The 55,825-nt window shown below is 57.3% G+C and carries 57 protein-coding genes (2 of these 57 running past the window's edge); 19 read left to right on the top strand and 38 right to left on the bottom strand.

Translation table 11 applies throughout. From position 1 onward, the window contains the following. Positions 1-82: the 5' end (the start) of a hypothetical protein gene (locus RHM59_RS13895; RefSeq protein ID WP_322184233.1), read on the bottom strand. 104 nt of this gene lie to the left of the window's left edge; 82 of the gene's 186 nt are visible here — the first part of the coding sequence; it begins with the start codon at positions 80-82; the stop codon falls past the left edge of the window. Positions 83-189: 107 nt separating this feature from the next. Then, positions 190-777 carry a TIGR00730 family Rossman fold protein gene (locus RHM59_RS13890; RefSeq protein WP_322167399.1) on the bottom strand — a complete coding sequence of 196 codons (588 nt, stop codon included), beginning with the start codon at positions 775-777 and terminating at the stop codon, positions 190-192. Between the two features lie 362 nt (positions 778-1,139). On the opposite strand from RHM59_RS13890, the gene azu reads away from it, so the two are divergent. Then, positions 1,140-1,586 carry an azurin gene (azu, locus tag RHM59_RS13885; RefSeq protein WP_322224396.1) on the top strand — a complete coding sequence of 149 codons (447 nt, stop codon included), beginning with the start codon at positions 1,140-1,142 and terminating at the stop codon, positions 1,584-1,586. Positions 1,587-1,675: 89 nt separating this feature from the next. Here the strand turns inward: azu and RHM59_RS13880 are convergent, their stop codons facing one another. The 4 genes from RHM59_RS13880 to RHM59_RS13865 form a co-directional block, all read right to left on the bottom strand. Continuing rightward, entirely contained in the window at positions 1,676-2,695 is a 1,020-nt protein-coding gene (locus tag RHM59_RS13880) for a 2-oxoadipate dioxygenase/decarboxylase family protein (RefSeq protein ID WP_322224394.1), read from the bottom strand. Positions 2,696-2,903: 208 nt separating this feature from the next. Then, entirely contained in the window at positions 2,904-3,731 is an 828-nt protein-coding gene (gene nadE, locus RHM59_RS13875; protein WP_322167402.1) for an ammonia-dependent NAD(+) synthetase, read from the bottom strand. A gap of 3 nt (positions 3,732-3,734) precedes the next feature. Next, positions 3,735-4,994, bottom strand: a complete 1,260-nt coding sequence (pncB, locus tag RHM59_RS13870; RefSeq protein ID WP_322224392.1) for a nicotinate phosphoribosyltransferase — start codon at positions 4,992-4,994, stop codon at positions 3,735-3,737. 69 nt (positions 4,995-5,063) lie between these two features. Further along, positions 5,064-5,966: a LysR substrate-binding domain-containing protein gene (locus RHM59_RS13865; RefSeq protein WP_322167404.1), complete on the bottom strand. Its 903-nt coding sequence runs from the start codon at positions 5,964-5,966 to the stop codon at positions 5,064-5,066. A 192-nt stretch (positions 5,967-6,158) separates the two neighbouring features. Between RHM59_RS13865 and RHM59_RS13860 the strand changes: the two genes are divergently transcribed. The 8 genes from RHM59_RS13860 to RHM59_RS13825 all read left to right on the top strand — a co-directional run bounded on the left by RHM59_RS13860 (position 6,159) and on the right by RHM59_RS13825 (position 16,132). Further along, a complete protein-coding gene (locus RHM59_RS13860) occupies positions 6,159-7,649 on the top strand; it encodes an aldehyde dehydrogenase family protein (RefSeq protein ID WP_322224390.1) in 1,491 nt (496 codons plus the stop codon). A gap of 159 nt (positions 7,650-7,808) precedes the next feature. Next, positions 7,809-9,092: an FAD-binding oxidoreductase gene (locus RHM59_RS13855; protein ID WP_322224388.1), complete on the top strand. Its 1,284-nt coding sequence runs from the start codon at positions 7,809-7,811 to the stop codon at positions 9,090-9,092. 376 nt (positions 9,093-9,468) lie between these two features. Then, positions 9,469-10,623 carry an ABC transporter substrate-binding protein gene (locus tag RHM59_RS13850; RefSeq protein WP_322167407.1) on the top strand — a complete coding sequence of 385 codons (1,155 nt, stop codon included), beginning with the start codon at positions 9,469-9,471 and terminating at the stop codon, positions 10,621-10,623. 176 nt (positions 10,624-10,799) lie between these two features. After that, positions 10,800-11,714 carry an ABC transporter permease subunit gene (locus RHM59_RS13845; RefSeq protein WP_322167408.1) on the top strand — a complete coding sequence of 305 codons (915 nt, stop codon included), beginning with the start codon at positions 10,800-10,802 and terminating at the stop codon, positions 11,712-11,714. Between the two features lie 40 nt (positions 11,715-11,754). Further along, positions 11,755-13,032: a high-affinity branched-chain amino acid ABC transporter permease LivM gene (gene livM / locus RHM59_RS13840; protein ID WP_416194752.1), complete on the top strand. Its 1,278-nt coding sequence runs from the start codon at positions 11,755-11,757 to the stop codon at positions 13,030-13,032. Next, the gene (locus RHM59_RS13835) at positions 13,029-13,904 is read left to right on the top strand and encodes an ABC transporter ATP-binding protein (RefSeq protein ID WP_322224386.1); all 876 of its coding nucleotides are present in this window, start codon (positions 13,029-13,031) and stop codon (positions 13,902-13,904) included. The genes livM and RHM59_RS13835 overlap by 4 nt, the downstream gene beginning before the upstream one ends. After that, entirely contained in the window at positions 13,901-14,617 is a 717-nt protein-coding gene (locus tag RHM59_RS13830; protein ID WP_322167412.1) for an ABC transporter ATP-binding protein, read from the top strand. Before RHM59_RS13835 ends, RHM59_RS13830 begins: the two co-directional genes overlap by 4 nt. Before the next feature lie 750 nt (positions 14,618-15,367). Next, positions 15,368-16,132, top strand: coding sequence for an SDR family oxidoreductase (locus RHM59_RS13825; RefSeq protein WP_322167413.1), 765 nt, complete (start codon positions 15,368-15,370; stop codon positions 16,130-16,132). Between the two features lie 101 nt (positions 16,133-16,233). Here the strand turns inward: RHM59_RS13825 and RHM59_RS13820 are convergent, their stop codons facing one another. The 6 genes from RHM59_RS13820 to RHM59_RS13795 all read right to left on the bottom strand — a co-directional run bounded on the left by RHM59_RS13820 (position 16,234) and on the right by RHM59_RS13795 (position 20,580). Further along, positions 16,234-17,370 (bottom strand): AGE family epimerase/isomerase, encoded by a 1,137-nt coding sequence (locus tag RHM59_RS13820; protein WP_322224385.1) that lies wholly within the window; start codon positions 17,368-17,370, stop codon positions 16,234-16,236. Positions 17,371-17,556: 186 nt separating this feature from the next. Further along, on the bottom strand, positions 17,557-18,174 hold the full coding sequence (gene ureG, locus RHM59_RS13815; protein ID WP_322167416.1) for an urease accessory protein UreG: 618 nt from the start codon (positions 18,172-18,174) through the stop codon (positions 17,557-17,559). Positions 18,175-18,239: 65 nt separating this feature from the next. Next, positions 18,240-18,914 (bottom strand): urease accessory protein UreF, encoded by a 675-nt coding sequence (locus RHM59_RS13810; protein ID WP_322167417.1) that lies wholly within the window; start codon positions 18,912-18,914, stop codon positions 18,240-18,242. Continuing rightward, positions 18,911-19,411: an urease accessory protein UreE gene (ureE, locus tag RHM59_RS13805; protein WP_322224383.1), complete on the bottom strand. Its 501-nt coding sequence runs from the start codon at positions 19,409-19,411 to the stop codon at positions 18,911-18,913. The genes RHM59_RS13810 and ureE overlap by 4 nt, the downstream gene beginning before the upstream one ends. A gap of 150 nt (positions 19,412-19,561) precedes the next feature. After that, positions 19,562-20,194 (bottom strand): TetR family transcriptional regulator, encoded by a 633-nt coding sequence (locus RHM59_RS13800; protein WP_322167420.1) that lies wholly within the window; start codon positions 20,192-20,194, stop codon positions 19,562-19,564. 122 nt (positions 20,195-20,316) lie between these two features. Then, complete coding sequence (locus tag RHM59_RS13795; protein ID WP_322224382.1) at positions 20,317-20,580, bottom strand: hypothetical protein; 264 nt, start codon at positions 20,578-20,580, stop codon at positions 20,317-20,319. A 364-nt stretch (positions 20,581-20,944) separates the two neighbouring features. Between RHM59_RS13795 and RHM59_RS13790 the strand changes: the two genes are divergently transcribed. The 4 genes from RHM59_RS13790 to RHM59_RS25530 all read left to right on the top strand — a co-directional run bounded on the left by RHM59_RS13790 (position 20,945) and on the right by RHM59_RS25530 (position 24,403). Beyond that, positions 20,945-23,011, top strand: coding sequence for an AsmA family protein (locus RHM59_RS13790; RefSeq protein ID WP_322224380.1), 2,067 nt, complete (start codon positions 20,945-20,947; stop codon positions 23,009-23,011). A gap of 662 nt (positions 23,012-23,673) precedes the next feature. Continuing rightward, positions 23,674-23,862 (top strand): bacteriocin immunity protein, encoded by a 189-nt coding sequence (locus RHM59_RS13785; RefSeq protein WP_322184231.1) that lies wholly within the window; start codon positions 23,674-23,676, stop codon positions 23,860-23,862. Then, complete coding sequence (locus RHM59_RS13780; RefSeq protein ID WP_322224378.1) at positions 23,862-24,197, top strand: bacteriocin immunity protein; 336 nt, start codon at positions 23,862-23,864, stop codon at positions 24,195-24,197. Before RHM59_RS13785 ends, RHM59_RS13780 begins: the two co-directional genes overlap by 1 nt. Then, the gene (locus tag RHM59_RS25530) at positions 24,137-24,403 is read left to right on the top strand and encodes a bacteriocin immunity protein (RefSeq protein ID WP_369124943.1); all 267 of its coding nucleotides are present in this window, start codon (positions 24,137-24,139) and stop codon (positions 24,401-24,403) included. Before RHM59_RS13780 ends, RHM59_RS25530 begins: the two co-directional genes overlap by 61 nt. An 88-nt stretch (positions 24,404-24,491) precedes the next feature. Here RHM59_RS25530 and RHM59_RS13775 read toward each other — a convergent pair whose 3' ends face one another. Further along, positions 24,492-25,025 carry a ferritin-like domain-containing protein gene (locus RHM59_RS13775; RefSeq protein ID WP_322167426.1) on the bottom strand — a complete coding sequence of 178 codons (534 nt, stop codon included), beginning with the start codon at positions 25,023-25,025 and terminating at the stop codon, positions 24,492-24,494. A gap of 200 nt (positions 25,026-25,225) precedes the next feature. Continuing rightward, positions 25,226-25,561: an osmotically-inducible lipoprotein OsmE gene (gene osmE, locus RHM59_RS13770; RefSeq protein WP_322167428.1), complete on the bottom strand. Its 336-nt coding sequence runs from the start codon at positions 25,559-25,561 to the stop codon at positions 25,226-25,228. 151 nt (positions 25,562-25,712) lie between these two features. On the opposite strand from osmE, the gene RHM59_RS13765 reads away from it, so the two are divergent. Further along, positions 25,713-26,603 carry a triacylglycerol lipase gene (locus RHM59_RS13765; RefSeq protein ID WP_322224376.1) on the top strand — a complete coding sequence of 297 codons (891 nt, stop codon included), beginning with the start codon at positions 25,713-25,715 and terminating at the stop codon, positions 26,601-26,603. Here the strand turns inward: RHM59_RS13765 and RHM59_RS13760 are convergent. Further along, positions 26,598-27,485, bottom strand: a complete 888-nt coding sequence (locus tag RHM59_RS13760) for a DMT family transporter (protein ID WP_322167432.1) — start codon at positions 27,483-27,485, stop codon at positions 26,598-26,600. The two genes, RHM59_RS13765 and RHM59_RS13760, sit on opposite strands and share 6 nt — an antisense overlap. A gap of 94 nt (positions 27,486-27,579) precedes the next feature. Here RHM59_RS13760 and RHM59_RS13755 point away from each other — a divergent pair, with 94 nt between their 5' ends. The 3 genes from RHM59_RS13755 (at position 27,580) to RHM59_RS13745 (ending at position 29,868) form a co-directional block, all read left to right on the top strand. Next, a complete protein-coding gene (locus RHM59_RS13755) occupies positions 27,580-28,365 on the top strand; it encodes a helix-turn-helix transcriptional regulator (RefSeq protein WP_322167434.1) in 786 nt (261 codons plus the stop codon). A 94-nt stretch (positions 28,366-28,459) separates the two neighbouring features. After that, on the top strand, positions 28,460-28,759 hold the full coding sequence (locus RHM59_RS13750; RefSeq protein ID WP_322167436.1) for a PsiF family protein: 300 nt from the start codon (positions 28,460-28,462) through the stop codon (positions 28,757-28,759). A gap of 98 nt (positions 28,760-28,857) precedes the next feature. Then, positions 28,858-29,868, top strand: coding sequence for a hypothetical protein (locus RHM59_RS13745; protein ID WP_322167438.1), 1,011 nt, complete (start codon positions 28,858-28,860; stop codon positions 29,866-29,868). 159 nt (positions 29,869-30,027) lie between these two features. Here RHM59_RS13745 and RHM59_RS13740 read toward each other — a convergent pair whose 3' ends face one another. Next, positions 30,028-31,293 carry an Hsp70 family protein gene (locus RHM59_RS13740; protein ID WP_322167440.1) on the bottom strand — a complete coding sequence of 422 codons (1,266 nt, stop codon included), beginning with the start codon at positions 31,291-31,293 and terminating at the stop codon, positions 30,028-30,030. A 169-nt stretch (positions 31,294-31,462) separates the two neighbouring features. On the opposite strand from RHM59_RS13740, the gene cbpA reads away from it, so the two are divergent. Together cbpA and RHM59_RS13730 are read left to right on the top strand one after the other, a co-directional pair. Further along, positions 31,463-32,407 (top strand): curved DNA-binding protein, encoded by a 945-nt coding sequence (gene cbpA / locus RHM59_RS13735; protein ID WP_322224373.1) that lies wholly within the window; start codon positions 31,463-31,465, stop codon positions 32,405-32,407. A 2-nt stretch (positions 32,408-32,409) separates the two neighbouring features. Further along, a complete protein-coding gene (locus tag RHM59_RS13730; protein ID WP_322167444.1) occupies positions 32,410-32,715 on the top strand; it encodes a chaperone modulator CbpM in 306 nt (101 codons plus the stop codon). Positions 32,716-32,868: 153 nt separating this feature from the next. Here the strand turns inward: RHM59_RS13730 and RHM59_RS13725 are convergent, their stop codons facing one another. The 22 genes from RHM59_RS13725 to RHM59_RS13620 form a co-directional block, all read right to left on the bottom strand. After that, the gene (locus RHM59_RS13725; RefSeq protein ID WP_322167446.1) at positions 32,869-33,993 is read right to left on the bottom strand and encodes a HAMP domain-containing sensor histidine kinase; all 1,125 of its coding nucleotides are present in this window, start codon (positions 33,991-33,993) and stop codon (positions 32,869-32,871) included. A gap of 157 nt (positions 33,994-34,150) precedes the next feature. Further along, on the bottom strand, positions 34,151-35,851 hold the full coding sequence (gene ureC / locus RHM59_RS13720) for an urease subunit alpha (RefSeq protein ID WP_322167448.1): 1,701 nt from the start codon (positions 35,849-35,851) through the stop codon (positions 34,151-34,153). 141 nt (positions 35,852-35,992) lie between these two features. Continuing rightward, a complete protein-coding gene (locus RHM59_RS13715) occupies positions 35,993-36,301 on the bottom strand; it encodes an urease subunit beta (protein ID WP_322167450.1) in 309 nt (102 codons plus the stop codon). After that, positions 36,298-36,834 (bottom strand): GNAT family N-acetyltransferase, encoded by a 537-nt coding sequence (locus RHM59_RS13710; protein WP_322167452.1) that lies wholly within the window; start codon positions 36,832-36,834, stop codon positions 36,298-36,300. Before RHM59_RS13710 ends, RHM59_RS13715 begins: the two co-directional genes overlap by 4 nt. Before the next feature lie 17 nt (positions 36,835-36,851). Then, positions 36,852-37,391: an N-acetyltransferase family protein gene (locus RHM59_RS13705; RefSeq protein WP_322167454.1), complete on the bottom strand. Its 540-nt coding sequence runs from the start codon at positions 37,389-37,391 to the stop codon at positions 36,852-36,854. A 21-nt stretch (positions 37,392-37,412) separates the two neighbouring features. Then, on the bottom strand, positions 37,413-37,715 hold the full coding sequence (locus RHM59_RS13700) for an urease subunit gamma (RefSeq protein WP_322167456.1): 303 nt from the start codon (positions 37,713-37,715) through the stop codon (positions 37,413-37,415). Between the two features lie 156 nt (positions 37,716-37,871). Further along, positions 37,872-38,717, bottom strand: coding sequence for an urease accessory protein UreD (locus tag RHM59_RS13695; protein ID WP_322224371.1), 846 nt, complete (start codon positions 38,715-38,717; stop codon positions 37,872-37,874). 45 nt (positions 38,718-38,762) lie between these two features. After that, the gene (gene urtE / locus RHM59_RS13690) at positions 38,763-39,461 is read right to left on the bottom strand and encodes an urea ABC transporter ATP-binding subunit UrtE (RefSeq protein WP_322167460.1); all 699 of its coding nucleotides are present in this window, start codon (positions 39,459-39,461) and stop codon (positions 38,763-38,765) included. A gap of 118 nt (positions 39,462-39,579) precedes the next feature. After that, complete coding sequence (urtD, locus tag RHM59_RS13685) at positions 39,580-40,440, bottom strand: urea ABC transporter ATP-binding protein UrtD (protein WP_322224369.1); 861 nt, start codon at positions 40,438-40,440, stop codon at positions 39,580-39,582. After that, positions 40,437-41,516 carry an urea ABC transporter permease subunit UrtC gene (gene urtC, locus RHM59_RS13680; RefSeq protein WP_322224367.1) on the bottom strand — a complete coding sequence of 360 codons (1,080 nt, stop codon included), beginning with the start codon at positions 41,514-41,516 and terminating at the stop codon, positions 40,437-40,439. Before urtC ends, urtD begins: the two co-directional genes overlap by 4 nt. Then, positions 41,516-43,018, bottom strand: a complete 1,503-nt coding sequence (urtB, locus tag RHM59_RS13675; protein WP_322224365.1) for an urea ABC transporter permease subunit UrtB — start codon at positions 43,016-43,018, stop codon at positions 41,516-41,518. The genes urtC and urtB overlap by 1 nt, the downstream gene beginning before the upstream one ends. A gap of 131 nt (positions 43,019-43,149) precedes the next feature. Then, complete coding sequence (gene urtA, locus RHM59_RS13670) at positions 43,150-44,415, bottom strand: urea ABC transporter substrate-binding protein (protein ID WP_322167465.1); 1,266 nt, start codon at positions 44,413-44,415, stop codon at positions 43,150-43,152. A 212-nt stretch (positions 44,416-44,627) separates the two neighbouring features. Then, positions 44,628-48,155, bottom strand: a complete 3,528-nt coding sequence (locus RHM59_RS13665) for a hypothetical protein (protein WP_322224363.1) — start codon at positions 48,153-48,155, stop codon at positions 44,628-44,630. A gap of 155 nt (positions 48,156-48,310) precedes the next feature. Further along, the gene (locus tag RHM59_RS13660; protein ID WP_322286705.1) at positions 48,311-49,300 is read right to left on the bottom strand and encodes an iron ABC transporter permease; all 990 of its coding nucleotides are present in this window, start codon (positions 49,298-49,300) and stop codon (positions 48,311-48,313) included. Between the two features lie 26 nt (positions 49,301-49,326). Further along, positions 49,327-50,292: an ABC transporter substrate-binding protein gene (locus RHM59_RS13655; RefSeq protein WP_322224361.1), complete on the bottom strand. Its 966-nt coding sequence runs from the start codon at positions 50,290-50,292 to the stop codon at positions 49,327-49,329. After that, positions 50,289-51,065: an ABC transporter ATP-binding protein gene (locus RHM59_RS13650; RefSeq protein WP_322224359.1), complete on the bottom strand. Its 777-nt coding sequence runs from the start codon at positions 51,063-51,065 to the stop codon at positions 50,289-50,291. The genes RHM59_RS13655 and RHM59_RS13650 overlap by 4 nt, the downstream gene beginning before the upstream one ends. Positions 51,066-51,077: 12 nt before the next feature. Next, positions 51,078-52,451, bottom strand: a complete 1,374-nt coding sequence (locus RHM59_RS13645; protein WP_322224356.1) for a PepSY domain-containing protein — start codon at positions 52,449-52,451, stop codon at positions 51,078-51,080. 83 nt (positions 52,452-52,534) lie between these two features. Beyond that, complete coding sequence (locus RHM59_RS13640) at positions 52,535-52,894, bottom strand: DUF2946 domain-containing protein (protein WP_322286704.1); 360 nt, start codon at positions 52,892-52,894, stop codon at positions 52,535-52,537. Positions 52,895-52,989: 95 nt separating this feature from the next. Then, on the bottom strand, positions 52,990-53,460 hold the full coding sequence (locus RHM59_RS13635) for a copper chaperone PCu(A)C (protein ID WP_322167470.1): 471 nt from the start codon (positions 53,458-53,460) through the stop codon (positions 52,990-52,992). Positions 53,461-53,530: 70 nt separating this feature from the next. After that, entirely contained in the window at positions 53,531-53,920 is a 390-nt protein-coding gene (locus RHM59_RS13630) for a DUF2946 domain-containing protein (protein ID WP_322224354.1), read from the bottom strand. Positions 53,921-54,288: 368 nt separating this feature from the next. Beyond that, positions 54,289-55,029, bottom strand: coding sequence for a cobalt-precorrin-6A reductase (locus RHM59_RS13625; RefSeq protein WP_322224352.1), 741 nt, complete (start codon positions 55,027-55,029; stop codon positions 54,289-54,291). Then, on the bottom strand, positions 55,026-55,825 hold the 3' portion of the coding sequence (locus RHM59_RS13620) for a cobalt-precorrin-5B (C(1))-methyltransferase (RefSeq protein WP_322224350.1). The gene runs 289 nt beyond the window's last position; the window shows 800 of its 1,089 coding nt (coding positions 290-1,089); its start codon lies off the right edge, out of view; the stop codon is at positions 55,026-55,028. The genes RHM59_RS13625 and RHM59_RS13620 overlap by 4 nt, the downstream gene beginning before the upstream one ends.

Below are 55,825 nucleotides of genomic sequence, written 5' to 3'. Positions count from 1 at the left end.
TCTTTTGCAGCTTTTCCTCTTTCTTCTGCTCTTTTGCCAGATCTCTCTGACGTTTGGCGAAGGAATAGTTAGGTTTAGCCATGGGCGATCCTCTGTATAGGCGGGAAATGCCGCCATTCTGCCTGAGAACGGCACCGCGCACACGGCGTTGTGCGCTCAACGGTCCATGAACAGCCTTTGACTGTCCGATCAGGTAGGTTTTTGACCTGCCCACTTGGGAGCAACAAGGGGTTTCCAGGCGTCCAGCGTGTCGAGTAATTCGGCGGCGCAATCGCTGAGTTGCAGCATGTTGCGATGCTCTTCCCTCACGAACCCCTCGCTGACCACGTGGTCGAGAAAACCAGCCAGTTTGCTGTAGAAACCGTTGACGTCCATTAGTCCCAACGGTTTGCCGTGATAACCCAACTGACCCCAGGTCCATACTTCGAATAATTCTTCTAGCGTGCCTAGGCCGCCGGGAAGGGCGATAAACGCATCGCTCAGTTCAGCCATGCGGGCTTTGCGGGCATGCATACCGTCGACGACTTCCAGGCGGGTCAGGCCGTTGTGACCGATTTCCAGGCTGCGCAGGCTTTCAGGAATCACCCCGATCACTTCACCCCCGGCTGCCAGCGCAGCATCAGCAACGATCCCCATCAGACCGACAGCCCCGCCGCCATACACCAGGGTTAATTGACGTTCGGCCAACGTGCGCCCCAATGCCACGGCCGCTTCGCGGTAAGCCGGGTGGGTGCCAGCACTGGCGCCGCAAAATACACAAACGAACTTCAAAGACATCGCCTACTCCTTGGTCATCAATGCCACAGAGTAAAGACTTGGCCAAGACAGTCCAAGGGCTAGTCGCGCTGGAAGCGCTCGTAAGGTTGTTCATACGTACCACTGGCGCCACAGGCGTAAGCGGCAAGCAAGCTGCACAAGAAGCTGTTGAGGTGCATGATGTGTGGGCTCCTGAGTGATGGCGCTATGTTAGAGCGCCACCTCGCGCCTGGCCGGTTGATTCTCTCGATGATCTCGATAGCGGCAAGCCTGGCCTGCGTTGCGTTGACGCAGGTCATTGGAACTTGAGCTGGAATCAGGCAGTCTTTGTGCAGACGTTCCTCTTCTTCAACAACAACTTAAGTCCTGCCTTGGAGATTCTCATGTTTCGTAAACTTGTCGCTGTATCCCTGCTGACACTCGCCAGTGGCCACCTGTTGGCGGCGGAGTGCAAGGTTAATGTCGATTCAACGGACCAGATGAGCTACGACACCAAAGAAATCAACATCGACAAAAGCTGCAAAACCTTCACTGTGAACTTGACCCACTCCGGCAGCTTGCCGAAAAACGTCATGGGTCATAACTGGGTGTTAAGCAAAGAAGCTGATATGGCCGATATTGCTGCCGCCGGCATGAGCGCAGGCATCGACAATAACTATTTGAAGACTGGGGATGACCGCATCATCGCTCACACTAAGATCATCGCTGCAGGCGAAAAAGACTCGGTCACGTTCGACGTGTCGAAACTGGCTGCGGGTTCCAAGTATGTGTTCTTTTGCTCGTTCCCAGGTCACAACAGCATGATGAACGGTACGGTTGCGGTTATGTAATTAACCTCACTGTAGGAGCCAACTTGTTGGCGAGGCGATGTAGGTTTAAGCGCTTCGCCAACAAGACGGTATCTACCGTGGTGTGAATTTTATCGGGTCCCGGTCATCTTAAAGATGCCTTGGGCGTTGCTGCTGTCGAAATTCAGGTCGAGCTTGTCATCCACCGGATCGAGCTTGCGCTGAATGAATTCGACGAACGAGCCAGGCACTTGATGCTCGTGTAATTTCCCGCTCGCATCCGCCATCGCCCGATTCACTGTGCACGCTTTGTAGGCGGTCTGCATGACCCGGCCCGAAGCAGACACTTCGATAGCGGCCTTCATCGGCCGATCCCGCCGCACTTGTTCAGCAACCACCGCTTCTAGATTCTCAACCCGATCCGTCAGGTGATTGAAGCTATTGCCTTCGGTGGCAATCCAGGCCATTTCCGCGCTTTCGCTGAGCAATTGTTGATAGTCCGCATGCCTCACCACGCCATGCTGACGGCCGAAGGCTGCGTACAAACCCGGTAGCAAGCGGTACGCCTCACTCAACGAACAATGACGGGTTAATTGCAGGCGTTTGAGGATACTCAGTTGCTCGGTGTCCAGCGGATCACGGCTCGAACTGACGACGCGTTCGGCAGCGGCCTGAAAGGCTTCGCTGAAACGACCAGGGTGCAATTCGGAAACGAAAAACTGCGCAATGTCCTCCGGCAGGTCCTGTTGACGATAGCCCCAACCGGTCATGTTCAGTTTGGTCAGCGGGTAGGTGCGCACATCGGTAAAGCCCAAGGGTTCGAGTAACCGGGTGAAGGCCAGACGGCCACGGGGCAATTCGCCGTTGGCGAACCAATCTACCGTCCGAATCGCGCCATGATCAAACACCACTTTGCGCCGTTGCTCGGCTTGTTCTTCGACATACACCCGACCCGCAGGCACCGCCTCCACCAATTTGTGAAGCAGGCACAGGTTCAGCGCTTCGGCTAGCCAAACCCGGTGCAGCTTCGTGTCGCTCCACTTGAAGTCATGCAAGCCGGCTGGCACCTCTACATGAGCTTCAAGCCACTGTGCAGCGGGTTGGCCAACAACAGATGCGACTAGGGAAAACAGGCCTTCGAAGGAGGACATAAGCAACGGGCTCTGACTATGGAAAGTAGGCCCCTATGAAAGCGTTGATGGCCGAGCGGCACAAACGAAAAAAAACGGCAGGTTCATTCCGTTTTCTATCGTTGAACATTAGATAACGCGGCGCGACATTCGCAGGCAAGCCTGCCCCCCAGGATCTGCGGCAATCGCATGGGAGCAGGCTTGCCTGCGAATCGATTTATCGGTCGATTCAAGGCGCGAACGGCAATTCCCGCTTGTGCTGAGTCTTGCGGTAGGTATCACGAATGATCGTGAACGCCTCTTCACGCACCGGCTCACCGTGCAGGAATGCATCGATCTCGGCATAGGTGACGCCATGGGAGGCTTCGTCCGGTTTGCCCGGCACCAGGTCTTCAAGGTCGGCGGTCGGCACTTTTTCCACCAGCGACTGCGGTGCGCCGAAGCTGCGAGCGATGGCCCGGACCTGATTTTTGACCAATCCACTCAAGGGCGCGATATCGCATGCGCCGTCGCCGAACTTGGTGAAGAAACCCATGACTGCTTCCGCCGCATGGTCAGTGCCGATCACCAACCCTTGGCGCGCACCGGCAATCGCGTATTGCGCGACCATGCGCATCCGCGCCTTGGTATTCCCGGTCACAAAATCCACAGCGCTGGCATGCTGGCCTTCGAACGCTTTGATTTGGGCCGTCAGCGCTTGCACCGAAGGACCAATGTTTACCGTGTGCGATTCGTCCGGCTTGATGCACTCAAGACTGGCTTGAGCTTCATGCTCATCCAACTGGGTTTGATACGGCAGGCGCACGGCGATGAAGCAATAGCTTTTGTCCCCGGTGCTTTGGCGCAGTTGCTCCACCGCACGTTGGGCGAGCAAACCTGCCGTCAGTGAATCAACGCCGCCACTGATGCCCAGTACCAAGGTTTTCAGCTTGGCGTTGTGCAAGCACTGCTGGATAAAAGCGACCCGCCGCGCGACTTCGGCTTCAAGCGCATTCTGGTCGGCGAAAGGGGGTTGGACCTTGAGCTCTTCAGCGATCTGGAGCTGTACGGCGTGCATGGTTCACTCCTCAACAAGTGGTGTAGGAACGGAAGTATTTAAAGCCGGCAGCTCGGCGACAGGGCTGACCGGCACTTTGAACACGTGCCGCAAATACGCGACGAAGTTCGGGTCTTTGCACTGCGTCTTGCCAGGTTCATCGGAAATCTTGGCCACAGCTTGGCCGGCGCAAGCGGTCATTTTAAGCACAATACTCATGGGCTCAATGCCCGGAATGTCGGCAGTCAAATTGGTGCCGATGCCAAAACTGACGTTGATACGGCCTCGCAGCGCGCGAAATATCTCCAGCGCCTTAGGCAAATTCAAACCGTCGGAGAACACCAGCGTCTTGCTCATTGGCTCAATGCCGAGATTCTGATAATGCGCTATGCATTTTTCAGCCCACACCACCGGGTCCCCGGAATCATGCCGCAGGCCATCGAACAGTTTGGCGAAGTACAGATCGAAATCGTTCAGAAAAGCGTCGGTGGTGATGCAGTCGGTCAGGGCGATGCCCAGCAGCCCCCGGTATTCGCGGACCCAACAATCCAGCGCGACAATTTGGCTGTCGATCAGTCGCGGCCCTAATTGTTGATGGGCCATGATCCATTCATGGGCCATGGTCCCCAAGGGTTTCAGGTCCAGTTTTCGTGCCAGCTCAACGTTGCTGGTGCCGACGAACTGACCGGGAAAGTCCTGTTTAAGCACCGAAACCACTTCCTCCTGCACGCGGTACGAGAAGCGTCGGCGGGTACCGAAGTCCGCCACCTTCAAACCGGCGAGTTCATCGCTGGAGGCATTGGCCAATAGCCAGTCGAACTTGCGGTACAGATGATCGCGGGCTTGCACCAGCATCGTGCAGGGGTGACGAATACGGTTTCGCACTTCGCTGACAATCGCCAGCAGCGGCACTTCGAACATGATCACGTGCAGCCATGGGCCATGCAGGCGAATACGCAACTCGCCGTCTTCGATGTGGGTCTGCACATAGCGCATGTTGAAGCGGAACAGACCCAGAAAACGCAAAAAGTCAGGCTTCATGAAGCTGATGCGTTCAAGAAAACCCAATTGTTCCGGGCCCATGGACAGCTCGCACAGCAGGGCGATCTGATGGCGGATCTCAGTCAGATAAGGCCGCAGATCCTCGCCATTGCGACAGCGAAACTCCCATTCCACATCCACGTTTGGGTAGTTGTGCAGCACCGCTTGCATCATGGTCAGCTTGTAGAAGTCGGTGTCGAGCAGGTTCTGCACGATACGATCGGAGAAGGCGCTCTCACTCATTTTTGTTAGGTCTCCAGTGCTGCCGGTGGGGTTGGGGTCGCAACCGAGGCTGGGTCCGCATTGTCGCCCCTAAGTTACCGGGTTATCCAACTGTTCAGTCATCCAGCGTACAAAATCCCGGATCTTGGGCACTTCAGCTGTGTGCTCCGGGTAGGCCATGTAATAGGCGTCGTGGCTCGGCAGTGCGTGGGGCCACGGGATCACCAGTTTGCCTTCTGCCAGCTCTTCTTCAACCAAAAAGCGCGGCAGCAACGCGACGCCGCAACCAACCTGTGCTGCGCGAATGCACATGTAAAAAGTTTCAAAGCGCGGGCCGTGGTAGCTGTATTCGGTTTGATAACCCTGGCTGTCGAACCATTCATGCCAGGCTTGTGGGCGTGAGCCACTTTGCAGCAGGACCAATTCGCTCAATTGCGTTGGATCAGTGAACGGGATGGCTGGCAAGCTACCGGGTGCGCACACTGCTATCAATTCTTCGTTGAACAGTTTCATCGATTCAGCGCCGGGACGCGCGCCTTGGCCAAAATAGAACGCCAAGTCGCAGCGGCCTTGAATCAAGTCATCGGGGCCCTGTTCGCTGACCAGATCCAGGTGAATATGTGGATGGCGCAACCGCCAGCCTTTGAGCCGAGGTACCAGCCAGCGAGCACCGAAGGTCGGTGGGGTAGACACCCGCAAGACTTCGGTTTCGCCGCCATACGAGCGCAAGTAGTGTGTGGACATTTCCACCTGCATCAGTATCTTGCGCACTTCGCCCAGGTACAGTGCGCCGGCCGGGGTCAGTTGCAAGCGGCGACGCACGCGTCGAAACAGCAGGTGCTGCACCAGGTCTTCAAGTTGTGCGACTTGCTTGCTGACGGCGCTTTGGGTCAGATGGAGTTCTTCAGCGGCACGGGTAAAACTCAGGTGCCGGGTCACCGCTTCGAAGCATTGCAACGCGGTGATGGACGGCAGATGACGTTTGTTGAGCATGGTCTGGCCTATGGTTTTTCTACGCTGCCAGGGCACGCGCGAAGGGCAGCATGAATAAACGGAATGATATCTCGCGTAATGGTCGTTTGTTCCTACGTCTCAGGCCAGCTATTAGTAGAGGCTGACGCTTTAGCCGCTTTTGTTTGTGCTCCCCTATTTCGGCTTTTTCATTTATAGAAACCAGGAGAAACCATGATTACCGACTTGCTCAACCGTCTCGGTGTCGATGCCTCGCTGTACCAGAATGGCAACCAAGCCGTGCACACACCGGTCGACGGCAGCCAAGTGGCTCGCGTGCATTGGGAAGGGCGAGCGGAAGTGGAACAGCACGTGACCCGTGCCGAAAACGCTTTCGAAGCCTGGCGTAAAGTGCCGGCTCCACGCCGTGGCGAGCTGATTCGTTTGTTCGGTGAAGCGCTGCGTAAGCACAAAGCCGAGCTGGGCGAGTTGGTGTCGTGGGAAGCGGGCAAGATCACTCAGGAAGGTTTGGGTGAAGTACAGGAAATGATCGACATCTGCGACTTCGCGGTCGGTCTGTCGCGCCAGCTGTACGGTTTGACCATTGCTTCGGAGCGTCCTGGCCACCACATGCGCGAAACCTGGCACCCGCTGGGCGTCGTTGGCGTGATCAGCGCGTTCAACTTCCCCGTCGCCGTTTGGGCCTGGAACACTACGCTGGCGCTGGTTTGCGGCAATGCGGTGATCTGGAAACCTTCGGAAAAAACCCCGCTGACCGCCTTGGCGTGTCAGGCGTTGTTCGAAAGCGTGTTGAAACACTTCCCGGACGCACCGGCTTACTTGAGCCAAGTCGTTATCGGTGGCCGTGAGGCGGGCGAAGCGTTGGTGGATGATCCGCGTGTCGCGTTGATCAGCGCCACCGGCAGCACGCGCATGGGCCGTGAAGTGGCTCCGAAAATCGCCGCACGTTTTGCCCGCAGCATTCTTGAACTGGGCGGCAACAACGCGATGATCCTCGGCCCAAGCGCCGACCTCGACCTGGCTGTCCGCGCGATTCTGTTCAGCGCCGTCGGCACGGCCGGTCAACGCTGCACCAGTTTGCGCCGCTTGATTGCTCACGAATCGGTCAAAGCTGAAATCGTCAGCCGCTTGAAAACCGCTTACGCCAAAGTGCGTATCGGTCACCCGCTGGAAGGTAATCTGGTCGGTCCGCTGATCGATAAAGGTGCCTACGAAAACATGCAGGACGCGCTAGAGCAGGCGTTGAGCGAAGGCGGTCGAGTCTTCGGCGGCAAGCGCGTGTTGGCTGAGGAATTCCCGAACGCGTACTACGTGACCCCTTCCATCGTCGAAATGCCTGAGCAAAGCGACGTGGTGTGTACCGAAACCTTTGCCCCGATTCTGTACGTGGTCGGTTACGAAGCGTTCGCCGAAGCCGTGCGTTTGAACAACGCCGTGCCACAGGGGCTGTCGTCGTGCATTTTCACCACCGACGTGCGTGAGGCTGAGCAGTTCATTTCAGCGCTGGGCAGTGATTGCGGGATCGCCAACGTCAACATCGGTCCAAGCGGTGCTGAAATCGGCGGCGCGTTCGGCGGTGAGAAAGAAACCGGCGGCGGCCGTGAATCAGGTTCTGATTCGTGGCGCGGCTACATGCGTCGCCAAACCGCGACCGTGAACTACTCGCTTGAATTGCCGCTGGCGCAAGGGATCACCTTCGACTGATAAGGTCAATTTGGTCAATCCCGGTGGGAGCGAACGTGTTCGCGAAGGGAGCAGCGCGGTGTTTCAGAACGACCACGTTGCCTGCTTCGCGAACACGTTCGCTCCCACTGGGTTTCGGCAACGCATTATTTAGACTATGTATCTTTCCGGGGTTTTGCGATGCCGTTACGCGAAGAATGTCTGTGGGAAAAATTGACACCGCAACGGCCTGAGGCTGAGGCGCTTAATGGAGAGGTAACGGTTGATGTGTGCGTGATTGGCGCAGGCATTACCGGCTTGTCAGCGGCGATCCACCTGTTGGAACATGGAAAGACCGTCGCCGTGCTGGAAGCCCAACGCGTCGGTCAAGGTGGATCCGGGCGCAACGTTGGGCTGGTCAACGCCGGGTTGTGGATACCGCCCGACGACATCGAAGCGGGCTTCGGCAATGAAGTCGGCAGCCAACTGAATCAAATGCTGGGTGCCGCGCCGTCATTGGTGTTCAGCCTGATCGACAAGTACGGCATCGATTGCCAACTGCGCCGTGAAGGCACGCTTCACATGGCGCACAACGCCCGTGGCGGAGCCGACCTGCGCAGCCGCGAAGAGCAATGGAAACGCCGCGGCGCCCCAGTGGAATTACTGACGGGCAAAGCGTGCCAGGACGCCACCGGCACCCAGAAAATTTCCACCGCGCTGCTGGATCGTAGAGCCGGAACGTTCAACCCGATGGCTTACACCAGCGGGCTGGCCAAGGCGGTGGTCGGACTCGGTGGTCAGGTGTTTGATCACTCGCCGGTCACCCGTCTCGAACGCCAAGGTGGTCGCTGGTGCGTGATCACCGAGCACGGTGCAGTGCTCGCCGAAAAAGTCGTGATCGCGTCCAACGCTTACACTGAGGGTGAATGGACCGAGCTGCGGCGCAATTTCTTCCCCGGTTATTACTATCAGGTCGCTTCGGCGCCACTGACAGAGGACGCGGCGCAGCAGATTTTGCCCGGTGGCCAAGGTTCGTGGGACACACGCCAAGTACTCAGCAGTATTCGCCGCGACGCTGATGGCCGTCTGTTGTTGGGGAGCCTGGGCAACGGCAATCAAAAGCCAACCTGGTTTCTCAAAGCGTGGGCCGACCGGGTTCAGCAGCATTACTTCCCGTACCTGAAACCGGTTGAGTGGGAATGCACCTGGACGGGCACCATTGCCTTCACGCCAGATCACCTGTTGCGTTTGTTTGAACCTGCTCCGGGCCTGGTTGCTGTCACGGGCTATAACGGCCGTGGCAACACCACTGGAACCGTCGTCGGCAAAGCGTTCGCCGATTACCTGTGCCATGGCGATCCAAAAGCGCTACCGGTACCCTTCGCTCCGATGAGTCCATTGACGGGTGTGGGAATACGCAGTGCGCTCTACGAGGCGGGATTTTCGCTGTATCACGCGGGCCAGTGCCTGCGGATCGTGATTTAAGGCGATTTTTTCGCGCATCCTGCGGCGCTTTATCGCGCACCCGCTACCCTGTGATGGTGCATCCTGTAGCGGTCGCGCACCGTAGGTGTGCAGTTCGGTGACGCATACTGTTACAGTCCGGTTGCACGCAGTCATTTACACGGGTTGCAATTATTATTTGCGTGGGTTGCGCTCTTTTTTCGGGAGGGTTGCACCTGCTGCGTTTTAGACGGTTGCACGCCCCGAGAATTGGGCCCCAAAAGGTCGTGGCTGAACAAAATAACGACTTTTCAAAGAATAAAAACCCTATGGCACGCCACTTGCTCTGACCTTGTAGCTGAATCAAAGCTTCCGCTGAAGTTGCTGTGCTAACTAAAATCTCAGGAGCACCATCACCATGTCACAGACGTTTTACAGAAAAGGTTTTCTGGCACTCGCAGTTGCTACTGCATTGGGTGTTTCTTCGTTTGTTCAGGCCGCGGATCTCAAAATTGGCGTTGCCGGTCCGATGACAGGTGCTAACGCTTCGTTTGGCCTTCAATACATGAAGGGCGCTCAGGCTGCAGCCGATGCGATCAACGCAGCGGGCGGCGTTGAAATTGGCGACGGTATTAAGGAAAAAATTGTTTTGGTCCAAGGCGATGACGCCTGCGAGCCGAAACAAGCGGTAGCGGTCGCCAACAAATTGGTCGACCAGGATAAAGTTGCTGGTGTCGTGGGTCACTTCTGCTCGTCGTCGACCATTCCCGCTTCTGAGGTCTATAACGACGCCGGCGTGATCGCAATCACTCCGGGTTCAACCAACCCAATGGTAACTGAGCGCAACTTCAGCGCAATGTTCCGTATGTGCGGCCGTGATGACCAACAAGGCATCGTTGCCGGTGATTACATCGTTGACGTCCTGAAAGGCAAGAAAGTTGCCGTCATCAACGACAAAGACACCTACGGCAAAGGCCTGGCTGACGCGACTTCAATGCAGTTGACCAAGCGTGGTGTTAAACCGGTTCTCGAAGAAGGCTTGACCCGTGGCGAGAAAGATTTCAGCGCCCTGGTGACCAAGATCCGTTCGGTTGGGGCTGACGTGGTCTACTTCGGTGGCCTGCACCCAGAAGCCGGTCCACTGGTTCGTCAACTGCGTGAACAAGGCCTCAAAGACGTCAAGTTCATGTCGGATGACGGCATCGTGACTGACGAATTGGTCACCACCGCTGGCGGCGCGCAATTCGTTGACGGCGTGTACATGACTTTCGGCGCTGACCCACGCATGCTGCCAGACAGCAAGGCTGTGGTTGATCAATTCCGCAAAGCCGGTTACGAGCCTGAAGGTTACACCCTGTACGCTTACGCTTCGGTTCAGGCACTGGCTGCTGGCTTCAATGGCGCCAAGTCGAACAAAGGCGAAGACGCTGCCAAATGGCTGAAAGCTCACTCGGTTAAAACCGTAATGGGCGAGAAAAACTGGGACGCCAAAGGCGACTTGAAAGTCTCCGACTACGTGGTTTACCAGTGGGACAAAAACGGCAAATACCACCAGCTTGATAAGCAGAAGTAAGTAAAACGCATAGACGGGCCTGTCGCTTGTAAAAGCCCAGGCCCTTCTTGTAAGTGGGTCCCTGCAATCCTGCAGCCCCGGATTTCTTCTGAGCCACATGCTTGCGGCCCGAAGCACCTCACGAGGGCGCGTCGGTGTTGTGTCAGGGTGGCCTCTCAAGTTCGAGAGAGTGCGTGATGGACGGTATTTTCCTGCAACAAATGGTCAACGGTCTGACCCTCGGGTCGGTCTACGGGTTGATCGCCATTGGCTACACGATGGTTTACGGCATCATTGGCATGATCAACTTCGCCCATGGCGACGTGTACATGATCTCCTCTTATCTGGCCGCTATAGGTCTTGCTGTTCTTGCTTTCTTCGGTGTCGAATCCTTCCCCTTCCTGATTCTGGGCACGTTGGTGTTCACCATCGTGGTCACGGGCGTTTATGGGTTCGTTATCGAGCGGGTCGCTTACAAGCCGCTGCGCAACTCCACTCGTCTTGCGCCGCTGATCAGCGCCATCGGTATTTCGCTGATCCTGCAAAACTATGCACAGATCGCTCAGGGCGCGCGGCAACAGGGCGTGCCTACCTTGCTTGAAGGCGCTTGGCGCTTTAACGTCGGCACCGGCTTCGTGCAAATCACCTACACCAAAATCTTCATCCTCATCGCCGCCTTCGTTGGTATGGCCGTGTTGACGTACATCATCAAGTACACCCGGCTGGGCAGGATGTGCCGCGCGACTCAACAGGATCGCAAGATGGCCTCGATTCTCGGTATCAACACCGACCGGGTAATTTCCTACGTGTTCATCATCGGTGCCGCTATGGCTGCGTTGGCAGGCGTGTTGATCACCATGAATTACGGGACGTTCGACTTCTACGCCGGCTTCATCATTGGCATCAAAGCCTTCACCGCAGCGGTACTGGGCGGGATTGGTTCATTGCCGGGTGCGATGCTGGGCGGTTTGATCCTGGGGGTTGCCGAGTCGCAGTTCTCCGGTTTGATCAATTCCGATTACAAAGACGTGTTCAGTTTCGGCCTATTGGTATTGATCCTGATTTTCCGTCCTCAAGGCCTGCTGGGTCGCCCACTCGTGGCGAAGGTATAAGCGTATGTCCTCAACTAGTTCTGCTCCTCCTGTCAAACCAATGGATATCAAACGCAGCCTGATCGACGCGGTGGTCGCCGGGTTACTGGCCCTGATCGTGTTTGGTCCCATTGTCGGCATCGTGCTCGACGGCTACAGCTTCAACCTGCAACCCACCCGCGTGGCGTGGCTGGTAGCGGCGGTTATGCTGGGACGCTTTTTGATCAGCCTGTTTCTGCAGACGCCCAAGGGCCTTGCGGTTTCTCAAAGTTTTGAAACCAGTGGTTCCGGCGTGCATGTACTGCCGCCCGATCACAAATCCAAGCTGTATTGGATTCTGCCCATCGTGATCGCGGTGGTCATCATCTTCCCGATCTTCGCCAACAAGTACCTGCTCACGGTGGTCATCCTCGGAATGATTTACGTGTTGCTGGGCCTGGGCCTGAACATCGTGGTCGGCCTGGCTGGCCTGCTCGACCTGGGTTACGTCGCGTTCTACGCGATCGGCGCCTACGGCTTGGCACTGGGGTATCAATACCTCGGGCTAGGTTTTTGGTCGGCATTGCCATTGGCGGCCATCGCTGCGGCGTTAGCGGGCTGTATTCTCGGGTTCCCCGTTTTACGAATGCACGGCGATTACCTCGCCATCGTGACCTTGGGCTTTGGTGAAATCATCCGTTTGGTACTGACCAACTGGATCGGTTTTACCGGTGGGCCAAATGGCGTACCGGTGCCTTCACCGACGATTTTCGGCCTGGAATTTGGCCGCAAAGCTAAAGACGGCGGCATTCCGATCCACGAGTTTTTTCACTTTGACTACAATCCGAACCTGAAATACCTGTTCATCTACATTGTGCTGTTCCTGGTCGTGATGGCGGTGCTGTACATCAAGCACCGTCTGACCCGCATGCCGATTGGCCGTGCGTGGGAAGCCTTGCGCGAAGACGAAATCGCCTGCCGTTCCATGGGCCTGAACCACGTGCTGGTCAAGCTCTCGGCATTCACTATCGGGGCATCGACTGCCGGTTTGGCCGGGGTATTCTTCGCCAGCTATCAGGGCTTCGTTAACCCGACCTCGTTCAGCTTCTTCGAGTCCGCGCTGATCCTAGCCATTGTCGTATTGGGCGGCATGGGCTCTACCGTCGGCGTGGTCATCGCGGCCTTCGTACTGACGGTCGCGCCGGAACTGCTGCGCAGCTTCTCTGAATACCGCGTGTTGCTGTTCGGAATCCTGATGGTGCTGATGATGATCTGGCGTCCACGGGGTTTGATCCGTATCAGCCGTACCGGGGTAACACCGCGTAAAGGCGTATTGATCAACAAGAGGACTGCGCCATGAGCGACGAAATCGTTCTTTCGGTCGAGAACCTGATGATGCACTTCGGTGGCATCAAGGCCCTCAGCGATGTCAGCCTCAAGGTGCGTCGTAACTCGATCTTCGCCCTGATCGGTCCTAACGGCGCAGGCAAGACCACCGTTTTCAACTGTTTGACCGGGTTTTACAAAGCCACCGGCGGCAAGATCGAACTCAATGCCCGAGGCGACCGTACCGACGTCATCAAGCTACTCGGCGAGTCGTTCAAAGCAGTCGATTTTGTTTCGCCGAAAAGCTTTCTCAGCCGCGTGTACTACAAAATGTTCGGCGGCACGCACTTGGTCAACCGCTCAGGTTTGGCCCGAACGTTCCAGAACATTCGCTTGTTCAAGGAAATGTCGGTCATTGAAAACCTGTTGGTGGCCCAGCACATGTGGGTCAACCGCAACCTGCTGGCCGGCATCCTCAACACCAAGAGCTATCGCCAAGCCGAAGACGATGCCATGAGCACCGCCTTCTATTGGCTGGAAGTGGTGGACCTGGTGGATTGCGCCAACCGCCTGGCCGGTGAACTGTCCTACGGTCAACAACGCCGTTTGGAGATCGCCCGCGCCATGTGTACCCGGCCTCAGGTGATCTGCCTGGATGAACCGGCTGCGGGCCTCAACCCACAAGAAACCGAAGCGCTGAGCGGCATGATCCGTCTGCTGCGCGACGAACATGACATGACCATCGTGCTGATCGAGCACGACATGGGCATGGTCATGGGCATTTCCGACGATATCGTCGTGCTTGACCACGGCAACGTAATTGCCGTTGGCGGGCCGGAACAGATTCGCAACGATCCGAAAGTGATCGCGGCGTACTTGGGCGCTGATGAAGAGGAGTTGGTATGAGCGTACCCATCCTCGAATTGAAAAATATCGATGTGTTTTATGGGCCGATCCAGGCCTTGAAAAAAGTGTCGTTGCACATTGATGAAGGCGAGACCGTCAGCCTGATTGGTTCCAACGGCGCGGGCAAATCCACGCTGCTGATGTCGATTTTCGGCCAGCCACGGGCCGCCAGTGGGCAGATCATGTACCAAGGCGTCGACATCACTCAAAAGTCGTCGCACTACATCGCCTCTCATGGCATCGCACAGTCGCCAGAAGGGCGGCGGGTGTTCCCGGACATGAGCGTCGAGGAAAACCTGCTGATGGGCACCATCCCCATCGGCGACAAGTTCGCTTCGCAAGACATGCAGCGCATGTTTGAGATGTTTCCCCGCCTTAAAGAGCGCCGCAATCAGCGCGCCATGACCATGTCAGGCGGCGAACAGCAAATGCTCGCCATTGCCCGCGCACTGATGAGCCGTCCAAAACTGTTGCTGCTCGACGAGCCGTCCCTGGGTCTGGCTCCGATTGTGGTTAAACAGATCTTCTCGACCCTGCGCGAGCTGGCGAAGTCAGGCATGACCATCTTCCTCGTTGAACAGAACGCCAACCACGCGTTGCGGCTCTCGGATCGGGCGTATGTGATGGTCAACGGCGAGATTCGTCTGACCGGCACCGGGCAAGAATTGTTGAGCAATGACGAGGTTAGAAACGCCTACCTTGGCGGTCACTGATCAGGACGGGTTACATCGGCAAAACCACAGCGCGCCTTGGGAAATTAGCCCAAGGCGCGTTTTTTTTGAATTGTGGAAAACATTTTTAGCAAGCTCTTAAATCGCGGCATAAAGACGCTGCAAATAGTTGTTTTGTCACGGTTTTGACTTGTCCAAGATTGCTGTGGAGGTAGCTGTGGGTAACATGGGAGTAGCTGGCTGTAGCCCTTGTTATACGTGGCCTCCAGCAGGTTGGTTGTTTTTTGATCAGCGGTTTTTCCACTAGCTCCCAAGCAGTCTGTCAATGATTTTCTACCTGTTTGTTCATACAGGTTTTGTGTGGGCTCAACCTGTGGATAAGTCGGTGGACAAGCACTGGAAAGGTTGTTCTAGAGGCCGTGGTTACTGGCATGGAGCCTTCACTGTGTTTTCCCTCTGGAAACTACTTTTTAACGCCGTCAGGTATGGCGGGCAGGGTCAAGTAAAAAACTTCCACAAAAACTGCACGGCCTGCGATGTATCAGGTTGACGGCAGATTGCAGTTGCCCCCAAAGACTGTGGGCGGTGCTGTGGATAAGGTGGGTAAAACTCGTTGCAGCCCATACGGGCTATGGCTTTGCGCCAATAGAGTGTTTTTCGTACAGCTGCAAACGACGGGCGCCGACGCATCCGACGCTTGCTGGTCATACACCCGTCCGGGCATTCTGCCGGTCTGTTGCCCTTATCGTAATCATGGCTGTGCTTGTTTTAGCGCTGCATCAGGAGAAAGAAATGACGTCCACTGTATTCATTACCGGTGCCACCTCCGGCTTTGGCGAAGCCTGCGCCCGCAAATTTGCCGAAGCTGGCTGGTCGCTTGTGCTGACGGGTCGTCGTGAAGAGCGCCTGAATGCGCTGTGCGCTGAATTGTCGAAACAGACCAAGGTCCATGGCCTGGTGGTGGACGTGCGTGACCGTGCGGCCATGGAGAGCGCCATTGCCGGTTTGCCGGCTGAATTCGCGACCATTCGCGGGTTGATCAACAACGCCGGTCTGGCATTGGGTGTTGATCCGGCGCCGAAATGCGATCTGGACGACTGGGACACCATGGTCGACACCAACGTCAAAGGCCTGATGTACACCACCCGTTTGCTGTTGCCGCGCCTGATCGCTCACGGGCGTGGTGCGGCGATCATCAACCTGGGTTCAATCGCCGGCAACTACGCGTATCCGGGCAGCCACGTCTATGGCGCGACCAAAGCATTCGTTAAGCAGTTCTCGTTGAACCTGCGCTGCGATTTGATTGGTACCGGCGTGCGGGTGACCAACCTTGAGCCGGGACTGTGTGAAAGCGAATTCTCGCTGGTGCGTTTCGCGGGCGACAAAGAACGTTATGACGCCACGTACGCGGGTGCCGAAGCAATCCAGCCGCAAGACATCGCCGACACGATTTTCTGGCTGATGAACACCCCGGCGCACGTCAACGTCAACAGCCTGGAATTGATGCCGGTCAGCCAGACCTGGGCTGGTTTTGCGATTGACCGCACGCGCGGCTGAGTCAGCGACACCGAGTCGCTCGCTTCCCGAATAAATTCGGTCCTACAGGGTTTTGTGTCCGTAAAAAAAACCTGTGGGAGCGAATTCATTCGCGAAGTTTTTCAGCGGTTGAAATACCCCGCCAACCCGCTATAGCAGGTCGCCAGATGGTAGGGCGTGGTCGATGGCATGTCGCTGCGGCTGACGTTGCCTTGGTCGTCCAGACATTCATGCCAACCCGTCGGGTGCAGAAAGCGCTGTTGCAACGCCTTCAACTGCTGAGCCAATGCTTGGTCGCTGTCAGGTCGCAACGCCAATGCCCGCAAGTATTCCGCCTGTGCCCAAATGCGTTGGGTGCCGTCGCGCGCAGTGCCATCAACGTCCAGCGTCGCCTTAACTGCCCCGGTCAGCGGATCGACACCTTGTTGCTCGGTGTAATCGAACGCTCGGGTCAATGACCCATGCAAAGGGCTGTCACGCAGCAGCGGCGAAGACGCCAACAAAAAGAACCATTCAAACTGATGACCGGGTTCGAACCAGTTATCCACAGCGCCCAGCGGTTTTTCTAGCATCACGCCGTGTACCGGATCAACGAAACGCTGCTGCATGGCGTCGACCAATGGCGCCAATGCCGCTTGGGTAGGCTTGTCTTCACGGACTGACACGGTCGCGAGAAAGGCTTCGGCCAAGTGCATTAACGGGTTCTGCAACGGGCCACTGCCTAGCGATGACCAGTCCTGACCGAGGCTCGCTTCATACAACCCGGTGCCGTCGGCAAAGCGTTCGGCAACCACCGTGAGCGCGGCGTTGAGCACTGATTCCACCAACGGCTCGCGCACTTTGGCCCAGTAATGAGCACAGGCGAAAATGATGAAGGCGTGGGTGTACAGGTCTTTGCGCTGATCCAGCGGCTTACCCTGCGGGTCGATGCTGTAGAACCAGCCGCCGTGCTCGGCATCGTGGAAATGCTGCTGCAGGGACCGAAACAGCGCCGCTGCACGACCTCTCGCTTCAGGCACGGCAGGTTGGTCGATCAAGCTGGAAAACAAATACAGCTGACGCGCACAGGCCATGGCGCGGTAACGCTGAGGCGGCAATGGCTGATGATGGGCATCCACCGCTTCATACGGCAGCGCCAACTGCGAATTCCAGCCAGGGCCAAGCCAAAGCGGCACGATGACTTGCTGAAAATGCAGCTGGATGGCGGCGAATACGGCGGTCAGTTCAGACTGAGAGGCGGAGCTGGAAACATCGGGCATCGGCTGGCGTCACGGCAAGGGCGTTTGCGCGACATGGTAACGCAATGAAGAAACGGCTCGCCAACAAGTTGCTGCGGCGCCGCAGATACTTCTGTAGGACCGAATTTATTCGGGAAGCGGGCGACGCGGTTTGTCAGCAATACCGCGTCGTGGCCTTCGCGAATGAATTCGCTCCCACAGAGGCAATCAAGCCGCTTCAGTCAGCAGGCCTTGGCGCTCGATGAACGCGATGATCTGTTCCAGCCCGAGGCCGGTTTTCTGATTGCTGAACACGAACGGCTTCTCGCCGCGCATTTTCTTGGTATCGCGGTCCATCATTTCCAGAGATGCCCCCACCAGCGGTGCCAGGTCGACTTTGTTGATCACCAGCAAATCGGACTTACAAATGCCTGGCCCGCCCTTGCGCGGCAGCTTGTCACCGGCAGACACGTCGATCACGTAGATCGTCAGGTCCGACAGCTCAGGGCTAAACGTCGCGGATAAGTTGTCACCGCCCGATTCAACAATGATCACGTCCAGGCCTGGAAAGCGCCGGTTCAACTGGTCTACCGCTTCGAGATTAATCGAAGCGTCTTCGCGAATCGCTGTGTGCGGGCAGCCGCCGGTTTCAACACCGATGATGCGTTCAGGCGCCAAGGCTTCGTTGCGCACCAGAAAATCTGCGTCTTCACGGGTGTAGATGTCATTGGTGACCACGGCCAGGTTGTAACGGTCACGCAGGGCCAGGCACAGCGCCAGGGTCAGGGCTGTCTTGCCGGAACCGACCGGGCCACCGATGCCAATACGCAGAGGTTGGCTGTTCATAACGTTCTCCAGTGAGCGGTGATGGCTCTCGGCCAATGGTTGAGCAGGGTCTGTATAAAAAAAGATCAGGACCTAAACAGGCGGCTGTATTGACGTTCATGGCCCATGCTCGCCAGCGACAAGCCAAACGCCGCGCTGCCGTAATGTATCGGGTCGATGTTCGACGCGTGCTGCTGCGCCTGTTGCAATAGCGGCAATAACTCGCTGGTCAGGCGTTGCGCGGCTTGCTGGCCCAGCGGCAGGGTTTTCATCAACACCGCCAATTGGTTTTCCAGCCAGCTCCACAACCAGGCGGCCAGGGCGTCTTGCGGGCTAATCCCCCACGCACGGGCAGCCAAGGCCCAGCCCAAAGCGAAATGCGGCTCAGGCAATTGCTCTAAAAAGGTTCGTGCGGGGGCGTCCAACTCGGGTAGCCCGCTGAGCAATTGGTGCAGGGAATAGCCCATCTGCCGGCTTTCTTGAAACAGCTCGCGGGTTTCCCGGCTGGCGCGGTGTTCCTGACTCAGTTGCAGCAACTGCGCCCAATCGTCCTCGGCCGCCGCCGTGCAATGCGCGAGCAATAACGGGGCTTCAAAGCGGGCCAGATTGAGCAGCAGTTGATCGCCGATCCAGCGTCCGGCGCTGCGGGTGTCATTGACCAGTGCGTTCTCGACTGCCATTTCCAGACCTTGCGAGTAGCTGTAACCACCAATCGGCAACTGCGGGCTGGCCAAGCGCAGCAGCGCCCACGCGTTGTTCACGTGCGCACGCCGAATTGATGCAGGCGCGGTGGGTAATTGAAATCTTCTTCACCGGGCCGAGAGTGATGATGGCCACCGCCATACGCACCGTGTTCAGGGTGAAAGGGCGCTTCGATGGCTTCGGTGGTGGCACCCAGTTGATCAAGCATGGCTTTGAGCACGTAATCGTCCAGCAAGCGCAACCAACCGTCGCCCACTTGCAGGGCAACGTGTCGGTTGCCCAGGTGATAGGCCGCGCGGGTTAGCTCGTGGGTATTGCTGCAGGTCACGTGCATCAATTGCTCAGGTCGCGCGCAAACACGAACGATACGTCCGTCCTCCGCTTGCAGGCATTCGCCATCGCGCAACGGTGGTTGGCCGCGCTCAAGGAACAGACCGACGTCCTCGCCCTCGGCAGTGACGCAACGAAGGCGGCTTTTGCTGCGCGCCTCGAAGTTCAAATGCAGTTCGGCAGCCCATTCGGTGCGTGAATCTATTCTTCGGTGAATCACCAGCATCAGCATGCTTCCAGCCAGATTTCGATGGAGTAGTTAGAGCAAGGGGCTTGCCAATATGGGAATGCGCCTACAGCGGGCGACGGCGCTTAAACGCAGAGTAACCGAATGTTCCGGATTGGTGCGTTGATTGTGCGGATGCACCGGTTGGGGTCACTCGGTGCTGCCAAGCCCTTGCCAGTGGTTGGCGCCGATAAAGATAAAGCGCAATTGCTGGGTAATTTTGGCGCGGGGGGTGAGGTGATCGGCGAGGGTCTCTGCGGGAGGGTCGATCAGTTCCGGGAGCATGGCGAACACACTCTTGACCACAAGGTCAGCCATCACTGATAAATCGTCGGCGTCCAGATGTTGCAACTTGGGCATCAACGCCAAGTCGGCAGCCAAGTCGGCGCTGATGCCTTCACGAAGGGCACCCAGGGCTTGGCGCACTTGCAGCGAGCCGCCATATTGTTCGCGGGCCAGAAACAGGAACTGCGAACGGTTGGCACCCACCACTTCCAGAAATATTTTCACCGAGCCTTCGATGATGCCGCCCACAACGGATTTGTTGTGACGCACCAGGCGAATGGTTTTGCGAAAGGTCTGACCCACTTCAGAGACCAGCGCCAAGCCCAGTTGGTCCATGTCTTCGAAGTGCCGATAGAACCCGGTCGGTACGATTCCGGCGGTTTTCGCGACTTCACGCAGGCTCAGGCTGCCAAATCCACGGCCGCTCGCCATCAAGCTGTGGGCGGCGTCGAGCAAGGCATGGCGAGTTTGTTGTTTCTGTTCGGCACGGGGCAGCATGGTGGGTGACATCTGAGGGGGGACTGCGCGGCACTTTAACAAATGCGCTGTAGTTGCGCGAAGCAAACGCTGAATAGCAAAAACCCGGCAATCAGCCGGGCTTATGAATGAGCGTCGAGCACTCAGCTATCGCGGCGATGCTGTTCGAGCAGGCGATCAGCGCCGCCTTCAGCTACGCGCTGGTATTGCTGAATCAAACGGCCGGTGTCGGCGATGCGGCCCCTCTGTTTGATGGCGTGATCAGAACCGCCTTCAGACAGTGTATTAAACAGGGCTGCCGAGGCTGGTTTGGCCTGAGCTGAGAGTGCCTGTTCGCTGGCTGGCATCGCAAAAGCGGAGGACGCCAGCAAAGAAAGGGACAGGCTCAGCAGCAGTGGGTGTTTCATGAGAGGTGCTCCACGGTAGGGCATTAAAACTTTGAGGCGCGCATCTTACTCTTGGGATGTCGATATGAAAGTTCGCAAAAATGATTCTAACAATCGATGAAATTGATTCGTCGCCACAGCCCTTGACCCGCGCGGCCTGTGTCGAATTGATTTTGCCCTGCTTTGGGGATTTCAAGATTTATTTGCCCCTGTCGAGGGCGTCTATCCCGGTGACTACGGGGTCGTTTCAGCTTATTTTCATCCTGATCAAAACCTGCGGCGTTTTTTCCAGTCGAAGGACAAAGCTCTAATAGTCCAACCGTCTACGCTTAGGGCAGATGCGCCATCGCTGGCAGGAAGTAGAAGAAATCTGGAGAGTCATGTAATGACGCGTCGCCGTAAAATTGTTAACTGGACGGGCATCATCTTTGTGCTGCTAGTGGCCATTCTGGCCATTGTGATCGTCACGTTTGATTGGAACCGAATCAAACCCACGCTTAACGAAAAAGTCTCCGACGCTTTGCATCGGCCCTTTGCGATCAACGGCAACCTTGCCGTGCTGTGGCAGCGTGAGCCCGATCAAGACGGCTGGCGGGGTTGGTTGCCGTGGCCGCACTTCATCGCCGAAGACCTGACCCTGGGTAATCCTGACTGGTCGAAGAATCCGCAGATGGTCACCCTTAAACGGGTCGAATTCCGCCTGGCGCCCTTGCCATTGTTAGTGCATCAAGTGGTGATCCCCAGAATCGACCTGACCGCGCCCAACGCCAAACTGGAGCGTCTGGCCGATGGCCGAGCCAACTGGACGTTTGATCTGCCCCCGTCCGACCCCAACGCCGAACCGTCGAAATGGGTACTGGACATCGGCGCGATCAAATTCGACAAAGGCCTGGTGAGCCTCAACGACCAAAGCCTGAAAACCCAGCTGGACTTGGTAATCGACCCATTGGGCAGACCGATCCCGTTTAGCGACATCGTTGGCACCAGTGAAGCGAAGAAAGCCCAGGACAAAGGCACCGCGCCGCAGGACTACGCGTTCGCCCTGACCGTTAAAGGCCAGTACCACGATCAAAAACTCAGCGGCAACGGCAAAGTCGGTGGCTTGCTGGCGCTTAAAGATGCCGGGCAGCCATTCCCGGTCCAGGCCGACGTGCAAATCGCCGACACCCGAATTGTGGTGGCCGGCACCCTGACTGACCCTGAAAACCTAGGCGCGCTGGATTTACGCCTGAAGCTGGCGGGCAGCAGCTTGGGCAATCTGTACCCATTGACGGGGGTTAACTTGCCGGATTCACCGGCATACTCCACCGATGGCCACTTGATCGCGAAATTGCACGATGCCGCTGGGGCGTCGTTTCGCTATGAAGGCTTCAACGGCAAGATCGGCAACAGCGACATCCACGGCGATCTTGGTTACGTCGCCAGCCAGCCGCGCCCGAAGCTGACCGGCGCGCTGGTGTCCGAGCAGCTATTGTTCACTGACCTGGCGCCATTGATTGGCGCCGACTCCAATGCCGCACAGAAAAAACGCGGCGGCGACAGCAAACAGCCCGCAGGCAAAGTGCTGCCGGTGGAGGAGTTTCACACCGATCGTTGGCGGGTCATGGATGCCGACGTCGAGTTTACCGGCAAGAAAATCGTCCAGAGCGCCAGCTTGCCGTTTACCGACCTGTATACCCACGTCGTACTCGATGACGGCCAACTCAACCTGCAACCGCTGCGCTTTGGCGTGGCCGGCGGCAAACTGGACGCCGACATCCGGCTGGACGGCCGCTCCACACCGCTTCAAGGGCGAGCAAAAATCACGGCCCGCAACTTCAAGCTCAAGCAGTTGTTCCCGACGTTTGAGCCGATGAAAACCAGCTTCGGTGAATTGAATGGCGACGCCGACCTCAGCGGCCGGGGGAATTCAGTGTCGGCGCTGCTGGGCACATCCAATGGTGAATTGAAAATGCTGGTCAATGACGGCGCCATTAGCCGCAGCTTGATGGAAATCGCCGGGCTCAACGTTGGCAACTACGTGGTTGGCAAAATGTTTGGCGACAAGGAAGTGAAAATCAACTGTGCCGCGGCCGACATGGGCATCAAGGACGGCTTGGCGACCACCAAACTGTTCGTCTTTGACACCGAAAACGCCATCGTCTACATCAACGGCACCGCAAACTTCAGCAGCGAGCAACTGGACCTGAAGATCAACCCAGAATCCAAAGGCTTCCGCGTGTTCTCCCTGCGTTCGCCGCTGTACGTACGCGGCACCTTCGGCAAACCCGACGCGGGCGTACAGTCCGGCCCATTGATCCTGCGTGGCGCGGGCATGGTGCTGCTCGGTGCAGTAATGGGACCCGCAGCCGGGCTATTGGCCTTGGTTGCACCCAGCGGCGGTGAACCCAACCAATGCGCGCCGTTGCTGGAACAGATGAAAGCCGGTAAGGCACCGAAAACGGTGAAGTAGGTTAAAGCGATTTGAAATGCACATTGTTTTTTAGGCGCTGCCGAAGGCTGCGAGGCCGGCACGGCTCTGGGGTTTTATTGACCGGTTGATAGCAAGCAGCCACAAATCCTGTGGGGGAATAGGCTTGCCTGCGAAGAGGCCCTTAGTCACGCCGCTGATGTCGACCTGAAACCTGGGCCGCCTGCATTGACGCTTTCGTTGGCAAGCCAACTCCCACAGCTTTTAATAGAGGGGCCGCTATGTTTTCGATGCCGCGCTGTCGCGCAGCAAACACAGGGCCACTGTAGGAGCGCGCTTACCCGCGAGCGGCTGCGTAGCAGTCGTAAACCCAGCCACTTTATCTTTCAGTTGGAACCGGGTCGACCTGTTAGGAACGCTCCGGTCGAGCGCGGCCCCGGGCCCATCGCGGGCAAGCGCGCTCCTACACTTTAATATGGATAATTCAATGAGTTATACGGTATTTGATAAGACCCTTTGATGATTGATCGAACGACAGATTCAGATTCGTCCTAAAGATTATTCACCGCGAAAACATTAACGTCTCACCTTGATTTCAGGGAGTTTCGTCAGTGAATCATAAGGAGACGCAGAGATGGATCTCAAGGGCGCAATTTCTGATTACACCAAATATCAATTTAAAGAGCTTATAAAAGCGATTGAGGATGTTGAAACAGAAAGTTGACATGCCGAGTTGTTATTCCATTTCAACAAAATTGCTCCTTCACCCTGCCGGGTCAGACCTTTTGTATTACCCGCAGCCAGGTGCAGATGAGTCCCCGGAAGGTGTCGTTCAAGAGAATCAGACGTGGTGCCTGGCCAATGGCGTACCAGGTCTCAAGTCGGCTTTCTGATGAAAAATAGCCTCTCGGATTACACCGAGTTTCAGTTCATGAAGTTCGTGGAAACAATTTTCGAAGAGAACAATGCTGACAGAAATGACGCTCGTTTAAATGAGTTACTGCTCCAATTTGAAAAACTGACCGGGCACTCCGCCGGCATGGATTTGATTTACTACCCGGAGTCTGGCGAAGAATGCACACCAGCAAGTATCACTGAGACCGTAAAAAATGGCGCGAGGAAAACCGTCTTCCTGGGTTCAAACCGGCCTTTTAATTCTTTTCGGAGGTGTGGGTGGAATTCAAGAACGAGCTTTCTGATTACACCGAATACCAGTTCGCGAAAGTGATTCAAGCAATAAAGGACTGTGAGGGGTCCGAGGACTTTCAAGCTCAGTTGATCGTTCATCTCAACAGCTTGGCAGCAGACGCTGGAGGCTCCGACTTGATTTACTACCCTGAAGAGGGTGCAGATAGCCCCGCTGAAGGGGTCGTCCGGAGTATCCATACGTGGTGCTCAGCTCACGGATTACCAAGTTTTAAATCACCTTTCTGAGTCGGCCGAAGGCACTATCCCAAACACAAAAAAACGCCCAGTTATCTTCGATCAACGAAAACCAACTGGGCGTCGCTTTTTAAAGCACTTACATATCTTTCAAAAGATCGGCCATGTCATCGGCGTGTTCTTCTTCTTGCGCCAATATAGTTTCGAAGATCCGTCGTGATGTCGGATCTTGTTCGCCGATGTATTGGATAATTTCGCGGTAGCTGTCGATGGCGATTCGCTCGGCGACCAGGTCTTCGTAGACCATCTCTTTCAGCGTGTTGCCAGCAACGTACTGCGCGTGGGAGTTTTTCGACAGCAGGTCCGGGTTAAATTCCGGTTCGCCGCCCAGCTGCACGATGCGCTCGGCGAGTAGGTCGGCGTGTTCGTTTTCTTGCCCCGCATGTTCCAGAAACTCTTCGGCGGCCACGTGCGCTTTCAGGCCGGTGGCCATGTAGTAGTGACGTTTGTAACGCAGGACGCAGACCAACTCAGTGGCCAGGGATGCGTTGAGTAAACGGACCACTTCTTCGCGGTCAGCGCTGTAACCCTCGGTCACGGCACCGTTTTCCACATTCTGACGCGCGCGTTGGCGCAGGGTATTCACATCCGTTAATTGCTGCACATCGCTCATCATTCATCTCCAGGGCTAATCCGGTTTCCGTCTTGCTCTATAAGCCGCCCGTCTAAGATCAACGGTCGCTCCGGCATGATCGGTACCTAGTTGTGAGTGATGAGGCGCGAGAAAGTTTTATCGCAGGGCCTACAGAAAACACAAAAGCCCGAGGCGCGCGGCTTCAGGCTTTTTGTTTGGAGCACCGCTGACTGCGGGTCTTACATGGCGCGCTCGTTCGCTTCGCGTTGGTCGCAGGTCATGAAACCCTTTGTGTCGACCTTGCCATTGCCGTCAAACGCCACGTAGTAGGTTTGTTTGCTGCCTTCGTGGTTTAGCACGTAGTTGTTGCAACTGCCAGGGTGGACCATGCGGTGCTGACGGGAAGACGGCTCACCGCCAATCGTCAGCACTTGTTGTTCGTTCATGCCTTTTTCAACTTGCTTGACCAGCGGCTCGTTGCGATAAGTGACGAAATCCACCGGGTTTTGGGTGGTGGTCGAGCAACCGGCCAGAACGGCGAGCACGCTCAGTGTTGCCAAGGTTTGCTTGTACATAGGAACGCTCCTGATAACTGAGCCATGGTTGGCCCGATGAAGCTTTGAGCGACGGAAGGTAACCAGAGTTCGATTTAAAGATGGCGTTCAGGCATCAGCCGATATTGTTGACTAAGGTTGAGTCGCCACCCTCATGCAAAAGGACCGTGCCATGACGCAAAAACTTGCTACGCGCTATCCGTTGATCATGGTTCCAGGGTTGCTGGGGTTCGTTCGTTTGGTGCTGTACCCCTACTGGTACGGCATTGTGACGACCTTGCGTCGCGGCGGCGCAAAGGTGTTCCCGGTCTTGGTGTCCTCGATCAATTCCACCGAAGTGCGCGGCGAACAGCTGTTGCAGCAGATCGAAAAGATTCTGCTGGAGACCGGTGCGGCCAAGGTGAACTTGATCGGCCACAGCCAAGGTGCCCTGACCATTCGGTATGCCGCCGCTAAGCGCCCTGATCTTGTGGCCTCCGTCACCAGTGTTGCGGGGCCTAATCATGGCTCCGAGTTAGCGGATTACCTGAAGCGAAGTTTTCCCGCGGGCACGGCCAAGGGGTGGCTACTTAACCTCGTGCTGCGGCTATTGGCTTGGTTGATGGCGTTGCTGGAAACCGGCTACCACGGCCCCAGATTCCCGGTGGACATCGATGCATCGCATCAGTCGCTGACCACTAATGGCGTGGCGCTGTTCAACAGTCGTTATCCCCAAGGCTTGCCGGAAACATGGGGCGGGCAGGGGCCAGAGGAAGTCAATGGCGTACGTTATTATTCGTGGTCCGGCACCTTGCAACCGGGGCGCACTGATCGTGGGCGCAATCGGTTGGATGGGACCAATCGCACCTGTCAGCTGTTTGCCCGTACCTTTACCCGGGAAGTCGGGCAGTGCGACGGCATGGTCGGGCGCTTCAGTTCGCACTTGGGCACTGTCATCGGCGACGACTACCCCCTTGACCACTTCGATATCGTCAATCAGTCGTTGGGACTGGTGGGGACGGGCGCCGAGCCCGTGCGCTTGTTTACCGAACATGCCGAGCGGCTGAAAGCGGCGGGGTTATAACGCCCGTTGTGCGACACCCAACGGTGTGGTCCAGCGTTCCGCTAGCACCACACCGAACAACGTCAGTCCGCCGCCGATCAAGTGATAGGACGCCAGATGCTCGCCCAGTACGGCCGATGCGATCAGCGCCGTCGTGAGGGGCATCAGGTTGAGAAACATGGAGGTGCGACTTGGGCCCAGACGATGAATAGAATGCATCCACAGCAGTGGGGCGAGCATTGAGGTCGGGATGCACGCATACAAAATCAGCGGAATATTGCTTGAGTTCAGTCCCGCTTTGGGCGACAGCAGGAACATGGGAAACAACACTGCCACGGCGACCCAAATCTGCAAATACAACAGTTGCAGGGGCGGCAGGTGCATTTGCCACTTTTTCAACAGGGTGCTGTAGACGGCGTACGCGAACGTGGCGACCAATATCATCGCGTCGCCGAGGTTAAGACCCCGCTCCATCAAGGCGCTCAGGCTCCCGGCCGAAACCACCACCGTCACGCCGCTGAACGACAGCACTGCGCCCACCAAGGCACCGGTGGTTAACCGAGTGCCCAAGGTCGTAATCGACAACCCCAGAGCGATCATCGGCATCAACGATAAAATGATGCCCATATTGGTGGCGGTGGTCATCGACGCGGCGAAGTACGCCAGGCTTTGGTAAACCGCCATGCCCAGCACGCCAAGGACCGCTATTTTTTTCAAATTGGGTTTGATCACCTCCCAGTTCTTGATCACCGGCCGAAGCAAAAACGGGGTGAACAAAATACCCGCCAGCAACCAGCGATAGAAACCGATCTCGGCAGGAAATATCACGCCCACCGTGAGTTTGTTGACCACGTTGTTGGCTGACCAGATAACAATCGTCAGTAGCGGAAATAGATATTGCATCGGCGCACCGCTCGGAAGTGAGACTGAATTATCCGCCTGTCCGTTGCGATGGCTATACTCCGTTTCGGACAACTTCCACCGAGCGGCAGACAGTATGAAAACCAAACTCCTCACCATCCCAGATTTTTCCGGTCTACCGTGCCCGGTTTACCTACGACACGACGAGTTCGGCGCCGACACCCATAGCGCGCCGCATCGGCATGCTTGGGGGCAGCTCAACTTTGTAAAGCACGGGGTGATGGAGATCGAAATCGCGGGTCAGCGCTTTATGTCGCCGCCGCAATACGCGGTATGGATTCCGTCGCACGCGGAGCACAGCTGCTACAACCGTCAGGCCGTCACCTACCGCTCGGTCTACCTTGCCCTCGAACACAGCGCCCACATGCCGGACGCACCCTGCACGCTGGTGATCAGCGACGTGCTCAAGGCGATCCTCAATGACTTTGCCGATCGCGACGTGAAAATTCCCGAGAGCGATGCCGACCAGCGTTTGGCGCAGGTGATCGTGGATCAGTTGCGGGTGGCGCCGGTGCAAACGCGTTTCCTGCCGTATGCGCAAAGCCCCGGTTTAGTCTCGGTGCTTCAAGCGTTGCAGGCTGAACCCGGCGACAACCGACCTTTAGTGGAGTGGGCCAGTCAGGTGCATGTCAGCGAACGAACGCTGGCCCGGCAATGTGTGCGGGAATTGGGCATGAGTTTTGGCGACTGGCGCCAGCGCTTGCGATTTTTAAAAGCCATTGAGGCGTTGGAGGGCCGTCGCAGCGTGCAGGAAATCGGCTATGACATGGGCTACAGCAGCGCTTCGGCATTTATTTCAATGTTTCAGCGCCAGGCCGGTTGCTCGCCCGAACAGTACCGGCGGCAAGCAAAAATGGCCTGAAATAGGCCAATCACATCCCGTAACATATCTCGTGGCCTTGGCTACACTTCAGCGAGGCCACGCTGATCGGCGTGGGTCATCAGGAGATAACTCCATGAAAATGCTACGTGTTCCTCTGTTGGTTATGGGTTTGATGATGTGCGCACACGGATTTGCCGAGACCGCGCAGCAGAACAAAATGACCACGTGTAACGCCGACCCGCAAGCGAAAACCCTGACCGGTGATGCGCGCAAAACGTTCATGAGTAATTGCCTCAAAGCCACGCCAGCAGCGGCGGCCAAGCCAGTCACCGCGCAGCAACAGAAGATGAAGGACTGCAACGCTGATCCCCAGGCAAAAACCTTGAAGGGCGATGCGCGCAGAGCGTTCATGAGCACCTGCCTGAAGAAGTGATCGGTTGATCGTCGGCAGCGACCTTTTGAGCACTGGTCCTCAACTCGGAACGCTGGCAGACTGCCCCCCTTTTCGCGCCGTTCGTTTTTGAGGCTGTCATGCCAACGTTTTCCCCGCGTCACGTGTTGTTGGCCAGTTTGATCATCGTGTGTGGAGGGTTGCTGGCGGCGATACCGCTCAAACTTCTGCCGAGTCTGCTGGCCGGGTTGCTGGTATTTCAACTGGTCAACATGCTCACCCCGAAACTGCAGCTTTTGATTGCCGGTGAGCGTGCGCGCTGGTTAGCCGTGGCGCTGCTGGGTACATTGGTGGTCAGTGTGCTGACGTTGCTGTTTGCCAGCGCCATCAGTTTTTTTCTCCACGAAGCCGAAAACCCGGGCGCGTCGTTGGGCAAGTTCATGACAGTGGTCGACCGCGCTCGCGGTCAGTTGCCGCCGTTCATTGACAGTTACCTGCCCGCCAGCGCTGATGAGTTTCGTATCTCGCTGGGTGCCTGGATGACCAAGCACATCGGCGATTTGCAACTGCTGGGCAAAGGCGCAGCGCACACCTTCGTCACGCTGCTGATCGGCATGGTGTTGGGCGCTATCGTTGCGTTGCAGCGTGTAGTAGTGGGGCATAAACGCAAGCCGCTGTCGGCCGCGCTGTTTGAACGTCTGGACCTGCTCAACGAAGCGTTTCGCAATATCGTGTTTGCCCAGATCAAGATTGCTCTGCTCAATACGGCGTTCACCTCGGTCTTCATCGCCATCGTGCTGCCGCTGTGCGGCATTCACCTGCCGTTGACCAAAACCTTGATCATCCTGACCTTCCTGCTGGGCTTATTGCCGGTGGTGGGCAATTTGATGTCCAACACGCTGATCTTCATCGTCGGCCTGTCGTTGTCGATCTGGGTCGCCATCGCGGCGTTGGGTTATCTGATCGTCATCCACAAGCTTGAGTACTTTCTCAATGCGCGGATCGTTGGTGGCCAAATCAGCGCTAAGTCGTGGGAGTTGTTACTGGCGATGCTGATCTTCGAAGCAGCCTTCGGCCTGCCCGGCGTCGTGGCCGGACCGATCTACTATGCGTATTTGAAGAGCGAATTGCGTCAGGCGGGGTTGGTTTAACACGGCCACACACACGTCACCCTGTGGGACCGAATTCATTCGGGAAGGCGTCATATCAGACACTGATGAGTTGGATGTGAAAACCATTCCCGAATAAATTCGGTCCCACGGATCTCCAGGCAATCCACATCCAGCCTGTCACTGTGGGACCGAATCAACTTAGCCGTAACGCTTTTTGGCTTCAATCGCCAAGCCGCTGCCGATGCTGCCAAAGATGTTGCCTTCCACATGGCGGGCATTGGGCAGCATGGCCGAGACGCTGTTGCGCAGGGCTGGAATCCCGCTTGAGCCCCCGGTGAAAAACACCGTATCCACCAAATCGACGCTTACGCCGGCATCGTTCAGCAGCTTCGACACGCTGTTACGCACCCGGGTGAGCAGCGCCTCAATGGCCGACTCAAACAACGTCCGGCTCAGTTCGACGCTCAAGCCCGGTTGAATACGATCCAGTGGCACATGGCGGCTCTCTTCATGGGTCAGATGAATCTTGGTTTCTTCAACTTCCATCGCTAACCAATGGCCGGCGCGCTGCTCGATCAGCTTAAACAGACGATCAATACCGCCGGTATCAACGATGTCGTAACGCATGCTGGCCAAGGCGATTTGCGATTTCTGTGAATACACAGCGTTGATGGTGTGCCAGGTCGCCAGGTTCATGTGGTGGCTGGTCGGCATGTACGCCTGACTCTTCATCCGGCTGCCGTAGCCAAACAGCGGCATCACGCCCTGAAGGCTGAGCTGCTTGTCGAAGTCGGTCCCGCCAATGTGCACGCCACCGGTGGCGAGAATGTCGTCATGCCGGTCGGCAACAAAACGTCGCTCCGGCGCCAGACGCACCAGGGAAAAGTCCGATGTACCGCCGCCGATGTCGACAATCAGCACCAGCTCTTCGCGTTCGATGGTCGACTCATAGTCGAACGCCGCCGCAATCGGTTCGTACTGAAACGACACTTCCTTGAAGCCAATCTTGTGCGCGACTTCCACCAGGGTGTCTTCGGCTTCCTGATCGGCGGCGGCGTCGTCGTCGACAAAATGCACCGGCCGACCCAGCACCACTTCATCGAAAGGACGGTCGGCGGCGGTTTCGGCGCGTTGTTTCAGTTGTCCGATGAACAGCCCCAGCAGGTCCTTGAACGGCATCGCCGTGCCCAGCACGCTGGTATCGTGTTTGATCAGCTTGGAGCCGAGCAAACTCTTCAGCGAGCGCATCAGGCGGCCTTCATAGCCTTCCAGGTACTCGTGCAGCGCCAGGCGGCCATACACCGGGCGACGCTCTTCCATATTGAAGAACACCACCGAAGGCAACGTGATTTTGCCGTCCTCCAGCGCGATGAGCGATTCCATGCCCGGCCGTAGCCAGCCAACCGTCGAATTGGACGTGCCGAAGTCAATACCGCAGGCACGGGCTGGAGATTCGTTTTTCATGTGCTTCATGTTCCAGTCAAAAAAACGGCCGCGCAGTGTATGTCAGCCCACCACAGATGCGTAGGGTGAAACGTCGGTTAGGTGCAGTTAAATCCGAAAAAGAGCATGCTACGCGCTGAGCATGGGCCTTTTGAGGCTGCGCTGGATAATTGGGGATGGTGACCGTTACATGGACTTCAAAGACTACTACAAGATTCTTGGGGTGGAACCGACTGCGGACGACAAAGCGATCAAGGTCGCGTACCGCAAATTAGCCCGCAAGTATCACCCTGACGTCAGTAAAGAAAAGGGCGCAGAGGAAAAATTCAAGGAAGCTTCCGAGGCTTATGAGGTACTCAAAAGCCCGGAGAAGCGCGCCGAATATGAAGAGCTGCGCAAGTATGGCCAGCAGGGTCGTCCCTTTCAGGGCCCGCCGGGCTGGCAGAACCGTGGCGGTGCGTCCAGCGGCGGCTATGGCGAAGACGCCGGCGACTTTTCAGATTTTTTCAGCTCGATCTTTGGTGGTCGGGCACAGCAAGGCCGGCCGCGTAGCGCGGGTCGTCGTGGACAGGATGTAGAAATGGAATTACCGATCTTTCTCGAAGAGACCCTGTCGAACGAGTCCAAACAAGTCAGCTTCAAGGTGGCCCAACATGGCGCTGATGGTCAGCGCATGGCAGATGTCACCAAAACCCTGAACGTGAAAATCCCGGCTGGCGTCGCTGACGGTGAGCGTATTCGTCTCAAAGGGCAGGGCGCACCGGGGGTTGGCGGCGGCGAAAATGGCGATTTGTACCTGATCATCCGTTTTGCACCGCACCCTATGTTTGATGTTGAAGGCCATGACCTGATCATTACCGTGCCATTAGCACCGTGGGAAGCGGCGCTGGGCACCAAAGTCGCGGTACCGACCCTGACCGGCAAGATCAACCTGACCATTCGCCCCGACAGCCAAAGCGGCCAACGCCTGCGCGTCAAAGGCAATGGCTTGCTCGACAAGCAAGGTCAGCGCGGCGATTTGTACGCGCAGTTGAAGGTTGTGATGCCGAAAACCACCGACGAAGCCGCTAAGGCACTTTGGCAGAGCTTGGCCGATACCGCCGCATTCGATCCGAGAGCCCAATGGAGTAGTTGATCATGAGCAGCACCCTGATCGTAGAGCTGGATATGAAGGAATTCTGTCAGGTGACCGAGATGCCGGCCGCCTTCGTGATCGAAATCGTCGAGCACGGCATTCTCGAACCTCAGGGGCAGCAGCCCGAGGAGTGGCTGTTCGACGCCCATGCCTTGGCCGTCGCCAGACAGGCGATCAAGTTGCAGCACGACCTTGAGCTTGAATGGGACAGCGTGGCGTTGGCGCTGGATCTGCTGAGTGAAGTTGACCGCTTGCGGGCGGAAAACTTCATGCTCAAACAGCGGTTGGGGCGTTTTTTGTTGGATTGATTTTGAATAGTCCGGACATCCTGCGATGAGCCGAGATCCTGTGGGAGCAGGCTTGCCTGCGAAGACGCCAGTGTATTCACCGCTGAATCTGTGCCGCCCTTGCTGACGCTTTCGTCGGCAAGCCGACTCCCACAGGTGATGTGTCTACGCGACCTAATGTTTGGGCAATACCACGGTAAACGTCGTCCCGTCAGCGCGGTTCGAGGTCACGGTAATGCTACCGTTGTGCGCAGTGACCACTTCCTTGACGATAAACAAGCCCAACCCAAGGCTCGTCGACGGGTGCCCCAATTCTTCGCTGGTGCTGCGAACAAGCGGATCGAAGAGGGTGCCAATCGCGCCCTCGGCAATCGGTTCGCCGAAGTTTTGCATCATCAACGTCACGCTGTTCTCATCAGCACTCAGTGTCAGCCGCAGCTGATGGCTGTTGGAGCCGTGTTGCAGTGCGTTGCCAATCAAATTTTGCAGTAACTGATCGATGCGTCCGCGATCCCAGTTACCACGGGTGTCACCACTGACTTCAAACGTAGGGTCGCACTCGGGCTGCCCGGCACAGGCTTCTTCGATGGCCTCACGGCAGGCGCTGGCCATTTCCATGGGTTTACGCTGAATCGGCAGGCTTGCACCCAGGCGGCTACGGACGAACTCAAGCAAATCCTTGACCATCGCGCCCATGTGCCGCGTGCCACCCTTGATGCGCGCAATGTAGGACAGTGCCGCATCGTCCAGGCCCACCTTACGGATCAACAATTCGGTGGACATGCTGACCGCCTGCAACGGCGCCCGCAGGTCATGGCCCAAGATTGCCAGAAAGATATCCCGCGAGCGCCCGACTTGCTCGGCATAGGCTGCAGTGGACTCAGCCAAGGCTTCGTCAATGGCTTCGTTGAAACGGATCATGTCGTGGAAGTATGTCAGTTCCGGCGACTTCAAACTGCTGACCCACATCCGAATGACGCTGGCGCGTAAATGGCGGAACTCGGAGGTCATTTGCACCAAGTCGAAACCCACGGTGTGTCGTAACTCACCGTGGCTGGCGGCGGCTTGGTCCAGGGTTGGGGATTTCTCCGGGCCTTCACCTTTGGATTTAGCCGACTGCTCAACCTGGGTTTGCGCGGTGTTCATGTCTCTGGCGGACGCCAGCAGAATGGCTTTGGCGTGGTCTCGCAGCCCTTCACGGCTCAGGGAACTCGCTGCTGGCTGGATGGTTTTCGCGAATTTTTCCCACTCGTCGACGATGCTGTCCACGTTCTGGACGATGAACTGGGAAAGGCGCATGAAGGTTTATCCTGCTGGCAGCTGCGATGAGCGGTATTGCATAGTAGCGCTTTTTTCGGAGTCTGAAAAAAGCCGTCTGTAGGCGCCAACGTGTTGGCGAAGCGGTGTACCTGACACACCGCCTCGCCACACGTTGGCTACTACCGTTACCTTGCGATCAGAACAAAAAGTACCGCTGCGCCATGGGCAGCACTTCGGCGGGTTCGCACCACAACAACACGCCGTCAGCCTTAACCTGGTAAGTCTGTGGGTCGACGTCGATGCTGGGCAGGTAGTCGTTGTGGATCAAGTCCGACTTCTGCACGTTGCGACAGCCCTTCACCACGCTTATCGTTTTTTTCAGGCCCAGGGATTCCGGGATACCGGCGTCCATGGCGGCCTGACTGATGAAGGTCAGGCTGGTGGCGTGCAGCGAGCCCCCGTAGCTGGCGAACATCGGGCGGTAGTGAACCGGTTGCGGGGTGGGAATAGACGCGTTGGCGTCGCCCATCAAGCTGGCGGCGATGGCGCCGCCTTTGAGGATCAGGCTCGGTTTGACCCCGAAAAACGCCGGGCGCCACAGCACCAGGTCGGCCCACTTGCCCACTTCAATAGAACCCACTTCATGGCTGATGCCGTGAGTGATGGCGGGGTTGATGGTGTACTTGGCGATGTAGCGTTTGGCGCGGAAGTTATCGTTGCCGGGGCCGTCTTCGGGCAACTGACCGCGCTGTTTTTTCATTTTGTCGGCGGTTTGCCAGGTGCGCATGATCACTTCGCCGACCCGGCCCATGGCCTGGCTGTCGGAGCTGATCATCGAAAACGCGCCGAGGTCGTGCAGGATGTCTTCGGCGGCGATGGTCTCGCGGCGGATACGGCTTTCGGCAAACGCCACGTCTTCGGCAATGCTTGGGTCCAGGTGATGGCAAACCATCAACATGTCCAAATGTTCGTCGATGGTGTTGCGGGTGAACGGTCGCGTCGGATTCGTTGAGCTGGGCAGCACGTTGGGCAAACCGCAGGCCTTGATGATGTCCGGGGCATGCCCGCCACCCGCGCCTTCGGTGTGATACGTGTGAATCGTACGACCCTTGAACGCTGCCAAGGTGGTTTCGACGAAGCCGGACTCGTTCAGGGTGTCGGTGTGGATCGCTACCTGCACATCGTATTGATCGGCCACGTTCAGGCAGTTGTCGATGGCGGCGGGGGTGGTGCCCCAATCTTCGTGCAACTTCAAACCAATGGCGCCCGCCTTGACCTGTTCAATCAGCGGTCCCGGCAGGCTGACGTTGCCTTTGCCGGTGAAGCCGATGTTCATGGGGAACGCGTCGGCGGCTTGAAGCATGCGCGCCAAATGCCAAGGGCCCGGCGTTACCGTCGTCGCATTAGTGCCCGTGGCCGGACCCGTGCCGCCACCGATCATGGTGGTGACGCCGCTCATCAGCGCTTCTTCGATCTGCTGCGGGCAGATGAAGTGAATGTGGGTATCGACACCGCCAGCGGTAAGGATCATGCCTTCGCCAGCGATGACTTCGGTGGCCGCGCCAATGGCGATGGTCACCCCGGGCTGGATGTCTGGATTGCCGGCTTTGCCGATGGCAGCGATGCGGCCATTTTTCAGGCCGACATCGGCTTTGACGATGCCCCAGTGATCGATGATCAGCGCGTTGGTGATCAGCGTGTCGACCACCTCGGCGGCCATCAGTTGGCCTTGGCCCATGCCGTCGCGAATAACCTTGCCGCCGCCGAACTTCACTTCTTCGCCATAGACCGTGAAGTCTTGCTCGACCTCAATCCACAGCTCAGTGTCGGCCAACCGCACGCGGTCGCCGACGGTAGGGCCGAACATGTCGGCGTAGGCGTGTCTGGAGATCTTCATGGGCGATCCTTAAATCATCAATGGCGGTGCCAACGTCTCGCCAACAAGTTGGCTCCTACAGGGGATTGAGTTCATCTGTAGGAGCCAACTTGTTGGCGAAACGTCGTGCGCGGCGAAACTATTTATTGCGTACGCTGGACTTCAATCCAACTCGCCCATCACCCGTCCCGCAAACCCAAACACCCGGCGATGCCCGGCCAAATCGACCAACTCCACGTCCCGCGACTGACCGGGCTCGAAGCGCACGGCGGTGCCTGCGGGGATGTTCAGGCGCATGCCGCGGCTGGCGGTGCGGTCGAAGGCCAGGGCGTCGTTGGTTTCGAAAAAATGAAAATGCGACCCGACCTGGATCGGGCGATCACCGCTGTTGGCAACGTTCAGGCTGATCGTGCGGCGGCCGACATTGAGTTCGATGTCGCCGGGCTGGATCTGATATTCGCCAGGGATCATACGGTCTTCCTCGACAAGGTTTTGTAATAGATAGCGGTCGGTTTGTATTCGCCGTCGGGGTTGCAGGCGTAGTCAGGCAATTTCCCGACGTTGATATAACCCGCCGAGCGGTAGAACGTTTCGGCGGGCGAGTCGGCCTCGGTGTCCAGGTACAGCAACCCGCGCTTGTGTTGTTGCGCGGCCTGTTCCAGCGCGTTGATCAATTGCCCGCCCAGGCCCCGCCGTTGCGCGGGTTTCAACACCAGCAGTTTTTGCACCTCGGCGCGGTTCGAACCGTTGGGTTTTTGGCACAAAGACAACTGCACGCTGGCCAATACTTGTTCCTCTTGAACCACCACCCACAATAGTCGCTCGCCCTTTTCCAGCTCTGCGCGTACGCCGTCGAAATACTCCAGCGCCTGCGCAGTGTTCAGGTTGGCCATGAAACCCACTGATGCACCTTGCTTGACGGCGTCCAGTAACAGATCAACCAGACCTTGGCGATAGTGGGGAAGGCTTTCGGCGTTAACGCGACGTAACTGGGCGGCGTTCATGGGGCGGATCTCCTTTCTTATAAGGGCTTCGAGCGAGGCGCTGAAGGCGCGGCGTCGGGTGTCAGGTTCAGTTGCATGAAGGTCAGGTCCAGCCAGCGACCGAACTTGGTGCCGACTTGGGCCATTTGACCGGTGATCGCAAAACCGAGGCGTTCATGCAGGGCCACGGATGCAGCGTTTCCACTTTCTATGGCCGCGACCATGATGTGCTTGTCGCAGCGCCGGGCACGTTCGATCAAGGCGTGCATCAGTTGCGGTCCCAAGCCATTGCCTCGTTGGTCGGCGCGGACATAGACCGAGTGTTCGACGGTATGACGAAAACCATCGAAGGGGCGCCAGTCGCCAAATGAAGCGTAGCCGAGCACTTCGCTGCCAGCATCGACGATCACCAGAATCGGATATCCCTGAACCTGCCGAGCGTCAAACCAGGCTTTGCGGTTGTCCAGCTCGACGGCCTGTTCATTCCAGATGGCGGTGGTGTTGAGCACCGCGTCGTTGTAGATGTCGAGGATGCCTACAAGGTCGGCTTCCAGTGCGTCACGAATAAGGTATGTCATTGAAAAACTCGCGTGTTGAAATCAGGCTATCGGTTGGTGCACGGTGACCAGTTTGGTCCCGTCTGGAAATGTGGCTTCAACCTGAATATCCGGGATCATTTCCGGGATACCTTCCATCACCTGCTCACGGGTCAGCAAGGTGGTTCCCAAGTGCATCAGTTCGGCAACCGTCCGGCCATCGCGGGCGCCTTCCAATAACGCGGCGGCAATGTAAGCCATGGCTTCTGGGTAGTTCAGCTTCACGCCCCGAGCCAGGCGCCGCTCGGCCACCAGCCCGGCAGTGAAGATCAGCAGCTTGTCTTTTTCGCGGGGAGTCAGGTCCATGTTCGGTTCCGTGTCATATCAATTGAGGGGCGCGATCCCCTGTGAGAGCGAATTCATTCGCGAATGTCGCAACGCGGTGTTTCAGACAAACCGCGCCGGCCGCTTCCCGAATGAATTCGGTCCCACAGGTGAGGTGTGATGTCGCGACGCGGTGCATCAGGTACTCCATATTCTCGGCGCAACCGCTTCACGCCCCAACAATTCAGGGCGCAGCAGCTTCCATAATCCAATCAGCCAAGCGCGGGCATGCAGGGCTTCGTCGGCCAGGCAGCGGGCGACCACCAGGCCTGGTAGTTGTGTGAGATCGCCGCGAACCGGCAGCTCGTCAGCCAAGTTACGGCAGGCTTCCAGCAAGTCGCCGCTGGTTTCGCCGGTCACTAACAGCGTAGCGAATACAGGTTTGCCGCCTAGGCCGATGGGCGAGTCCAGCAAGCCATCATTGCCGATGACACGCTGGCGTTCATGCCATAACAAACGTCCGTCGCGGCGGATTTCCACCTGGGATTGAAAATGCCCCAGATCAAAACGCTCGCCACAGGCTGGGCGCCCCAAGGCGACCACGTCCCAGTACAACACGCGGGCATCGCCCTGCAGCTCAATGTGGGTAGCGAGTTCTGCCTGGGCGGCGCTGAAGACGATGGTTTCTTGCGGCAGCCATTCCAGCGTGGCGCCGGCTTCGACCCTCAGCTCCAGTTGCTGAAAAGCCGGGCCAGCTGCGCGGTACCATTTGGCCGCGCCGGGGCTGGTCAATTGCGCCCAGGCATCGGCGCCGACATTCACCGAAATATCGAGCCGATCACCCCCCGCGATTCCGCCCGGCGGGTGAACGATGATGTGCTGACACACCTCAGGGCCTTCGGCATACAGATGCTTTTGCACCCGCAGCGGGCCTTGATGGCGGCGCAAGGTCGGACGCGTGCTGTCACCGAAACGGCCATAGCCCAACTCCAGCTCGGCATGCCAGCTGGGGGTGAACAGCGCGGTGTGGGCAGGAAGGTTCATGGTTGCGTCATTTTTGTGAAGGTCGCACCTTAGCGGATTAGCGCATCAAATTGTAACCAGACCACGCACCCCTTGCGCTTCCATGTCTTCGCCACGGCCTTGCTGGACGATCTCGCCACGGGACATCACTAGGTAATGATCCGCCAGCTCGGCGGCAAAATCATAAAACTGCTCGACCAACAGAATCGCCATGTCGCCTTGCGCTGCGAGCTTCTTGATCACTGCGCCGATTTCCTTGATCACCGAGGGTTGGATGCCTTCAGTGGGTTCATCGAGAATCAGCAGGCGAGGGCGGCTCGCCAGCGCGCGTCCGATGGCCAATTGTTGTTGCTGGCCGCCAGACAGATCGCCGCCGCGTCGCTGCTTCATTTGCAGCAACACCGGGAACAACTCGTAGATAAACGCTGGGACTTCTTTTGCTTCGCAGCCAGGGAAGCGCGACAGGCCCATCAACAGATTTTCTTCCACCGTCAGGCGGCCGAAGATTTCACGACCTTGTGGTACATACGCGATGCCAGCCTGTACGCGCTGATGCGGCTTGAACCCAGTAATGGTTTTGCCTTCCCACTGCACCGCGCCTTCTTTGGACGGCAGCAGGCCCATCAAGACTTTGAGCAACGTGGTTTTACCCACGCCATTTCGCCCGAGCAAGCACGTCACTTCGCCGATGTTCACCTCGAAAGACAGGCCGCGAAGAATGTGACTACCGCCGTAATACTGATGGAGCTTTTCGACTTGGAGCATGGTTTGCCTCTCATTAATCGACGTTGTCTGGACCGGCCTCTTCGCAGGCAAGCCTTCTCCCACAGGTGATCGTGCTTCTCTGTGGGAGCAGGCTTGCCTGCGAAGGGTGCAACGCGGTCTAGCGCCCTAAATAAACCTCAATCACCCGCTCGTCGGCCTGCACGTCTTCCAGCGAGCCTTCGGCCAATACGCTGCCTTGGTGCAGAACGGTTACGTGGTCGGCGATAGATCCGACGAAGCCCATGTCGTGTTCCACCACCATCAACGAATGTTTGCCCGCCAGGCTTTTGAACAGCTCGGCGGTGAATTCGGTTTCGGCGTCGGTCATGCCCGCCACAGGTTCGTCGAGCAGCAGCAGTTGCGGGTCTTGAACCAGCAGCATGCCGATTTCCAGAAACTGTTTTTGCCCGTGGGACAGCAGCCCCGCAGGCCGGTGCATCGAGCCTGTCAGGCGAATGGTTTCAAGTACCTGATGGATGCTGTCTTGCTGCTCGCCAGTCAACCGTGCGCGCAGGCTGGCCCAGACGGACTTGTCAGTTTTCTGCGCCAGTTCAAGGTTCTCGAACACGCTCAAGGCTTCGAACACGGTAGGCTTCTGAAACTTGCGACCGATACCGGCTTGGGCGATTTGTACTTCGCTCATCAGCGTCAGGTCCAGGGTTTCACCGAACCAGGCTTTGCCTTGGCTGGGCCGCGTCTTGCCGGTGATCACGTCCATCAGCGTGGTTTTACCCGCGCCGTTAGGGCCGATGATGCAGCGCAATTCGCCCACGCCGATGTACAGGTTCAGGTTGTTCAGGGCTTTGAAGCCATCGAAACTGACGCTGATGTCTTCCAGGGTAAGAATGGTGCCGTGTCGGGTGTTTAGACCCGCGCCGGTCATTTGCCCGAAGCCAATGGCATCGCGGCTAGTACCGGCGTCTGAATTGGGGGCCAGGATCGGTTCGAGCATGAAGGCTGGGGTCGGAGTGGTTTTCATTGATCACCCTTCTTTTTCAGCAGGCCAATCACGCCTTTAGGCAGGTACAAGGTCACGATGATGAACAGTGCGCCGAGGAAAAACAGCCAGTACTCCGGGAACGCCACGGTGAACCAACTCTTCATGCCGTTGACCACCCCGGCGCCCAACAACGGGCCAATTAAGGTGCCACGGCCGCCGAGCGCTACCCATACCGCCGCTTCGATGGAGTTGGTCGGCGACATTTCGCTGGGGTTGATGATGCCGACTTGCGGCACGTACAGCGCTCCGGCCAAGCCACACATCACCGCGCTCAATACCCAGACGAACAACTTGAAGCCGCGTGGGTCGTAGCCGCAAAACATCAGACGATTTTCGGCGTCACGCAGCGCCGTCAGTACCCGGCCAAACTTGCTCAGCGCCAGGCGCCAGCCGACGAACAGACAACCCAATAACAACGCCACGGTAAGCAAAAACAGCGTAGCCCGTGTGCCTTGGGAGGTAATGCTGAATCCTAGAATGCTGCGGAAGTTGGTGAAGCCGTTGTTGCCGCCAAACCCGGTTTCGTTGCGAAAGAACAGCAGCATTCCTGCAAAGGTCAGGGCTTGGGTCATGATCGAAAAGTACACGCCTTTGATCCGCGAACGGAAGGCGAAGAAGCCGAAGACCAATGCCAACAAGCCCGGCGCCAAAACGACCAGACACATCGCCCAGAGAAAGTGATTGGTCCCGGTCCAGTACCACGGCAACTCGGTCCACGACAGGAACGTCATGAACGCCGGCAATTCATCGCCCGAGCTTTCACGCATCAGGTACATGCCCATGGCATAACCGCCAAGGGCGAAGAACAAACCGTGGCCCAGCGACAGCAGCCCGGCGTAGCCCCATACAAGGTCCAGCGCCAACGCGACGATGGCGTAACAGAGGATCTTGCCGACAAGGGTCAAGGTGTAGGCCGACACTTGCAGACTGTTTTCTGGCGGCAGCAACGACAGCAGCGCCAGTGCGATCAACAGCACTACAATCACTGCGCCGATCGCCAAGGTGATTTTTGCGCCGGCTTTGCCTGCGGCGGTCACTAAAAGAGGCTGGTTCATCAGTCAATTACCCGCCCTTTGAGTGCGAAGAGCCCTTGCGGACGTTTTTGAATAAACAGAATGATCAGCGCCAGAATCAGGATCTTGCCGAGCACGGCGCCAATTTGCGGTTCGAGGATTTTGTTGGCGATGCCGAGGCCGAAAGCCGCCATCACGCTGCCCGCCAACTGGCCAACGCCGCCGAGTACCACCACGAGGAACGAATCAATGATGTAGCTCTGGCCGAGGTCCGGGCCGACGTTGCCGATCTGACTCAGCGCAACCCCACCCAATCCGGCGATGCCCGAGCCCAACCCGAAGGCCATCATGTCGATTCGACCGGTGGGCACGCCGCAGCAGGCGGCCATGTTGCGATTCTGAGTGACAGCTCGCACGTTAAGGCCCAGGCGAGTCTTGTTCAGCAGCAGCCACGTCAGCACAACCACGAACAAGGCGAAGGCGATGATCACGATGCGGTTGTACGGCAGCACCAGATTCGGTAGCACTTGAATGCCGCCAGACAACCATTGTGGGTTGGCGACTTCGACGTTCTGCGCACCGAACACCAGGCGCACCAGTTGAATCAGCATCAGGCTGATACCCCAGGTGGCGAGCAGGGTTTCCAGCGGGCGGCCATACAAATGGCGAATTACCGTGCGCTCCAAAAGCATGCCGATCAATGCAGTGACGAAGAACGCCACTGGCAGCGCCACGAGCGGGTAGAACTCAATGGCACCGGGTGCGTAGCGCTGAAACATCAATTGCACAACGTAGGTGGAATAGGCGCCCAGCATCAGCATTTCGCCGTGGGCCATGTTGATCACGCCCAGCAAGCCGAAGGTGATCGCCAAGCCCAACGCTGCCAGTAATAAAATTGATCCCAAAGACAGACCGCTGAAAGCCTCGCCGAGGACCTCGCCGACCATCAGTTTGCGTTTGACCTGCGCCAGGCTGGTTTCGGCCGCGGTGCGCACGCCAGCGTCGGTTTCGACTGCAGGGTCGAGCAGGGTTTCGAGGCGGGTGCGGGCCAGCGGGTCACCGGTTTCACCGAGTAGACGAACGGCGGCAAGTCTCACGGAGGGGTTGGTGTCCACCAACTGTAAATTGGCCAGGGCCAAGGTCAACGCGGTGCGCACCTCGGCATTGGTTTCGGCAGTGAGTTGATGGTTGAGGAAATCGAGTTGCGCCGGTTTGGCGTTTTTTTGTAGCTGTTGCGCGGCGCCCAGACGCAGTTTGGCGTCGGCAGCGAGCAATTGATGACTGGCCAATGCGGTATCAATCAAACCCCGCAGGCGGTTGTTCAGGTGCAGCACTTGGGGTTGGCCGTCGATCGTTAGCTGGCCTTGTTCCAAGGCACTGATCAACTCGACGCGTGCCGGATCAGGCTGAGCAGCCCAGGCTTCCAGCAGTCTGGCTTGTTGCACCGGGCTTGCTGCAACGAAGTCAGTGGCATCGCTGGCGTGGGCTGTAAACGGCAGCAGCAGGGCCAGGGCGAACATGAAGCGGTACAGGGCATTTGTCATATCTTTAAGCCTTGCGCGGACTGGAGGTCCATTCGCAGGCAAGCCTGCTCCCACAGTTGAAAGCACCACCTGTGGGAGCAGGCTTGCCTGCGAAGGCAATAGATCAGTCACAAACGGCTGATCAGTCTTACTTAGTTGCTCTTCACCGCATAATCCGGCTTTTTGTCGTTGCCAGGAATGTACGGGCTCCAAGGCTGAGCGCGGATGGGCTCTTTGGTCTGCCACACAACGCTGAACTGACCGTCGGCCTGAATTTCGCCGATCATCACTGGCTTGTGCAGGTGATGGTTGGTTTTGTCCATGGTCAGAACAAAGCCCGATGGCGCGTTGAAAGTCTGGCCGGCCATGGCTTCGCGAACTTTGTCGACATCAACCGACTTGGCTTTTTCAGCAGCCTGGGCCCACATGTGGATGCCGACGTAGGTGGCTTCCATTGGGTCGTTGGTCACTGCTTTGTCAGCGCCCGGCAAGTTGTGCTTCTTGGCATACGCTTTCCAGTCCGCGACGAACTTGGTGTTAACCGGGTTCTGTACCGACTGGAAGTAGTTCCAGGCCGCCAGGTTGCCGACCAGTGGCTTGGTGTCGATGCCGCGCAGTTCTTCTTCGCCGACCGAGAACGCTACAACCGGTACGTCGGTGGCTTTCAGGCCCTGGTTGGCGAGTTCTTTGTAGAACGGTACGTTGGAGTCGCCGTTGACGGTGGAAATAACAGCGGTCTTGCCACCGGCAGAGAACTTCTTGATGTTCGAGACGATGGTCTGGTAATCGCTATGACCGAACGGGGTGTAGACCTCTTCGATGTCCTTGTCAGCAACACCTTTGGACTTGAGGAACGAACGCAGGATTTTGTTGGTGGTGCGCGGGTAAACGTAGTCGGTACCCAGCAGGAAGAAACGCTTGGCGCTGCCGCCTTCTTCGCTCATCAGGTATTCAACCGCAGGAATGGCCTGCTGGTTAGGCGCTGCGCCGGTGTAGAACACGTTTGGCGACATCTCTTCGCCTTCGTACTGCACGGGGTAAAACAGCAAGCCATTGAGTTCTTCGAACACTGGCAATACTGACTTACGCGACACCGAGGTCCAGCAACCGAAGACAACAGCCACTTTGTCCTGGGTAAGCAACTGACGGCCTTTTTCAGCGAACAGCGGCCAGTTGGAAGCCGGGTCGACTACCACTGCTTCGAGCATCTTGCCGTTGACACCGCCTTTGGCGTTGATTTCGTCGATGGTCATCAACGCCATGTCTTTGAGGGACGTCTCCGAAATCGCCATGGTCCCGGACAACGAATGCAGAATGCCGACCTTGATGGTCTCGGCGGCCTGGATGGTCCAGCTCATGCCCATAGCGGCAATCGAGGCAGACAATGTGAACGCTTTGATCAGACTGCGACGCTTCATTTGGCGATCTCCATTATTGGATTTTTCAGAGGGCGGGTTCGGTGAGTTCGACCGAGTGTCTGAAAGATCTTTAGCAAAGGCTGGGCCAAATCTGTAAGGGTCGCGAAATGGTACGAAATTGTCGTACTTGCCAATCGCCGCGCACCGCCGTGGAACTCAATTCAGGGGGTGGTGCGCGACGCTGCGCAGATATGGTGCGCTTGGCCGGTTACCTACCTGAGCGGCACCTGCTGGCCGGTAAAGATGTCGAAGTAGCCGTTGGGGACCTGTTCTGGTGCGGAGAAGTACGCGTAATTCACGTTGTCGATGTGCTTGAACGCCATCAGTTGGAGCGGCGTATCCGGCGCAATGCCGACGTGGTCACCCAAGAATTCGGTGAACATATTTTTCTTCGGCACCGAGCTGTCGAAAATCAGAAAAATCGAGTGGGTACCCGGGCCTGCACTTTGGCGAACATAATCATCTGCCGCCCATCGCAGCGCATTCAGCGGGCTAACAGACGCGGATTGAATGCCTTTATCAGCGAAAATGATTCCCACTTTACCTTGAAGCTGCTCAAGGCCAAGCGTTGAGACATACGCGGCGCGGTAAGCGAGTCCGTGATACTCATGGAGCTGATAAAACTCTTGCCTGAACGCGAGGGTTTCCTCTGTTTCAATGCCGGCCCTTAATGCGTCGTTAATTTCGGCAGAGCCGCCTTCGCAGTACGCCAAGACCTCGGGAAATGAGTACGCATTGGAAGTGGCCAGCGACAGATAGTCGGACTCAAAGCGCTGCCGTTGCGCGGTGGTTAACGCATCAACGGACTTTGGCCACTCAGTGGTCAATTGCCCCAGCTCGACACGGGCCTGTTCATAGATTTTCGGGCTGACGCCTTGAACTTGATAAGGGGCCTTGACCCATTGGCCATCGTTGCCTAATAGCGCGAACTCCCCACGCTGTATCAGCTCCCGTGCATCTTCAGGGTAGCGCCGGTAGAGGGTCATATGGCCGAACAAGTTGGCGTTGGAACGGATGTAAAATACTTCCTTGTCGATTTCGATGCGGTGGTACCTGAGTGCGTCGAACACGATGTCCGTTTCCTCATACCCCGACGCTGTAATCGTACTGGTCCCTGACAGAATGCTGATGTGCACATCACCGTCGCCGCCGATGCGGCGCGTGAGCGGCCGAGGGTTGGATCGAAATAGTTTGATCGGAAGTGTGGCGCCGCGAGCAAGGGCCAGTTTGCTGACACCGGCCGATACCAGATAGTCGAGGGCAAGCAGAAGCTCTTTGGCGGCGCCCGCGTAGTCATGTTGTTCCACGTATCTGAATCCGTTCCAGGCGTTATACAGCGCCAAGCCTAATGCTACCGGGATAGAAGTCGGTGGCGGCAAGAAGAGCAAAAATATGCTGATTGCCAAGTGCAAGCTGGTGTGGTGCTCATCGCTTTTGAGTTCGCGAGCATTTAGCAGGTTAGTGGTTGCATCGTTGAGCAAATATTGGATTTTGATGCCATGGCTTTCGTCGAGGAAGTCCCGGGTTTGATCGACGAAACTGACCGGGTCCCAAATCACGCCCGGCAGTGGAACTGGCGAAGGAAACAGCTCGAATACATCTGGAAGGTGGCGGTGGTTTAGCCATTGATCCAATTTAAGGCCTTTGGCTGCGAGCGGCCTCTTGTCCGCCGGAATTTGAATCAACAGATAATGGGCAAAATCAGGGTTTGTCAGGAACAGGGTTTTGGCCGCGTCCATACCAGCGAACCATCGAAAAACGATGCCATCGGGAGCATTTAAGGTGCAGAACACCACACCTTCATCGCCGTCGACCTGGGGGCCTATTTTAAGAACGTTCGACAGCGGTACACCGTAGATCGACAAAAATTTCACCAGGATTTTTTTGTTCTTTACTTGCCGGTCAGCCGTTGCCTGCGGGGCATTCACCACGGCTTTGATCCAGTTCTGGCAAAGCGTGGGTATGGCTTCACCGAGGCTAAGCAGGCCCAGTTGCAGTTGTGTCCGGCTTAGCCGTAGCGCCAGGTCATGCAGCGACGTCGCATACTCAGAGGTCTTAAGCCGCGTTGCCAGGAATGAGTCGATGGTGGCGCTGTTATCGATTCGAGCCATCAGCTTGCGCACAAAGGGCTCATCTATATCGTCGATGCGCGCCTTGTTTTTATCGGTCACGACGATGCTGTGGGCGCTAGAGAGTTTGAGCGTGCTGGGCTTTTCGGCGGCTAACGACTGAAGTGAATAGCGCGTGTAAACGTTGTTTTTCGCGGACGGCGGCAATGCCAGACCTGGAGCGAATGGCGGCAGTAACGGAGGGGTGTACGTGACATCGATCGTGATCTCATCAGCGCTGAGCGATGAGTGCTTTTGAGTCAACGCTTCCTGAACCACGGTAGCGAGGTAATCACCGGCGAGCGTCTGGTCTTGGAGTAATGGGTTGATCAGTTTTTCTACCGTCAACTGATTGATTTCGACAATGGTGTGAGCAAGACTTTTTGCCGAAATGAGCCACAGGTCTTTTTTCTCGACACTCATGGCCTGCCACCAGTTGGGCATCGAGGTGTGAAGGATGTACCTGTCGTTCCAGTCCAGGTTCAAATAATTATCGAACTGGTAGCGAGGGTCCAGTGACTTTGACAGGGCTTCAAGAAAGGCACTGGATTTAAGCCCTTGAGCTCTGGATGTTTTGACGCAATGAGCAAAGTCGGCTTGTTGTTTGGCAATTTGAGCCAAAAACTGAACACTTAAAAAATCACCTTCAATCGGTGCAAAGCCCCAGTCATGAGCGGTAGTGTTTGTTTGGTTGGTCGACGCTACAGCAGCGGCCGACTCAAGAGGTGCATTTTCCAGAAACCATTTTCGTTGCACCGGATCTGCCATGCGTTTCGATAACGATTCAGCCAACAACAGAAACGAATCAAATCCCTCCAGGCCATTATTCGGTGAGTAGAGCAACACCGGCCCCGATTGCACCGTTTCAGTTAGCGAGGCGGAGGGCGTGCAGGCGTGGCTGATGACGAACACACCTGCGAAGTTAAGCTGAGGGTAGTCATCGCCGGCTAAGGCCAAGCTAAAAACGCCATGTTGTTTTATAGCCGCTGGACTGTATGTTTGGCTGTACTGAAGCATCTCATCGAGCATGGAACCCTGCTGAGCGGTGAGGTTTTTTTGATCCATGCCTGCTTGGGCTAACATTCGCAATGCCCGTGCGCGTTCGTCCATGAATAGTGACGTACGGGTTTTACCCGCGCTCTCGATGACCCCCCAATAACTCAGCAGGCTTTGGTCGTAGGCGTCAGCCAGCGTCGTGGCAAGTTCCGCGTAGAGGGCGTGAAGTTGCTGAAAGTTCAATGCGGTTACTTCATGTGCTGGAGCTACCGAATTCGCGGCAACAAACAATCCCGCACTGTCTTCTTTCAGCACCAGCGATCCCAGGAAAAAATCGATCAGGCTGTCGCGCAAGCTCAGGGACTGGGTAACTTTGCGAATCCATTGAGTCGGCGGCGTTGGGCGTCGCGTCGGGAAGTTAGTGAACGGCGGTATCTTGCGCGCCTTGTACTCGAACAGGCTCAGCCAAGTAGTATTAAAGTTGATGTTTAAAGTGGGATGGTCGCGGTCGAGCATTTTATGAAACTCAAGCTCAACCGTATCGAGGAAACTCGGCGGAAATACCGTGGGTAGTTTTGTCGTTGGGATTTTCGGGGCTAACCCAGCTGCGACTGCAGGTGTTAATTGAATGGTCATGGTCGTTTTTCATGGTGATTAAAATGGAAATGCCCTCGTTGCAATTACGCGAGGGCACCCAGCCATGAAGTCACTGCTAATAGCCCGTGTCTGTCGGTCGATGGATATTCAGCTGGTCGATTTTTGAGTTTCGAAGGTAGGATCGGTCCGAAGACTTAGCGCTTGCGCATGAGCCCAATAAAAAACAAACCACCGATGGCCGCGGTGGCAACGCCGATGGGCAGGTCTTCCGGGGCAATCAACGTGCGTGCGGCAACATCGACCCAGACCAGGAAAATGCTGCCCATCAACACGCAGGCTGGAAGCAGCCGACGGTGCTCGGCGCCCACCAGACGGCGGGCTACGTGCGGCACCATCAGGCCGACGAACCCAATTGAGCCGCTGATTGAGACCATGACGCCTGTCATCAGTGATGCAATCAAAAAGACTTTTATTCGCACGTTGCGTGCGTTCAGCCCCAACGTGACAGCGGTTTGTTCGCCTGCCATCAAAGCGTTCAGCGCCCTGGCCATGCTCAACAACAAGCCCAGCCCGATCAGCACGCTCAGCGCCGGAATGCCAAGCAGTTCCCAGCGCGCCAGACCCAAACCGCCCAGCATCCAGAACATCACCGCCGAACTGGCGCGATGGTCGCCCATAAACAACAGCAAATTGGCCAATGCCATCATCACGAACGAGACGGCGATGCCGCATAACAGCAGGCGGTCACTGTCGAGACGGCCGTGGCGGTTGGCGATGGCGAGGACCATCACCATGCTGCACAAAGCACCAATGAACGCTGCGAGGGGCAAGGTCATCAGGCCGATGACCTCGCCGACATGCAACACCACAATCACCGCGCCCAGTGTCGCGCCTGACGTCACACCCAATAAATGCGGGTCGGCCAGCGGATTGCGGGTCACCGCTTGCAGCACCGCGCCGGTCAACGCCAACCCCGCGCCGACCACTGCGCCGAGTAACATTCTCGGCACCCGAATCAGCCACACGATGTGCTCCTGGCCTGCACTCCAATTCAGTATCTCGGGGCCCAAACCGAACAGCTTGTGCAGGAGGATTTGCCAGACAATCTGCGCTGGCACCGGTGCCGCACCAAACCCCAGCGACAACACGCAGGAGGCCAACAGCACGGCGCTCAGGCCCAGCATCAGCAGGTTATAGGGGCGCTCTCGGTTCACAGCGGCTTGCCATGAAAGCCTGCGGCCAAGGTTTCAACCGCCTCAATATTGTCGATCCCCGGCGTAGCTGCGACGTACGGGATCACGATAAAGCGTTTGTTGCGGATCGCGTCGATGGATTGCAGCGCAGGGTTGTTTAGCAGGAAACGTTCTTTCTGTTCGGCGGTGACGTCGCCGTAATCGACGATAACGATGACTTCAGGATTGCGCTCTACCACGCTCTCCCAGTTGACCCGCGTCCAACTGGCGTCGATGTCGTCGAGGACGTTGCGTCCGCCCGCCGCCTCGATGAGTGCTTGGGGCATTGCCAGACGCCCCGAGGTCATGGCCCGGTCCTCGCCACTGTCGTAGAGAAATACCCGTGGTCGGTCGGCGGGCAAGCTCGCTTTGATCGTCGCGACTCGATGCTGCATCTGCGCAATCAACAGATTGGCGCGATCCTGTATATCGAAAATTCGCCCGAGATTGCGCAGGTCGTTGTACATGTCGTCAAGACTCGCCGCTGGGCGTTTCATCACAAACGCGCAGGATTCGGTCAGCTCATACACCTTGATGCCCAGTGGGGCGAGGGTCTGTGGGGTGAGGTCGCCGCCGACCCGCATGCCGTAATCCCAACCGGCAAAAAAGAAGTCGACGTTGGCGTTGAGCAGGGTTTCCACCGACGGGTATTTGCTTGCAAGCTCTGGCAGGCCGTCGAGTATTTTTGCCATCGACGGCGTCACCGTTTTCCACCCGGTGATGCCGCTGTAGCCGACCATGCTCGATTTCAAGCCAAGGGCAAGCATCATCTGGGTCATGTTGATGTCATGGCTAAGTGCGTGCTGCGGTGCTTTATCGAAGGTCACTGCGCGGTTGCAGCTTTGAATCGTCAGCGGGTAACGGGTGGTGTCGGCCGAAGCCTGGGTGATAGTCGAGAGCAGCGCCAAGACCAGGCTGATAGGCCGAAAAGAAAACAACTTCATGGGTGAGTAATCCAGGTAATTCGTGGGTGATCGGACAACGGGTGGGTGTCGACCAGCGCCTCGACGCCGAACACGTCGCGCAGCAATGCAACGGTGAGTACTTCAGCAGGCGTGCCGCTGGTGACGATGCACCCGTGATTGATGACGTACAGCCGATCACAAAACGCGGCGGCAAGGTTGAGGTCATGGAGGCTGGCCAACACCCCGATACTCAAGCGTTTGATCAGTTGCAACAGTTCGATTTGAAAGCGTGGGTCAAGGTGGTTAGTCGGTTCGTCGAGCATCAATACGGTGGGTTGTTGCGCTAAGGCGCGGGCGAGAACCACGCGCTGTTTCTCACCGCCGGATAGCGTGGCGAATGACTGGTGCTCGAAACCGTGCATGCCCACCGACAACAGCGCTTGCTGGGTGATCTGCCGGTCCAGCGCGGTATCGGCCTCGAACATACTTTTGTGCGGCGTGCGGCCCATGGCGACCACATCAGCAACGGTCAGGCCAAAGGCGTCGGGAAAATCCTGCAACACCACCGCCATTCGCTGGGCGCACCAGCGTGGTGACTGTCGCCAGACATCCGCCTGGTCTAGCAGCACGTCCCCTATGGTCGGGCGACTGAAGCGATAGGCGCAGCGCAACAAGCTGGTCTTGCCGCTGCCGTTAGGCCCGATCAAACCCACAAACTCCCCGGCTGCCACCTTCAGCTCTATCCCCCGCAGTTCGAACGGCTGATGGCCCTGGGACGACCAAGCGATGTTTTTAAGTGTGAGAGCGGTCATGGAATTTTTGGATCAGCCATGTTTTGCAGTGGGGCGTTGAATTCGCGATAACACTAGCCAATCCAACGTCCAAACGGTCACCAGCGAAATACCCACCAACGGAAACGCCAGCCCCAGAGCAATCATGATCACGATGGCGGTTTTCCAGCGGGGCAGGTCGTGGCGCATCGCTGGAACACCCAGCCCCCCTTGTGGGCGACGCTTCCACCAGATCACCAAACCGCTGATTGAACTGAGCAGTACCATCAGGCAGATCAACAGAATCAGCAGTTGATTGACCCAGCCGAAGAACTTGCCTTCGTGCAGCATCACGCCCAATTCCGTGGCGCGGGAGACGTTGCTGTAATCCTTCCAACCGACGTCCGCTAGCACCTTGCCGCTGTATTGATCGACATGCAGAGTAGCGTCGCGACGGGGATCGTCGGCGAACACGGCAATGGTAAATACCCCGTCGGCAGTGGTGGGCGCGGTGATGCTATAGCCCGGTTCGATGTGCCGCTCGGTAGCAATGGTTACCACCTGTTGCAGCGACAGCGTTGGGTTCGCAGGCATTGACATCCCGCCCCCATGGTTCATGTGTTCGGCATGCTCGCCTGACACTGGCATCGGGGTGTTTTCCAGTGCCCACGGCACGGTTTGTCGCGAAGGTGTATTGAGTACCCCCGCCTGCTGATTCGATTTGGGAACGTCATTCCACATGACGGCCGGGAAGGTGTTCCAGACATCAGCGAATTGCTTGCCCCACACGCCGGTCCAGGTCATGCCGCTCAGGAGCATGAACAGCAGAAATACGGCGCCCCAGAAACCGGTTACCGCATGAACATCTCGCCACAACACACGCCCCCGTTTGCTCAAGCGCGGCCACAGCACGCCGGCCGTCGAGGCGCCGCGTGGCCACCACAAGTACAACCCCGAGACCACCAGCACGATGGCCCAACCGGCGGCTAACTCAACGATCCGATCACCGACGTTGCCCAGCAGTAATTTGCCGTGCAGCGAACGGGCGATGGCTTGCAGGTTATTTTTGCCGTCTTGAGTACCCAGAATCTCGCCGCGATAGGGGTCGACAAACACATTCAGCTCGCGGCCCTCTTGCAGGATCACGAACTGCGCGCTGCCTTGCGCGTTCAGCGGTGGCAGGTATTTGCTGACAGGCGCCTGTGGATAAACGGCGTTCACCCGCTGCTGTTGCGCATCGGCGCTGAGCAGTTCCTGACCCGGCGTGACGTACAGCAAGTCGCTGTACATCAGGTTGTCCAGCTGGGGTTTGAACAGGTAAATAATCCCGGTCAACGACAACAGAATCATGAACGGTGCAACGAACAGCCCGGCATAAAAATGCCAACGCCAGGCGAGGTTGTAGAACGACACGTTTGGTTGAGTCATGTGCAGCGCTCCCGGCAGGGATAAACACGGATCGACCGGCACCGTTACCTTTTCGGTACTGGCCGGTTCGCTTTATTGAGTTTTTACCGTGTGATCGAGAGCGGCGGGGCGCGGCTGCGGGCATGAGGGAAGGTGGTTTGCCGGGCGTGGCCTGGCTGGGAGTCGGCGCGATAAAAGCTGCTGGGTTTAGGCGGTGAAGACCCAATAAAGGCCAACGCTTGCGGCACGGCGGGGCAACTGAACAGCAGCGTGCAATAGCCGCACTTGGCCCAGAGCACATGATCGGTCGCCGCCGATGCCAGATCGGCGCTTTGGCAGGCCGGCGCCTCAATCGCCATGTCCATGGATGCAGACATGGGCATCGAGGCTGACATCGACATTGCGGCGTGTTGATCCATCGGCATCGCTTGAGAAATCAGCGGACCGATAAAGATCATCAACATGGCGAACAGACTCAGCCATGTGCCCCGGTTTCTAACAGGGCGCAGGGGGAAACTGGCGCAGGGCCAAGTGCGGCTCACGTCAAAGGTTCAACGTATTAGTGGTCGTGCATGGCGTCGTCGGGGGCCTGCTTTTGCACGGCGACCTCAACGGTTACATTGCCCGATTTTTCGAAGTGCAGCGTCAGCGGAAAATGCTGGCCGTCGATCAGCTTCGATTTGTCTTTCAGGTCCATCAGCATGACGTGATAGCCCATTGGCGCGAATTTCACTTCACCACCGGCCGGGATGTCGACGCTTTGCACTTCCTGCATCTTCATCAAGCCTTCTTGCATCAGGTGTTCATGCAGGTCGGCCATGCCCGCCACAGGGCTGTCGACACTGAGCAAGCGGTCAGCGGTTTTGCCGGTGTTATGAATGACGAAATATGCCGCGACGGTTGGCGCGTTCGGCGGCAACTCCATCGACCAAGGCTGGGCGATATGTAACTCGCCGACCATGGAGTCATGGGCGTTGGCGAAACAGGCAGGCAGGCACAAAGCGGCCAGAATAAGGATCTTCTTGATCATGGTGATTCTCCAGCGTGAACGATTCCGGTGCGCCGGACCTTGTGGTCAGCAGCGCTTTTTTGGCTTCGGATCAGGCGCGGGGAGGGGCTCGGGGGTTGAGACTCGGCCATTGTTGGCGCGGGGACAATGCACTTGGAGATTGAACTTCACGCGCTAGCGTCGTTTCGGCTTGCAGCGCATACCACGGGGTGAAGCCGGATGGCACAGACACCAGCGGCGCCGAACCTGCGCAGCACCAGCAATGCTGCATGGCGGCGTGATCGTCTTTCTGCGCAAGGCTTTGTTCAGTCTTGCCCAGTGAAATCGCCACCAGCCGAGTGCCGCTTGCTGAACAAAAGCTGCCCCACAACAACGCTTCATCAACGGTTTTCGGTGCAGCGCTGGTCATCGGCATGGCGAACATGTTGAACAGCACTGCAAAGCAGGCAATCCAGGCAAATGCCAACCGGCGTCGAGACATGGGTGCTTTCCGTTTCATTAAGCCGTCAAAGGCGCTATTTAGCCTGAATGGCCGGAATAAGTAAAAAAAGCGCCCGTGGCGAGATGCCGCGGCCAAGAAAATACAAACGTTGGTTGGTCTGCGAGGCCGGAACGGCTCTGCGATTTCATAATGTGGGAGCAGGCTTGCCTGCGAAGAGGCCCGTCATAGCACTGCTGATGTCGACCTGAAACCTGGTGCGCTTGCAATGACGCTTTCGTTGGCAAGCCAACTCCCACAGAGATTTCGGCTGATCACAGCCTTCGGTGCATCGCCAAATTCTGTGGGACCGAATTTATTCGGGAAAGCGTCAACCCTGACACTCTGCAACCTTCGCCAACCGGTTGCTCCTACAGAAATTGGGTTTGGACTAACTTCTCCAGCAGTTCACTGACTTCGGTAAATTCCAGATCCACTTGCGGCAACACTGGCCGACGCAAAATCAACACCGGTATCCGACGCTCTCGCGCCACCTCAAGCTTTGCCTCGGTGGCGCTGCCGCCGCTGTTTTTGCTGATCAGGACGTCGATGTTTCGGCTGGCAAATAACCTGCGTTCGTCCTCCAGCAAAAACGGCCCGCGTGTGGCGATGACGTCGCAACGGTCATTGCCGGGGGTGTGGGTGACGGTGTTCTCCAATGCGCGCAAGGTCCAGAACTGCTGGGCTGGTATTTCATGAAGGTGCTGCAAGGGTTCGCGGCCGAGGGTGAACAGTGGGCGTTTGAACGGGCCGAGGGCGGTGATCAGTTCGGGCCAATCAGCGACTTCACGCCAGTCATCGGTTATTTGCGCTTGCCACCCCGTTCGGCGCAAGGCCCAGCACGGGATAGCGCTGAGTTGCGCCGCCCGTGCCGCGTTGTGGCTGATTTGTGCGGCATAAGGGTGAGTGGCGTCCAGCAGCAAGTCGATGCCTTCGTCGCGAATAAACTGCGCTAATCCTTCGGCACCGCCGTAACCGCCGACACGCACATGGCAGGTCAAGTCAGTCGGCACCCGGCCCACACCGGCCAGGCTGTAGATATGCTGCGGCCCCAATCGACGGGCGATGGCCAGTGCGTCGGTCACGCCGCCCAGTAATAACAGGCGCTTCACGTGGCGTGCCCAACAATGCCGCCTTGGCGGTCGATGGCGAACACTTCCACGTCCACTTCTTTGGGCACCACGCTTTGGGCAAACAGCAACGCGTGACGACACACTTCATCCCCCAGCGCGATGCCCTCAGCGCTGGCCATGGCCAATGCCTGCTGGCTGGTGTTGGCGCCACGGATGGCTTGTTGCAAGGCGTCGTCGGCGCCGAGGGTGGCGGCCCAATTGGCCAGTTGCGGCAGGTCGATGCTGGAGTGGCGGCTGTGCAAGTCCATATGACCCGCCGCCAGTTTGCTGATTTTGCCGAAGCCGCCGCAGATACTGAGTTTGACCACCGGCACTTTGCGCAGGTGCTTGAGCACGGCGCCGATAAAGTCGCCCATTTCGATCAAGGCAATTTCCGGCAGGTCGTAGACCCGGCGCATGGTGTCTTCGCTGGCGTTGCCGGTACAGGCAGCAATGTGCAGATAACCGTTGGTTTTAGCGACGTCGATGCCTTGATGAATCGAAGCGATGTAGGCCGCGCAGGAAAAAGGCCGGACGATGCCGCTGGTGCCCAGGATCGACAGCCCACCGAGAATGCCCAAGCGCGGGTTCATGGTTTTCAAGGCCAGGGTTTCGCCGCCTTCGACGCACAGTGTCACTTCGAAACCACCGGTGTAGTTCGATGCCTGGGCCAGTTGCAGCAAGTGTTCAGTAATCATTTTGCGCGGCACCGGGTTTATCGCCGGCTCGCCCACCGCAAGCACCAAGCCCGGGCGCGTGACCGTGCCGACACCCGGTCCCGCCATAAATCGTATGC

The sequence above is a fragment of the Pseudomonas sp. MH10 genome (genome assembly GCF_034353045.1).
Classification (GTDB): domain Bacteria; phylum Pseudomonadota; class Gammaproteobacteria; order Pseudomonadales; family Pseudomonadaceae; genus Aquipseudomonas.
The sequence above is the reverse complement of the archived record's forward strand: the minus strand, read 5'-3'. Positions and strand labels throughout refer to the sequence as shown.

Coding starts and splice junctions, on each gene's coding strand:
- RHM59_RS13890 (WP_322167399.1), bottom strand. CDS start 777: ATGTCTTTGAAGTTCGTTTGTGTATTTTGCGGCGCCAGTGCTGGCACC.
- azu (WP_322224396.1), top strand. CDS start 1,140: ATGTTTCGTAAACTTGTCGCTGTATCCCTGCTGACACTCGCCAGTGGC.
- RHM59_RS13880 (WP_322224394.1), bottom strand. CDS start 2,695: ATGTCCTCCTTCGAAGGCCTGTTTTCCCTAGTCGCATCTGTTGTTGGC.
- nadE (WP_322167402.1), bottom strand. CDS start 3,731: ATGCACGCCGTACAGCTCCAGATCGCTGAAGAGCTCAAGGTCCAACCC.
- pncB (WP_322224392.1), bottom strand. CDS start 4,994: ATGAGTGAGAGCGCCTTCTCCGATCGTATCGTGCAGAACCTGCTCGAC.
- RHM59_RS13865 (WP_322167404.1), bottom strand. CDS start 5,966: ATGCTCAACAAACGTCATCTGCCGTCCATCACCGCGTTGCAATGCTTC.
- RHM59_RS13860 (WP_322224390.1), top strand. CDS start 6,159: ATGATTACCGACTTGCTCAACCGTCTCGGTGTCGATGCCTCGCTGTAC.
- RHM59_RS13855 (WP_322224388.1), top strand. CDS start 7,809: ATGCCGTTACGCGAAGAATGTCTGTGGGAAAAATTGACACCGCAACGG.
- RHM59_RS13850 (WP_322167407.1), top strand. CDS start 9,469: ATGTCACAGACGTTTTACAGAAAAGGTTTTCTGGCACTCGCAGTTGCT.
- RHM59_RS13845 (WP_322167408.1), top strand. CDS start 10,800: ATGGACGGTATTTTCCTGCAACAAATGGTCAACGGTCTGACCCTCGGG.
- livM (WP_416194752.1), top strand. CDS start 11,755: ATGGATATCAAACGCAGCCTGATCGACGCGGTGGTCGCCGGGTTACTG.
- RHM59_RS13835 (WP_322224386.1), top strand. CDS start 13,029: ATGAGCGACGAAATCGTTCTTTCGGTCGAGAACCTGATGATGCACTTC.
- RHM59_RS13830 (WP_322167412.1), top strand. CDS start 13,901: ATGAGCGTACCCATCCTCGAATTGAAAAATATCGATGTGTTTTATGGG.
- RHM59_RS13825 (WP_322167413.1), top strand. CDS start 15,368: ATGACGTCCACTGTATTCATTACCGGTGCCACCTCCGGCTTTGGCGAA.
- RHM59_RS13820 (WP_322224385.1), bottom strand. CDS start 17,370: ATGCCCGATGTTTCCAGCTCCGCCTCTCAGTCTGAACTGACCGCCGTA.
- ureG (WP_322167416.1), bottom strand. CDS start 18,174: ATGAACAGCCAACCTCTGCGTATTGGCATCGGTGGCCCGGTCGGTTCC.
- ureE (WP_322224383.1), bottom strand. CDS start 19,411: ATGCTGGTGATTCACCGAAGAATAGATTCACGCACCGAATGGGCTGCC.
- RHM59_RS13800 (WP_322167420.1), bottom strand. CDS start 20,194: ATGCTGCCCCGTGCCGAACAGAAACAACAAACTCGCCATGCCTTGCTC.
- RHM59_RS13795 (WP_322224382.1), bottom strand. CDS start 20,580: ATGAAACACCCACTGCTGCTGAGCCTGTCCCTTTCTTTGCTGGCGTCC.
- RHM59_RS13790 (WP_322224380.1), top strand. CDS start 20,945: ATGACGCGTCGCCGTAAAATTGTTAACTGGACGGGCATCATCTTTGTG.
- RHM59_RS13785 (WP_322184231.1), top strand. CDS start 23,674: ATGTTGAAACAGAAAGTTGACATGCCGAGTTGTTATTCCATTTCAACA.
- RHM59_RS13780 (WP_322224378.1), top strand. CDS start 23,862: ATGAAAAATAGCCTCTCGGATTACACCGAGTTTCAGTTCATGAAGTTC.
- RHM59_RS13775 (WP_322167426.1), bottom strand. CDS start 25,025: ATGAGCGATGTGCAGCAATTAACGGATGTGAATACCCTGCGCCAACGC.
- osmE (WP_322167428.1), bottom strand. CDS start 25,561: ATGTACAAGCAAACCTTGGCAACACTGAGCGTGCTCGCCGTTCTGGCC.
- RHM59_RS13765 (WP_322224376.1), top strand. CDS start 25,713: ATGACGCAAAAACTTGCTACGCGCTATCCGTTGATCATGGTTCCAGGG.
- RHM59_RS13760 (WP_322167432.1), bottom strand. CDS start 27,485: ATGCAATATCTATTTCCGCTACTGACGATTGTTATCTGGTCAGCCAAC.
- RHM59_RS13755 (WP_322167434.1), top strand. CDS start 27,580: ATGAAAACCAAACTCCTCACCATCCCAGATTTTTCCGGTCTACCGTGC.
- RHM59_RS13750 (WP_322167436.1), top strand. CDS start 28,460: ATGAAAATGCTACGTGTTCCTCTGTTGGTTATGGGTTTGATGATGTGC.
- RHM59_RS13745 (WP_322167438.1), top strand. CDS start 28,858: ATGCCAACGTTTTCCCCGCGTCACGTGTTGTTGGCCAGTTTGATCATC.
- RHM59_RS13740 (WP_322167440.1), bottom strand. CDS start 31,293: ATGAAAAACGAATCTCCAGCCCGTGCCTGCGGTATTGACTTCGGCACG.
- cbpA (WP_322224373.1), top strand. CDS start 31,463: ATGGACTTCAAAGACTACTACAAGATTCTTGGGGTGGAACCGACTGCG.
- RHM59_RS13730 (WP_322167444.1), top strand. CDS start 32,410: ATGAGCAGCACCCTGATCGTAGAGCTGGATATGAAGGAATTCTGTCAG.
- RHM59_RS13725 (WP_322167446.1), bottom strand. CDS start 33,993: ATGCGCCTTTCCCAGTTCATCGTCCAGAACGTGGACAGCATCGTCGAC.
- ureC (WP_322167448.1), bottom strand. CDS start 35,851: ATGAAGATCTCCAGACACGCCTACGCCGACATGTTCGGCCCTACCGTC.
- RHM59_RS13715 (WP_322167450.1), bottom strand. CDS start 36,301: ATGATCCCTGGCGAATATCAGATCCAGCCCGGCGACATCGAACTCAAT.
- RHM59_RS13710 (WP_322167452.1), bottom strand. CDS start 36,834: ATGAACGCCGCCCAGTTACGTCGCGTTAACGCCGAAAGCCTTCCCCAC.
- RHM59_RS13705 (WP_322167454.1), bottom strand. CDS start 37,391: ATGACATACCTTATTCGTGACGCACTGGAAGCCGACCTTGTAGGCATC.
- RHM59_RS13700 (WP_322167456.1), bottom strand. CDS start 37,715: ATGGACCTGACTCCCCGCGAAAAAGACAAGCTGCTGATCTTCACTGCC.
- RHM59_RS13695 (WP_322224371.1), bottom strand. CDS start 38,717: ATGAACCTTCCTGCCCACACCGCGCTGTTCACCCCCAGCTGGCATGCC.
- urtE (WP_322167460.1), bottom strand. CDS start 39,461: ATGCTCCAAGTCGAAAAGCTCCATCAGTATTACGGCGGTAGTCACATT.
- urtD (WP_322224369.1), bottom strand. CDS start 40,440: ATGAAAACCACTCCGACCCCAGCCTTCATGCTCGAACCGATCCTGGCC.
- urtC (WP_322224367.1), bottom strand. CDS start 41,516: ATGAACCAGCCTCTTTTAGTGACCGCCGCAGGCAAAGCCGGCGCAAAA.
- urtB (WP_322224365.1), bottom strand. CDS start 43,018: ATGACAAATGCCCTGTACCGCTTCATGTTCGCCCTGGCCCTGCTGCTG.
- urtA (WP_322167465.1), bottom strand. CDS start 44,415: ATGAAGCGTCGCAGTCTGATCAAAGCGTTCACATTGTCTGCCTCGATT.
- RHM59_RS13665 (WP_322224363.1), bottom strand. CDS start 48,155: ATGACCATTCAATTAACACCTGCAGTCGCAGCTGGGTTAGCCCCGAAA.
- RHM59_RS13660 (WP_322286705.1), bottom strand. CDS start 49,300: ATGCTGGGCCTGAGCGCCGTGCTGTTGGCCTCCTGCGTGTTGTCGCTG.
- RHM59_RS13655 (WP_322224361.1), bottom strand. CDS start 50,292: ATGAAGTTGTTTTCTTTTCGGCCTATCAGCCTGGTCTTGGCGCTGCTC.
- RHM59_RS13650 (WP_322224359.1), bottom strand. CDS start 51,065: ATGACCGCTCTCACACTTAAAAACATCGCTTGGTCGTCCCAGGGCCAT.
- RHM59_RS13645 (WP_322224356.1), bottom strand. CDS start 52,451: ATGACTCAACCAAACGTGTCGTTCTACAACCTCGCCTGGCGTTGGCAT.
- RHM59_RS13640 (WP_322286704.1), bottom strand. CDS start 52,894: ATGTTGATGATCTTTATCGGTCCGCTGATTTCTCAAGCGATGCCGATG.
- RHM59_RS13635 (WP_322167470.1), bottom strand. CDS start 53,460: ATGATCAAGAAGATCCTTATTCTGGCCGCTTTGTGCCTGCCTGCCTGT.
- RHM59_RS13630 (WP_322224354.1), bottom strand. CDS start 53,920: ATGTCTCGACGCCGGTTGGCATTTGCCTGGATTGCCTGCTTTGCAGTG.